Consider the following 57,671-nt stretch of genomic DNA (forward strand, 5'->3'; position numbering starts at 1 on the left):
GGTGGCCGCACCGCCGTCGTCACGGCGGACAGCGGCGTCGGCAAGTCGACGTTCTCCGCGTGGGCGTTGCGCCGCGGGGCGGACTTCGCCGGCGAGGACATCATGGTGCGGCACATGGACGACGAGTCCGGCACCCTGTGGGGCTACCCGCGCGTGACGTACCTGTCGCCGCAGCTGCTGGAGCTCTGGCCGCAGCTCGAAGGCGCGCAGAGCGCCGAGGTGCCCAAGCGCGACAAGTTCCGCGTGATCCTGCCGTCGTCGTTCGAACCGCGGATGCTCGCCGGATCGGTGCCGCACTGCCTGCTGTTCCTGGCGCGCGGTGACGGCTCGCTGCGGGACGTGGACGTCGACGACGCCGTCGAGCGCACCCGGTCCGACTGGAACACCGGCAAGATCGGCACGTCGTTCGAGGCGGACGTGGAGAAGGACCTGCGTGGGCTCCTGGAGGACATGCCCGTGTGGGAGCTGGCGTTGACCCCTGACTTCGACGGGAATTTCGACACCCTGGTCGCCGCGCTGGAGAGGAGCTGACGGTGGACTTCAGCCTGTTCTACTTCGCCAACAACAGCCGCGAGCTCGACAGCAACCGCTACGGCCTGCTGCTCGACGGCGCGAAGTTCGCCGACCGCAACGGTTTCACCGCCGTGTGGACCCCGGAGCGGCACTTCCACTCCTTCGGTGGCCTGTACCCGAACCCGTCGGTGACCGGTGCCGCGGTCGCCGCCGTGACCGAACGGATCCAGATCCGCGCGGGCAGCGTGGTCGCGCCGTTGCACAACCCGTTGCGCATCGCCGAGGAGTGGTCCGTCGTGGACAACATCTCCGGCGGCCGCGTGGGCCTCTCGTTCGCTTCCGGCTGGCACGCGGTGGACTTCGCGTTGAAGCCCGAGAACTACGAGAACCGCCGCCAGGTGCTGATCGACTACACCGAGCAGGTCCGCAGGTTGTGGCGCGGCGAGAAGATCGACGTCGTCGACGGCACCGGAAAGCCGCAGCAGGTCGGCGTCTTCCCGCCGCCGGTGCAGCCCGAGCTGCCGGTGTGGATCACCAGTGCCGGTGGCGTGGAGACGTTCCGCAACGCGGGCCGCGCCGGCGCAGGACTGCTGACCCACCTGCTCGGCCAGGACCTCGGCGAACTGGAGGCGAAGATCGCCGAGTACCGCGCGGCTTCCGTCGAGCACCACGGCAAAGAGGGCCACGTCGTGCTGATGGTGCACACGTTCCTCGGCGAGGACGAGGACGAGGTGCGCGAGCTGGTGCGCGGCCCGATGTCGGACTACCTGCGCAGCTCGCTCGGGCTGCTGCTGGGCTCGCAGCAGGGCAGTGCGCGCAAGATCGACCCGTCGACGTTGCGGGAGAAGGACGTCGACTTCCTGGTGCAGCGGGCGTTCGAGCGCTACTACGAGGACGGCGCGTTGCTCGGCACGGTCGACAAGACCCGCAAGATCGTCGACAGGGCCGCGGGCATCGGCGTCGACGAGATCGCGTGCCTGATCGACTTCGGCCTGCCGCAGCAGACCGTCCTCTCCGGACTGAACCACCTGAACTCCTTACGCCTGAGCACGTCATGAGCGCGCGCTTCCGCAGCACCGCGGCGACGTTCCCGACCGGCGTGACCGTGTTGAGCACCGTGTCCGACGGCGAACCGCACGGCATGACGGTGAACTCGTTCGCGTCGATCTCCATCGATCCGTTGCTGGTGCTCGTGTCGGTGAACAGCTCGTCGCGCACCTACGAACGGATCGTGCAGTCGGGTTCGTTCGCGGTGACCGTGCTGAGCGACGGCCAGCAGGAGGTCGCCCGGTGGTTCGCGAACTCCCAGCGGCCGTCCGGTGCCGACTCGTTCGCCGGCGTCTCGTGGAAACCGGCGCCGCACTCGCGGTCGCCGGTCCTGCTCGACGGGATCAGCTACTTCGACTGCGAGCTTGACCAGGCGTACACGGCCGGTGACCACACGATGCTCATCGGTGCCGTGCGCGCGTACGACGTCTTGTCCGACCGGCCGCCCCTGCTGTTCGTGCGCAGCCGGTTCACCGAACTGAGGAAGTGAGCATGGAACTGGTCAAGGAGTGCTACGGGTTCCGGGTGGTCTGCTCGGTGCACCCCGAGGCGCGCGACGTCGTCGAGGCGTTCTTCGGCCCCGGTGAGCCGCCGGCGGACGCTCCCGAGGTGCACCTGACGTTCGACGTGGTCGACGGAGCCGGTGTGCCGTCGGAGAACCCGCCGCACACGTTGGAGGTCATCGCCTCGAACCCGATCACCATCGACACGGGCAACTCCCGCGCGGTGATCGTTCCTGATGAGTGGAAGGCCACCGTAACGCTGGCGCGGGGCGACCTCGACGACCAGATCGTGTGGGGCCGCTGGATCCTGGAGCGCCTGTTCCTGTACCTGGTGTGCCGTTCGCCGCGGCACTACCCGCTGCACGCGGGCGCGGTCGGCGTGGACGGCCGGACGATGATGCTGTCCGCGCCCACCGGCACCGGCAAGTCCACGTTCACCTTCTGGTGCCTGCACCGCGGTGCCGAGCTGTTCGGCGAGGACATCATGGTGCGGCACATGGACGATCCGTCGCGCACGGCGTGGGGCTACTCGCAGGTCGTGTACCTGGACGAGGAGACGATCACGCGTGCCGGGCTCGCCGGCGCGGACGTCAGTTCCGTAGCACCGGGCGAGAAGGCTCGTGTGCAACTGCCGGAGTCGTTCCGGGAACGGTTGCACACCAAGGCAGATCTCGACGCGGCGGTGTTCCTGGTGCGTGACGGTTCGACCGGCAACCGCCCGCTTTCCCTCGACGAAGCCGTGAAACGTTGCTGGGACGACATCTCCACGGGCAAGACCGACCAGGCCGTGCTCGACGCGGTCGACGCTGACCTGCGGACGTTGCTGGCGGACCTGCCGCTGTACGAGTTCTCGCTCGACGGCGACCTGGACGACTGTTACGACGAGCTGCGCGACCTGCGCTGACACCGATCACGAAGGCCCGGAACCGGTACTGGTTCCGGGCCTTCGCCGTACCTGAGGAAGCACCGGAAGAACGAACTTCCTGCCGGAACTTCTTCGTGGTGGCAGGATCGATCACGTGATTACGTCGAGATCGTCCAACTCGGGACCAGCTGGTCGAGTCCTGAATTCAAGAGGGTGGATTCGGTTGTGACCGGAGTTGTTCCCCGGCGAGTCCTGTGGCCAGGCGTGGTCGGCGCCGTGCTGCTCACCGCCGGAGGTCTGGGGGCCGGTGCGATCGTCCGCAGGGATCCGTTGCTGAGCGGGACGATCCTGAACGCGTTGAGGTACGGCCACGGTCACGACCTGGCATTCCTGGTTCTGTTCACCGGCCTGGCTTTCATGGTGGTGTCTTGGGTCCGGCTCGGCCGTCTGGTCCTCTCCGGCGGGGCCGGTGGGCGGATCGTCGCACTCGCCGCGGCGGCGTGGACCGCCCCGCTGATCATCGCGCCTCCGCTGTACAGCCGTGACGTGTACAGCTATTTGGCGCAGGGCGCCGTGGCGTTGCGCGGCTTCGACCCGTACGTGCACGGTGCGTCCGTGTTGGACCTTCCGTTGCGCGGCAACGTGGCGGGTCTGTGGCAGGAGACGCCCTCGCCGTACGGGCCGCTGTTCCTCTTGCTGGGCAAGGTTACCGTCTTCATCACCGGTGACAACGTGATCCTGGGCGCGATCTTCATGCGTCTCGCGGTGCTCACCGGTCTGGTGCTCCTCGCGTGGGCCGTTCCCGGTCTCACCCGTCACCTCGGTGGTCGCACGTCGATCGCGATGTGGCTCACCGTCGCCAACCCTCTCGTGCTCGCACTGGGCATCGGCGGCGCGCACAACGACATCCTGATGGTCGGGCTGATGGCGGCCGGTGTGGTTATGGTGCTCGATCGCAGGCACCTCACCGGGTTCGCGTTGCTCGCCCTCGCGACCGCGGTCAAGGCAACAGCTTTCCTCGTCGTGCCGTTCCTGGTGTGGGTGTGGGCGGCTCGGCTGTCCGGCCCGGCACGGCACCGTTTCCTGACCGCGGCCGCCGCCGGGGGAGCGGCGTTCGTCGTCGTCTTCGCCGCGGCCACCGTCGTCGCGGGCGTCGACCTCGGCTGGATCGACGTGTTGCGCTCGCAGGGGCCGTTGCTGACGTGGATGTCGTTGCCCTGCGCGGTCGCGGAGCTCCTGTACTACTCGGTCGGCAGGTACGTTCCCGGGTTCACGTACCTGGGTGTCCTCAGCGTCTTCCGCGTGGCCGGAGTCATCGTGCTCGCGTACGTCCTGGTCCGGCAGTGGTGGCTGGCGCGTGCCGGTGGGGTCGAGGCGATCAAACGCGCCACGATCGCTCTGCTCGCGGTGTCGCTGCTCGCTCCTTCCGTGCTGCCGTGGTACTTCACGTGGGCGCTGGCGCTGGGGGCGGCGTTCGCCTGGAAGGAACGCTGGATCGGGGTCTTCGCCGGCATCTCGGTCTGGATGGTCCTGGTGACGTTGCCCGACGGCACGATCGTCGCCCGCTGGACCTACGACTCGATGAACCCCTGGGTGTGGTGGCCGTACTTCGCCGCGACGGTCGCGGCCAGCGCGTGGGTCGCGCGGGCGCTGTTGCGGCCGGAGCCCGCGCTCACGCCCGTTGCTGGAGGAACCGGTGGTTGAGCAGTTCGAGAACCGGGTGCTGAGGTTCGCGCCACTGGTGCTGTGCCTGTCGCTGGGCGTCTACGCCTGGACGCTGGGGAATCCGGCCGACTGGGGGATGATCGACCTCAAGGTCTACTGGAGCCTCGCCCCGAACCTGCTGACCGATCAGCTCTATTCGATCAACATGCCGTTCACGGCGGATTTCCCGCTGCCGTTCACCTATCCGCCGTTCGCGGCGATGGTGTTCCTGCCGATCTCCGCGCTGCCCTGGATCGCGGCGCGCGTGCTGTGGCAGGTGTTGTCCCTGCTCTGCCTGTGGTGGCTGGTGCGCACGGCGCTGAAGTTGCTGGCGGACAAGGTGGAGCAGCCGTTCGACGTGACGTGGTCGCGCCGGGCTCTGTTGTGGACGGCGCTGTGCGTGTGGTGCGAGCCGGTGCGCAAGACCCTCGACTTCGGACAGATCAACCTGGTCCTGGTCGCCGGGGTGTTCGCGGCGATGGTGGCGGTCCGGCAGTCCGTGGCGGGACTCGGGATCGGTGTCGGCGCCGGGATGAAGCTGACGCCGGCGATCTCCGGGCTGTACTTCCTCGTCACTCGGCGGTGGCGGGCCGCGGCGTGGTCGATCGCGGGCTTCGCCTTCACCGTGGTGCTGGGCTTCGTCGTGTCGGCCTCCGACTCCTGGCGCTACTGGTTCGAGCTGCTCGGCGCGGCCGATCGCGTCGGGCCGGTCGGGTCGGCGATCAACCAGTCGTTGCGCGGTGCGTTGTCGCGCACGCTCGGGTACGACGTCGAGACGTCGTGGCCGTGGCTGCTCGCCGTGGCGGTGTCGGGCGCGCTGACGTTCTTCGCCCTGCGCAACGCCGTTCGCGCCTCGGACACGTTGGCCGCTGTCGTCATCGTGCAGCTGTTCGGGTTGCTGGTGTCGCCGATCTCGTGGAGCCACCACTGGTTGTGGGCGATCCCGGTGGTGCTGTGGCTGATCTACGGGATCAGGCACCGGCGCGCGCTGGTGCTGGCTCTGGTGTGGGCGGTCGCGACCGGTTCGGACGTCATCACGTTCCTCATCAACCAGCAGCCGTCGATCTGGGAGATCCCGAGACCTTGGCCACTCGCGGCGCTCGGATGGGTTTACCCGGCGCTCGCGCTGATCACCCTCGCCGCCACGCCCGCGCTGCTCCGCGATCAGGAAAGGAGGCCGCAATGGGCACACTGATGAAGGTGGAACGGCGGCTGCTCGCCGTCGCCCCGTGGCTGCTCGCGATCTCCGCGGTCGTGCGCACGTGGGTCCTCGTCACCGGTTTCGGCAACGAGTCGATCGACCTCTACGTGTACTGGTCGCTGGCTCCGCACGTGCTCGACGGCGACCTGTACGCGGTGACGTCACCGCACTCGCCGCCGGACTTCCCGCTGCCGTTCACCTACCCGCCGTTCGGCGCGCTGGTGTTCCTGCCGATGACGTGGCTGTTCTGGGGCGCGGCGCAGTGGAGCTTCCGCGTGTTGTCCGTGCTGTGCCTGTACTGGATGGTGCGCGTGACGCTGCGCCTGGTCGCCGGTGACGCGTGGTCGAAGCTCTGGAACCAGCGGGCGATCCTGTGGACCGCGGTGCTGCTGTGGATGATGCCGGTCTTCCACACGTTCGAGTTCGGTCAGATCAACCTGGTGCTGGCGGCGCTCGTGCTGGCCGCGATGGTGGCCCGTGACTCGCGTGTCGCGGGTGCCGGGCTCGGTCTGACCGCCGGTGTGAAACTCGTGCCCGCGATCTCCGGCCTGTACTTCCTCGCCACGCGCAGGTGGGCGGCCGCGGCGTGGTCCGTCGTCGCGTTCGCCGTGAGCGTCGGCCTGGGATTCTTCGTGGACTTCGGCCAGGCGAAGCGTTACTGGTTCGAGCTGCTCTTCGACCCGTCGCGCGTGGGCCCGCTCGCCACCGCGCACAACCAGTCCCTGCGCGGTGCGTTGTCCCGGACGCTCGGCTACGACGTGGGCATGACCTGGCCGTGGCTGATCGCCGCCGTGGTGTCCGTGGCGCTGTGCTGCTTCGCCCTGCGCTCGGCCGTGCGCGCGGGTGACGCGTTGATCGGCGTGGTGGCGGTGCAGTTCCTCGGCCTGCTGCTCTCTCCGATCTCCTGGGACCACCACTGGGTGTGGGTCGCGCCGTTGCTGATCTGGCTGGTGCACGCCCGGTTGGTGCCGTGGGCGAGGACCACGCTGCTGGCGCTGTGGGTTCCGGTGATGTTCCTGGACGTCATCGCGTTCCAGCTCGACCGGCAGACGACGATCTGGACCATCAGCCGGCCGGGCTGGCTGTCGCTGGTCGGCTGGGCCTATCCCGCGCTGGCGTTGCTCACGCTGGTCGTGGTCGGCCTCGCGGTGAAGGCCGCGACACCGCGAAGCGCGCCCAGGAGCCCGGATCTCGCTCTGGCCAGTTAGGCCATTCGGGTGCTCATCCGCAACATTCGGCCCCGTTCCGGCGATTTCATCAACGGGCGGGGATCGAGGGGATGAGCGACCATCATTTTCGTCAGCTACACCAGGAAAGACGAATCGACAGTGCAGGCGCTGCGAGAGGACCTCGAGCGACTGCACTGGCCGGTGTGGATGGACCACGAGATCCACGGCGGCGAACAGTGGTGGCGCGAGATCATCGAGACGATCCAGCAGACCAGGGTGTTCCTCTTCGCGCTGTCCGACGCCTCGTGGCGGTCCCGGCCGTGCCAGGAAGAGCTCGACTACGCCAAGAGGCTCGGGATCCCGATCCTGCCCGTGCAGGTCGGCCCGATGCTCCACACGCGCATCCCTCTCATGGAGACGCACGCGATCGACTACCGCGAGCGCACGCCCGAAGCCGTGCTGTCACTGGTGGCGGCTCTCGCGGACCTGGGACGGCGTCAGGTGCGGTTGCCCGAACCGCTGCCCGAACCGCCGAAGGTGCCGTTCGAGTACCTGTACCGCATGGCGGAACGGCTGGGGCCGAAGCCGATTCCCGCTGACGACCAGGAAATGCTCATCGTCCAGTTCCGCAGCAAGCTGAAGAACGAGGACGACTCCGTCGCGCGGGCCGACATCGTCAAGCTGCTGAAGGAACTGCGCGGCCGCAGGGAGCTCACCGTCGGCAACGCCGAGGAGATCGACTCGCTGCTGGAGACCGCGGAGTCCAAGGTGGCGGAACCGGACGACGGCGCGACCCGGTTGCCGCCGACCGACCACTGGCGCAAGGGCAGGGTGGAGACGGCGCCGCCCAAGCCGAAGCCGGAGCCGGAGCCGGAGACGCCCGTGCCTCCGCCCGCCGATCTACCGCCCCGCGTGCGCAAGCCGGACCCGCCGATCTCACCACCGGAGCCGGTGCACCGCTGGCCCGCTCCCGAGACGCCGCAACCGGTGCGGGCGGAACCCGTGCCGGAGGAGCCCGCTCCCGCGCCGAAGGACGAACCGCAGGGGGACGCGGCACCGGCGTGGTTGCGGCAGCTCGTCGCGAACGGTCCCGCGGAACAACCGAGCCCCAACGCTCCCGTCACGCCGCCCGCCGAGCCGACCCAGCGCTGGTGGGGAGCTCAGGAGCAGCAGCGCGAAACCCCGCCCCCGCAACCAGAGCCTTCCCCGCAACCAGGGCCTCGCCCGCCGCCGAAGGGACGCGGGCTGGCGTTCGTGAGTGCGGTGCTCGGCGCCGCAGGTCTGCCGTTCCTGTACTTCGGGCCGGCCTGGGGCACCAGTGAAGCGCTGCGAGCGGGCGTGGTGATCCTGCTGATCGTCGTCGTGCTGGGGGTGTCGCTCGCCCTCGTCTCGGTGACGCGCAAGGAGAAGCACTCCCGAGCCGCCTTGGCGATCGCCGTCGCCGGTCTGGTCGGCGTCATCGTGTTCGCCGCGGCTTCCGGGATCTTCTAACAGGATTTGCCGCGCCGCAGGAATCCCACGATCAACGTGCCGATCGCCGCGAGTACGCCGAACAGGGGTGTGACCTCTGTGTCCCCGCCCGCCGCGTCGAGCACGCCGTAAGCCAGCGCACCGACTCCGAGGTAGGCCACCACGGCGAGAAGGAGGACGAGCCAGACAGCCGGCGTCTTCTTCTTTCGCCGCGGCTGCGGTTGCGGCACGGGTGCGGCCGGGCGCTGACCGGCAGCCTCCCACCAGTTGCCCGTCGCGGGCCTCTGTGGGACGGGCTGCGGTCGTTGCGGTGGCGGAGGTGCCATCTCGGGCCTGGGCTGCGGTGGCGCCTGGTGCGTCGCACTCCCCGCGACCACGGTCGTCGTGCGCTGCCACCACGGCACCTCCACGGGACCGAGCAGCGCTTCGAGGCCGCCCGCCGCGACCCACCCCGGCGTGCAACAGCTCTGCAGCCGCACCGCGAGCTCGTCGACCTGCGGGTCGCCGAGACCCTTCAGGTGCCGCCACACCGGGGTGTCGAACGAGCGGAAGTCCTGCTGGGTGAAGAGGAGGTTGTCGTCGGTGTTGAGGGTCGCCCACGTGGGGCGGCGTGCCAGGGCCGACAGCGACAGGTAGATGACGAGGCCGGGGAACGTGTCCATCCAGCGTCCCCACGGCCGGTCGGGCGGCTGGTAGTTGTGGTGCCCGGTCTCTGGCGGTGGCGGGTCGCCGGCGAAGGCCTCGATCCACGCGCAGTCGAAGTCGACCAGCCGCAACCCGCCGCGCGTGTCGACGAGGACGTTGCCGTGCTGAAGGTCGCCGTGCGCGAAACCGGCCTGCTGCAACCGGTCGACGAGACCGCGCCACGAATGCGCGAGGTCGGTGAGGGCGCCGACGTCCTGGCGCGTCACGAGGTCGTCGACGTGCCGGTTCAGCGTGTGACCCTCGATCCACGGCATCTCGACCACGGGCCAGGTGCTGCCGTTGACGCGGATGCCGTTGTCGATCCACCGCGGCAGTGCGACGGTGTCGGTGAGGCTCTTGGCGGTGAAGTACCCGTGCAGCGCGTCGTACCGTGCGCTGTCGCTCGCGTCCGCACGCGTGAAGAAGCGCAACGCACGTGCCTCGGTGCCCGCCATCGCCTTGAACACCACCGCGCTCGCGCCGGACGCCGGTGAGGGGATCTGGAAGATCGGGTGCACGACCAGTTCGAGAGCACGCAGCTCCTCGGTGGTGAACGCGTCGGGCTTCTGCACCGCCTTCATGTAGTCGTCGAACCTCGGAAATCGCATCAGACGCACACCACCAGCTGGTCAGGCCACGACGCCGCGACGCTGATCCGCATCAGCGTGACGTCGTCGTTGGTCATCTCCCGCGCGGCACGGCGGTCGTCGACGAGGGTCTGGAAGCGCTGCGGGTGGTTCAGTCCGGAAAGGACGGACCACAGCCGGTCCTCGTCCTTCTGGCGCTCACGCACCATCCAGTGCGCGAAGGCGTCCGTCGCGAGGTAGACCAGGTCGCCGGGCGCCAGGTCCCCCCGGGCGAACCGCATCTGGCCGATCACGTCCGGCAGCGCGTCGCGTGCGGTCGGCATTCCCTCGGGGTTGACGCCGAAGTCGTCCGCGGACATCTCCGGGAACTGGGCGACGAGCCGGTGGTGCCGCACCTGGAACAGCACGGTGTCGCCCAGTGCGACGGCCCGCCAGTGCGGGCGCCCGTCCAGATCGGCGAACTCGCAGCCGAGGAACGTGGCGAACGCGCCGACACTGTCCAGTTTGTACAGTTCGAGCCCGGACGCGCCCGACAACAACGGATCGTGCCGCCACTCGTGCTGTGCGCGCGAGGCCCAGTCCAGCAGCGAACGTCCGGTCAGCTCGACGTCCGCCGCGACGAACCCCTCGGCGAGCCGCATCGCCCACCGCGTCGAGCCGAAGCCCTCGGTGGCGCCGTCCGCCACCGCGAACCGGGGCCCGCGGCCGTGCACGTCCGCGGGTGCGGAGGCCGCGCCGTCCTCCCACTCCCAGGGGTCGTTGCCCTTCTTGGCAGTGGAGAAGACGACGGGCCAGGCGTGCATCGGCGTCACCGGGACCGATCCGGCACCCTGGTGCCGATCTGCAGCACCCGCAGCAACGTCGACTGACCGACGTTGAACGCGAGCCCGCGCGCACCGGGCCTGACGTCGTAGCCGTCGGCCCTGGCGTTCTCGACCATCGGCGGCGGCAGCTCACTGCTCAGCGCGAACAACTCCGGCCCCGGCAGCGGCAGTCCCGCCGGACCGGACGGGAACACGATCTCCTGGGACGTGGTGGGGGACAGGAACACGTTGAAGAACAACGCGGGCCCGTCGCTGGTCTCGATCGACGTCAGCCGCTTCACCCAGTCCTGCAGCGTCGCGCCCTGGTGCGGGCTGTCGGTCACCATGCCGTCGGTGATGTTGATGATGATCGGCGGGAACGAGTCCGGATGCGCCGACACCCAGTCGAACACGTGCGCCCCCGCCACCTCCACCGCCTGGCACATCGGCGTGCGGTAGCCGTGCACGGGATCCACCCACACCGGCATCTTCACGCTGACCGGCATGACGTCGATGGACGGTTCCTCCCGCACCGCGACGGGATTGGCCGCGAGCTCCGGCAACGGCACCAGCCCGCGCCCGGTCAACGCGCCACCGAACGCGCTCTCCACACCCTCACCGCCGGGCCCGGTGATCCGCGCCCCGTAGCTGAACACCCCGACGTCGAAGTAGTGCCGCACCGGCGCGTTGACCTCGATCGTCGCCTTCACGCACATGTCCAGCAGGATGTTGTTGACCGCCAGCGCCGCCCCCGAGGCGAGCGACCCGCTCGTGGCGCCCCAGGCGAGCTTCATGGAGTCCGACCGGTCGAGCAGGATGACGACACAACCGGGTGTCGCCCGGGAAACCCATTGCCGGTAAGTGCCCGTGGTCATCTTCGCTCCCCTTCGGCAGAGGCGGCCGTGATCAGGTTGTGCCGCACGACGGTCGCCGGCCACGCGGTACCCGGCAGCCACTCCCACCGGTTGCGGCAGTGCGGGTTGTGGCACTCGAACGCGTACCCCCGTCCCTCACGCCGCACGTCGAGCTCGAACCCCGCGCACCGCGGGCACTGCGCGATCTGCACCCGGTGCGCGTCGAAGTCCTCGAGCGGCACCGAGTTCGTCTCCGGCTGAGGTGGTGGGGCGGTGACGGGCTTGCCGGTCTGGGTCCACCACTGGTCGTTCGCCTTGGGGGTGGGGGCCGCGGCGGGCAGCGGGGGAGGCGGCACGTGCATCGGCCGGGGCGGGGGTTGCCTGATCGGTTGCGGCGCAGGCGTTTCCTGTTCTTCGGGCGTCCCGAGGAACAACAGGACGAGCGTGCTGGCGAACAAGGCGCTGAACGTGATGACGAGCAGCTTCTGCTCGGACTGGAGCTCCTTGTTGAGGACGGCGACGCCGAGCACAGCGCCCACCACCGCGAGCGCCACAGCCGCCACCAGGACCAACCGTGCGATGACCCGTTGGGACAAGATCAGCCCTCCTTGACGAAGAGATTGAAGGGACCGGTCTTCCGGTTGACCTGCCAGCAAGGCGTGGCCGGTTTCTCGTTGGTGGGGTCCACCCCCACCCACCTGCCCTTGAGCTGTGCGCACACCGTGAACGTGCCGTCCGCGACGGGGCCTGTGACGCTGCCGTTCTCATCGAGCTTGAGCGGCTTGCCGGACTGGATCGTCACCGAGCTGACGACCTCCCCGGTCGCCGGCTCGGTGTCCTGGTTGTCGGGGTCGGTCGTCTTCGCGAGCCGCAGGCGAACCGTCACGGTGCCGGCGGTCGCCTGCTCTGTCGGCTGCGCAGTCTGCTTCGAGTTCTTCTCCTCGGCGGGACTCATGGCACTGCCGAGCACCAGTGCGACCGCGAGCGAGATCAGCAACGCGTACGCCGGCGCCATGAACTGGCTGCGCATCCACTCAGGCATAGCGGTTCACCGGACGCCTCCCTGCGGTCAGGCGAGTCCTCACCTGTGAGTCGCACGGGAGTGCTGAAGCGTGTCAGTGGACGCGTCCCATTCCCACGAATGGCCCAACGCCGACCTGATCACTAGGCTGGGCGACGTGCCGGGGAGGAAGAAGCGCGCGGGTGGACTGCCGCGCTGGGCGGGCCCCTTCTACCTGACAGCAGGCGCGATCACGCTGATCTGGGCCGGAGTGCTGTTCAACGACTTCTTGAACGTGCCAGAACGCTGCCCGGACACCAGGGTGCGCTGCGGGGCGTTCCTGACCACGTCGCTGCGCCAGTACACGATGTCCTGGGTCGTCTTCGACGTCGCGCTCGCGACGATGCTGGTCGTCACCGGCTGGCTCGCCCTGCGCCGGCGGGACCACGTGCAGCTGCCCGCCTCGGTGACCGGCGCGTTGCTGTTCGTGGACGCCTGGTTCGACACGATGTCCAGCCCGCGCCGCGACCGGCCGCTCGCCTGGGCGCAGGCGTTGTTCGTCGAGGTGCCCCTGGGCGTGCTGTGCCTGTGGATCGCCGGGCGCGCGGAACGTGCCCGGCGGGAACGGCTCGCCGACGCGTTGCGACGGCTGGGCGAAGAGGAGGGAACGTCGTGACCGGCCAAGAAGGCGTTGTCGTGGTCCCGAAGGGCCGGCAGGGGCAGGTCCTTCGGGACGCACGGGCCACAGTGGAGGCCGAGCACCGCGCCCGCAACGCGAAGGCCTTGCGGGACAACGGTTTCGTCGACTAGCGAGCCGAACCGGTCCAGCCGGCGCTGATGCGGGCGATGCGCACGCGCTGCGGGTGGTCGCCGACCGGCACGGAGACGGTCTTCTGCCCGGTGCCGAAGTCGATCGCGGTGACCTGGTCGGAGCCGCTCTCGGAGATCACGCACGCGCGGCCGTCACCGCTGACGGTGGCCCAGTACGGCTTCGAGGCCGTGACGAGCGGGCCTTCCTGCAACGTGCCGCGGTCCACGACGGTGGCGTAGTCGTCCATCGTTCCCGCGACGCACAGCTTGCTGCCGTCGGGGCTCATGGACAGGCCGTGGTGGCGCGAGTCGTTGACGAACGTGGTGCGGTCGTCGCTCGTGTTCGGGTTCTTCGGCAGGGTCTTGACCCGCGTGACCTTGTCGGTGGCGACGTCGTACTCGACGAAACCGTTGAAGAACGACACCTGGAAGTACAGCTTCGAGAAGTCCGGGCTGAACATCGCGGGCCGCACGGCGTTCGACAGGTCCTTGCGGCCGAAGGCGTCCAGCCTGGCGCGCATGTCGATGGTCCTGACGATCTGGAAGGTGTTCGCGTCGACGACCGTGATGTGCCGGTCGCCCTTCATGAAGTCCTGCCAGGGCGCGTCGAAGTTGTTGTTGACCTCGCCGATCGACATGTTCCAGAGGTAGCGGCCGCCGTTGGTGAAGACGTTCTCGTGCGGCTTGTCACCGGTCTTGAACGAACCGAGCTGCGTGCCGGTGTTGATGTCCAGCACGTGCACGGTGTTGGAGGTCGACGCGGAGACCGCGATCCTGGTGCCGTCGGGGGAGACGGCCATGTGGTCGGACCGGAAGCCCGACACCGGGAAGCGCCACTTGATCTGCCCCGTGGCGAGGTCGAGCGAGACGACGTCGGCGAAGCTCGGCCGCGAGACGACCATGGCCGTGCCGTCGGGTGTGGCGTACATGTCGTCGACGAACTGGTCGTGTCCCTCGCCGGGGCCCGACCGGATGCCGAGGAAGAACGCCAGCTTGATCGGGTTGAGGTAGATCTCGGTCAGCCGCGCGTCCTTGTCGGGGATGACGTTGAGCCGGCCGATCTTCGCGAAGTCGCCGGTGGACTTGATGACGTCGGCGGTGCCGTCCCAGTTGTTGCCGACGAACATCACCTCGCGCAGTGGCGCCGCGGAGGCGGCCGGGGCGGTGACGCAGGCCGTGAGGACAGCCGCCGCAGCGACGGCGTGCGTGAGGCGACGACGTGTGAGAGCGCTTCCGGAAGCTTTCCGTGCAGGGTGCATCGCTACTTCTCCGTTGAAGTCGGCGCCCGCGAGGGAAGGCGCGTGCCGCAGGGAGAATCTGAACTTGGTCAAGTTCAGATTCTGGCTACTGGATAGTAGGCTCCGCGTGATCCGTGCCACAAGACCCAGTGGGGGAAACTGCCGTGCGGAACTGATGGAGGTGCGGTGGCAGGCAGGATCACCCCGGCGGAGGGCCGATACGGGGGCAAGGACGCGGCCGAGCGCCGGGACGAGCGGCGCAGGCGGTTCCGGGAAGCGGGCCTGGACGTCTTCGGCGCCGGGCCGGGGTACCGCGGCACCCGCCTGGGCGACCTGTGCAAGGCCGCCGGGCTGTCGAGCCGCCAGTTCTACGAGGAGTACCGCACTCTGGAGGACCTGCTGGCCGACCTGCACCTGTACGTCAACGACGTGGCGGGGAAGGCCGTCGCCGACGCGTTGCCCGGCATCGCGCACCTGAGCCTGCCCGAAATGCTTCCCCTGCTGGTGCACGCCTACGTGAAGGGCGCCTGCGCCGACCTGCGGCACGCCCGCATCGCCTACGTCGAGGTCGTCGGCGTCAGCCCGCGCATGGACCGCCAGCGCCTCGAACGCCGGTCCGTCTGGGTCGAGATGATCAACCGGCTGGCCGCGGACGCCGTCTCCCGCGGCGAGATCCCTCCCGGCAACTACCGGATCACCGCCGCGGCCATCATCGGCTCCGTCAACGGGCTCATGCACGACTGGGTGGTCGGCTGGGTCGACGCGACGCTGGACGAGATCGCGGACGAGCTGGCCCAGCTGGTGCTCGGCCGGTACAACATCGCCGGCTGAGACGATCCGCAGATCACTTCGCGGGCATGCTGGTGCCATGGTTGAGGATTTCGCCGTGCACCTCGTGTTCGACGGACCGGGCGACGCACCGCCGTTCGTGCTCACCTCGGGGCTCGGAGGCGCGATCGCCGACTGGGACGCCGTGACCCGGTTGCTCGTGCCGCGAGCGCGGGTGCTGCGGTTCGACCGGCCGGGCAACGGTTCCAGCGTCCCGTCTCGAGAGCCCGTCACGCTGCGGCGCGAGGTGGGCGTGCTGGACGCGGTGCTGGACGCCGCGGGAGGCCCGGCCGTGCTGGTCGGGCACTCGCTCGCCGGGCTGCACGTCGAGGGCTACGCCCGGCTGCGTCCGGAGCGCGTGCGGGGTGTGGTGCTCGTGGACCCCAGCCTCGTGCCGCCAGGAGTCGGGCGGCCGTTCGACGTGGGCTCGGTGGTCGCCGCCGCCTTCGTCCGATGTGGACTCACCGGTCTGGCGGCGCGGTGTGCCAGTTCGTTGCTCCGCCTGGCCGGCCGGCCTGCGATCCGTCCCGCCGTGGTGGCGGAGCTGGCCGCGTATCCGGAGATGGCCGCCGAGCTGGACGCGCTGCGAGGTGCGCATCCGTTGCCCGACGTGCCGTGGCAGGTTCTGACGGCAGGCAAGGCGCTCGGTCGTTCTCCCAGGCGTGTGCTCGCCGCGCACGAGTCGATGGCAGGCCTGTCGCCGCGAGGGGTGCATCGCGTGGTGCCGGGCTCGACGCACATGATGCAGCTCGACGAACCGGAGGTGGTCGCCGAGGCCGCCCTGAGGTGCCTCGCGCCCCGCTGAACCCTCCCGCCGAGGTGCTCGAGCTGAGGTGCGGGGTGACTCCTGGCGCAGGACACCAGATCACCTCGGGCGGACCGAATTGCCGCAACTCGCCCCCTGAACGCCGGAACTCGTGCCAGGGTCGGACCATGCGTGCTGTCGTCGTCACCGTTGTTGTCGCGCTCCTGTTCTCCTCTGGCTGCGCTGCCCGGCGGAACACCGCGGGGTCGGACGGTGGTGCTGACGCCACGGTCGTCACCGTGCTGCCGACGAGCGAGCCGGTCCAGCCGACGTACGTGCCGCCGAACGGGCCGTGCGCCGTCCAGGTGAACCTCCCCGAGCCCGCGACCACCACGACCACGCCTCCCGCCGCACGCCCGACCGGCAGCCACACCCCGGACGTCGCGCCGCACAACGCGGAGAACAACGGCTGGAAGGTCCGCAAGGGTCTGTCACCGGAGGCCCGTCAGGCCGGCGCGACCGCCGCGGAGAAGATCAAGCAGCCGCTGGCGGCGCTGTGCGGCGCCGGCGACTTCGCACTGGACCCGACGCGAAAGGCGTTGGCGGACCAGGGATTCGCCGACGCCACCGTGCAGTACGTCCGCACGCCGGTGGGCATGCGCGAACTCGCACCGGGGGTCTTCTTCGCCCTCGAGATCGGTGCCGCCTGCGTGCTCGGTGACCTCACGCCAGGCAGTCTGCGCCTGTCCGTCGACGGTCACACCGGTGAGAACTCCTGCGTCGAGCCGTTCTCACACTGACCACGTGTCTCCGATGCACCAGCACCACTCGCAGAGTCAGGGACAGGCGGCAAGCTGGCGAAGGTCTCCTCCACCCAGTCGGCGACGAAGTCCCGGACGTGCGGCAGGTGGTCCAAGCCGATGTGCTCCGCGCCGCCCTCTTCCGCTGTGAAGATCCGCAGCTCGCGTTTGGGGCTGTTGACCGCCTGGTCGTAGGAGCGGTGCGCGTAGGCCAGCGGGATCTGCCGGTCGTTCTCGCCGTGGCAGATCAGGAACGGCACGGTGATCTTCTCCACGACTCCGTCCAGCCGCACGTCGTCGGCGTGGGTGAGGAACGAGTCGAGGTCGTCGAAACCCCACACCCACAGGACGTGCTCCCAGTAGTGGGGGACCGGGCGTTCGCCCTCGCGTTCGACGCGGCGGCGTTGCACCGCGCCCCAGTCGTGGTTGGCGCCCCAGGCGACGACGAGCGCCAGGCGCTTCTCGAACGCGGCCGCTCGCGGGGCGTAGTAGCCGCCGAGCGACCAGCCGGCCAGGCCGATTCGTCGCGGGTCGACGTCGTCGCGAGTTTCGAGGTAGTCGACGCACGCGGCGGCCCACACCTCCGTCTCGATCCGTGACGTCAGGCCGCCCAGGCGCAGCGCCTCGCCGGAGCCGGGGGTGTCGACCATGAGCGTCGAGATGCCGCGTGCGGCGAGCTCGTCGGAGACCCCGGACAGGTAGATGTGCTCCTTCGTGCTGTCCAGGCCGTTCCACATGATCATCACGGGCGCCGGGCCGTGGTCGGCCGCGGGTGCCTTGGTGAAGTACGCGGGCAGAGTGGTGCCCTCGAAGGGGATCCAGACCCGGCTGGTGCGGGGATCGGCCAGGGCGAAGGACTTCTGCATGAGGTCGAGGCACCGCTCGTAGGTGGCGACGCGGTCGGGGGAGGACGCGCTCTGCATGCGTTCGGCCTGCACGAGGTAGTTCGTGGCCCGCGCGTAGAGGCGGCCCGCGTTCCGGGTGCGGCCGGCTTTCTCGGCTGCCTCCGCCTGGCCGACCAGAGCGTCGGCCAGCTGTGTCCACGCCTGGAGGAACTCGGTGGTGCCGGCGTCCTCACCGCGTCCGGCGGCCTCGCGGATCGGCCGGCAGGCGCGGTCGACCTCGTCGATCAGGCCGCCGCTGTTGAGCGTGGCCACAACGCTCAGGTTCCACACGTAGTTGCCGGGGAAGTACTCGAACACGGTTGGTCCTCTCGTGGTCAGGTGCGGAGGGCGTCGCTGATCGACTTCACTCCGCCGTGGGCGGTCAGGCCGCCGTCGACGGGGATCTCGGCGCCGGTGATGAACGAGGCGTCGTCGCTGATCAGGAACACCACCAGCGGTGCGATCTCGTCGGCGGATCCGGTGCGGCCCAACGGTGTCTCGGCGATGTTCGCGTCGCGGAACGCCGGGGACGCCGACGCGGTCATGGGTGTCTCGATGTAGCCGGGATGCACGGCGTTCACGCGGATGCCGCGACCACCGAGCTCCAGGCAGGCGCTTTTCGTCAGTCCTCGCACGGCCCACTTGCTGGTGGTGTAGGCGAGCGGGTAGTGCCCGGTCAGTGCGGCCGCCGAGCCGAGGGTGACGATCGAGCCGCCGGCGTTCATCAGCGGCAGCACGGACTGGACGGCCAGCAGCACGCCGCCGACGTTGACGGCGTGGACGCGGGCGAGGTCCGCGGGATCGAGCTCGCCCAGCCGCGGGCGCAGGGTGATGCCCGCGCTGGTGACCAGGCCGTCGATGCGCCCGTACCGCCGCGCGGCGTGGGCGACGAGATCGGACCAGCCGTCCGCGTCGGTGACATCGAACCGGTGGAAGTCCACATCGGACTCGTCGGAGGAGTCGAGGTCGACACCGATCACCTCGGCGCCCTCCACGACGAGCAGACGTGCCACCGCCGCGCCCAGTCCACGACCGGCTCCGGTGACGAGCACGACCTTCCCCGCCACCCGGCCCGTCACCGGGCACGCGTCCGGGAACGGGCAGCGCGGACCGGCGGCAGGTCGATCCCCGCCACGACCCGGTTGCGGATGGTCCCGATGCCCTCGACCGTCATCTCGACGACGTCACCCGGCCGCAGCGCCGGCGGGTCCTGCTCACCGCGCCTGCCCCACAGCTCGGCGAGGCAGCCGCCGTTGCCGCAGGTGCCGGACCCGAGCACGTCGCCGGCGCGGACCCACGTGCCGCGGGAGGCGTAGGAGACCAGCTCCTCGAACGGCCAGCCCATGTTCGACAGCAGGTCGTGGCCGACCTCGGCGCCGTTGACCGAAACCCGCAGGTCCAGCGCGAGAAACCCGTCCTCGTCGTGGAACGGCGCGAGCTCGTCGGCCGTCACGAGCCACGGGCCGAGCGTGGTGGCGGAGTCCTTTCCCTTGGCCGGGCCGAGGTTGACCTTCATCTCGCGGCGTTGCAGGTCCCTGGCGGACCAGTCGTTTAACACCGTGTAGCCGAAGATCGCGTCACGGGCCTGGGCGGGCGTCAGTGAGGACCCATCACGCCCGACGACCGCCGCCACTTCCAGTTCGAAGTCGAGCAGCCGCGAGCCCGGTGGTACCGGAACATCGTCGTGGGCACCGATGAGCGCGTAGGGGTTGGTGAAGTAGAACGTCGGTGCTTCGTACCACTCCGCTGGCACGCCGGAGCCACCGGACACACTGGCGACGACGCCTTCCACGTGCTCCTCGAACGCCACGAAGTCACGGACGGTGGGCGGTGCCAGCGGTGGCAGAAGGCGAACCCGGTCAAGGGGAGTGGGCGGGCCGGTGAGTGCGGCGGCACCGGCGGCCAGTGCCGCCGGCAGTCCGGCGCGGACGAGGTCGAGCACGGTGGTGCCGGAAGGCAGGGCGTGCAGGCCGTCGTCCGCGACCACGCCCGCGTGCACCGCGCCGTCCAGCTCATAGGTGGCGAAACGCATCAGGATTCCTCACACGGGCGGGGCGACGAACAGGCCCTTGTCGGGGTCGTTGAAGGACTTTTGCGCGACGAACTCGTTCATCGCGTTGGCCGTGCCCCACTGGTCGGAGACCTCTGGCTGGCTGAAGTCGTAGAGGTGCGGGTGCCAGGTGTCCTCGTCGACCTCGTCCAGCTCGGTCGTGTACTCGACGGTGTTGCCGTGCGGGTCGAGGAAGTAACTGAAGGTGTTGTTGCCGGCCAGGTGCCGGCCGGGTCCCCAGATCTTCTCCACCCCGGCCCTCAGCAGGCGGCCGGTGCCGCGCATGTACTCGTCGAGGCCACGCAGCTCGAAGGAGGCGTGGTGCAGCGACGGGTGCGGGCCCCGCGCGATGGCCATGCTGTGGTGCCAGGAGTTCACCCGCAGGAACCACATCATCTCGCCCATGCGCGGGTGCATCAGCGTGTCGGACAGGCGGAAACCCAGGTGTCGCTCGTAGAACGCGACGGTGCCCTCGGGATCCGCGGAGTTGACGACCACGTGCGACAGTCGCACCGGGACGGACTCGCCCTCCTCCACCTTGCGGTGCTTGCGGATCGCGACGTCGGCGCTCACCTCGATGGTGCGGCCCTCGTTGTCGAAGAACCGGAACCCGTAGCCGCCACCGGGGGTCAGCAGCACGCCCGGTTCGCTGACGAGCGTGACACCCGCGACGGCCAGTCGTGCGGCGAGGGCGTCGACGTCGGACGGGCTGGCGGCGCCGAAAGCGATCAGGTCGATCCGCTTGTCGGCGGCCTGGCGCAGCCGGACCACGTACTGCTCCGGCGAGCCTTCGGCGGCCAGGAAGGAGATGCCGGTGTCGCCGTGCTCGGCGGTCAGGCCCCAGGCACCGGTGAAGAAGTCCTGCTGGCGGGCGAGGTCGGGCACGGCGAGGTCGACGTGCCGCAGGTGGGTGATCAGGCGGTCGGTCACGATGGTTCCTCCAGTGAGGGTCACGCGGGCTGGGACACGAGGTCGCCGATGCGGTGGACGAGGCCGGGGATGTCGCCCTGCTCGTGGTCGAGCAGCCACTGGGCGATCTGGTTCGACGCCGCCACGACCTCCGCGGCGCGGGCGTGGCGGCGCGCGGTGAACGCGTCCCACAGCGCGTCGTCCAGGACGTCGCCTTCGACCAGCAGTTCGGCCAGCACCGTCGCGTCCTCCAGCGCCATGGCACCGCCCTGCGCGAGGGTGGGCGGGCACGAGTGGGCGGCGTCGCCGATGAGCACGACCCGGCCGCGGTGCCACGGCGCCGGCAGCAGGTGGGTCTCGAAGTTGGTGTAGTTGACCCGGCTCGGATCGGTGAGCGCGGACCGGATGTCGTCCCACGGTCCGTGGTAGGCCGAGGCGAGCTCGCACACCCGCGCCAGCCGTTGCTCCGGTGTCAGTCCACTGTGGTCACCCGAGTCCTCGACGACGTAGGCGTAGAGCGAGTCCTCACCGGTCGGGGTGTACCCGGCGAGGTAGCACGGTCCGCCGTAGTACAGGTCGGTGCGGGTGACGCTCGCCGGGCGAGGGCCGAACACGCGCCAGATCCCCATGCCCACGGGTCTCGGGTCCACGGAGATGCCGAGCATCCGGCGGGTGGCCGAACGGATGCCGTCCGCACCGACCACCAGGTCGTACCTGCCCGCCGAGCCGTCGGTGAACGTGACCTCGACTCCGGTGGCGTCCTGCTCCAGCCCGGCCACGGTGACGCCGAAACTGGTCTTCACCCCGGTCGCGATTGCCTGGTCCAGCAGGATCCGCGCCAGCAGTGGGCGGGGCATGCCCATCGTCGCCGGCAGGTCGGGGCCACCGCTGCGCACGTCCGGGAACTCGACGAGCAGCGTGCCGTCGCGGTCGGGGGCACGCAGGCCGAGGTTGTTGTACGGGAATCCCGCCCGGCTCACCCGCTCCCACACCCCGAGCCGCCGCAACTCGCGCAAGGCGTTGCCCTGCAACGTGATCCCGGAACCGATGGCGGCGATGTCGGGCTTGACCTCGACGAGGTCGACGGCCACACCGTGGCGCGTGAGCTGGATCGCTGTTGCCGTCCCGGCGAGACCACCGCCGATCACGAGCACGTTGTTCACCGCGGGCATGAGGACTCCTTCGTCCGTGCGGTCTACTTGACTGCGACCTACTTGACTGCGATGGGGGCGACCGGGGCGCCGACCGCGCCGGTCACGGGCAACGGGGCGGCGGTCAGCCAGAACTCGTGGACGCCGTCCGCGGCACAGTCCGCGGCGAGTGCGTCGAGGTCCCACATCTCGCCCAGGAACAGGCCGATGTGCGGGATCGCCACCTGGTGCAGCGGCTGGAACGCGCCGTCGAACTCGTTGGGCCGCACCTCGACACCCCACGTGTCGGTCGCGATCCCGGCGATCTCGTTGCCGTGCAACCAGTCCAGCGTGCTGAAGGACAGGCCGGGGGAGTCGCCGCCCGCGTAGTCGCCCCAGCCCTCCCTCCTGGCCCTGGTCAGCCGCCCGGTCCGCACCAGCACGAGATCACCCCGGCCGACCCGCGCGCTGGGTCCGTGCGTCGCGATCGCGGCTTCCAGGTGTTCGGTGGTGATGGCGAAGCCGTCGGGCAGCTCACCGTCTACTCCGGACACACGTCCGACGTCCAGCAGCACGCCGCGGCCCGCGATCAGCCCGGCCGTGGTCTCGATGCCGGTGACCTGATCGCCCTCGCTGGTCACGACGTCCCCGGCGCGGCGGCCGTTGTAGGCCAGCCCGTGGTCGAAGATGTGGCCGAGGCCGTCCCACTGCGTCGAGGCCTGCAACGGCATGAAGATCACGTCGTCGGCGCCGCCGATGCCGTGCGGGAAGCCCTGGGTGCCGCGCTCGGCGTCCACGCCGGTGTCGAGCATCGTGTGCACGGGGTTGGTGCGCCGCCGCCAGCCCCGCTGCGGGCCGTTCGCGTCGAACCGTTGCGCCAGCGAGAAGCTCGCGCCCCTGCGGACGAGCGCCGCGCCTTCCCTGCGCTTGGCGTCGGTGAGGAAGTTCAGGGTGCCCAGGACGTCGTCGGCGCCCCAGCGGCCCCAGTTGGAGCACCGCTTCGCCGCCGCCGCGATCGCGCCCTCGGGATCGTTCCGGTCCATGACCAGACGATCGCGGTCAGCGTGCGCATCAGGGAAGCCGAATTCTTCTATGCGCGATATCACTGCCGTTGATACCGTTCTGGACGTGAACCTCGCGCGCCTCGACCTGAACCTGCTGGTGGCGCTGGACGCGCTGCTGCAACAGCGCAGCGTCACCCGTGCCGCCGAACAGATGGGCCTCAGCCAACCCGCGGTGTCGGCCCAGCTCGCCCGGCTGCGCAGGCACTTCCACGACGACCTGCTCGCGCGGGCGGGCAACCAGTACCGGCTCACCCCGCTCGCCATCCAGCTCAAGGAACGCGTGCGGGTGGTGCTGTCCGGTGCGGAGCGGGTGTTCGCCGCCGAACCGGACTTCGACCGGGCGTCGTCGACCCGCGAGTTCTCCGTGCTGATCAGCGACTACGCTGTGGCGACCCTCGGTTCGGCGGTGGCACGGCTGCTCGCGGACGAGGCGCCGGGCACCCGGCTGCGGATGAACACCAACACGACCACCCTGGTCGACGACGCCGCCAGGACGCTGGTCAACGCCGATCTCATGGTCATGCCGCACGGGTTCGTGGAAGACCTCCCCCACCACGACCTCTACCGCGACGAGTGGGCGTGCCTCGTCGCGGCGAGCAACGACGAGGTGGGTGACGCGCTCACCGTCGAGCAGCTGGCGACCATGCCGTGGGTGGTCACCTACCACGGGCCCACCGCCTACACACCCGCCGTGCAGCAGATGCGGATGTCCGGTGTCGAGCCGCACATCCAGGTGATCACCGAGACGTTCCTGACCGTGCCGGGCCTGGTCCGCGACACCGGCCGGGTCGCCCTGCTGCAGCGGCGTCTGGCGGACCGCGTCCCCGTCGAGCTCGGCGTGCGCGTGCTGCCGTGCCCGGTCGAGGTCAGCCCGCTGGTGGAGGCCATGTGGTGGCACCCGATGCACGACGACGACCCCGAACATCGTTACCTGCGCGACCTTTTCGTGCGCGCGGCCGCGGTCATGACCGGCGATGAGATCCGCATCGACGGCACGGATAGTCCACTTAGGCAGAAGTGATTTCCCTGGCCGTTCGCGGCTGCTGACACTTCGGCGTGACGCAGGTCATCGAGGACCGGCGCCTACCCCCGGAGATGCCCGTGTCGGACCACACGCTTTCCGCGCACCCCGTCGCCGCGCCTGTCCAGGACCCGGCCACCGGCAGGCCCGCCGGTACCGCCCAGGCCGTGGTGCTCCTGCTGTCCAGCTGCCTGTCGGTGCTCGGCGCGGTGCTGCTCGCACCCGTTCTCCCCGCCATCCAGAACGCCTTCGCCGACACTCCCGGCGTCGCCACGCTCACGCCGGTCGTGCTGACGGTGCCCGCCCTCGTCATCGGCCTCACCGCGCCGCTGGCCGGCCGCATCATCGACCGCCTCGGACGGAAGCGGCTGCTCGTCGGCGCCCTCGTCGTATACGCCTTCGTCGGCACCGCGCCGCTGTGGCTGGCCTCCCTGCCACTCATCGTCGCCAGCCGCGTGCTGGTCGGCCTCACCGAGGCCGCGATCATGACCTGTTGCACGACCCTGCTCGCCGACTACTTCCACGGTGCCCAGCGCCAGCGCTACTTCGGGCTCCAGGTCGTGTACACCACCGTCGCGGCGACCGTGTTCTTCGCCGTGGGAGGACTGCTCGGCGCGAACGGCTGGCGCACCCCGTTCTGGCTCTACGCGGTCAGCCTGCCGCTCGCGTTCCTGGCCGCCCGCCACATCTGGCAGCCGCCTGCCCAGCCGCGGGCGAAGCTGCCCGCGCTGCCGTGGCGGACCCTGCTGGTCCCGGTCGGCGTCAGTCTCGTCGGTGGTCTCGTGTTCTACGTCCTCATCGTCGAACTGTCCTATGTGCTCGATCGCATCGGCGTCACGTCCACCGCCACCATCGGCGCGGTCAGCGCCATCGGCTCGCTGGCCACCGCGATCGCCGCCGCCGGGTACGCCCGCCTCGCCCGCTTCGGTCCGGGGATCACCGTCCCGGCCGCGTTCGTCCTGTGCGGCCTCGGAATCCTCGGCCTCGCACTCGCCGGCACCGTGCCGGTCGCCGCCGTCAGCGCCGTGATCGCCGGACTGGGCAACGGCCTGATGCTCCCCGCGCTGCTCACCTGGGCGCTGGGCTCACTGACCTTCGAACAGCGCGGCAGGGGAACGGGAATCTGGACCTCGGCCGTGTTCATCGGCCAGTTCGCCTGCCCGCTCGCCGTGCTGGCTCTCGCCGGCACCCTCGGTGGCCTGTCCGCGGCCCTGCTCGCGGTGGGAGCCGTTGCCCTTCTCGTGGCCTTCACCGTCCGGTTGCTCTCGACGCGGTGAAGCTGTACCGACCGGAACCGACCGTCACGACGGTGGCGTTCCTGGCCGGATCACGAGTGACGCCGAGGATTCCGGGCGCCGCGTGCAGCGGCTTGCCGGACTCCCTCACCGAACCGTTGCCGTCAGAAGGGATCACGATTTCCGCGGTGGTGTTGGCCGGCACGGTGACCGTCATCGTGAGCTCGTTGCCCTTCACCGACCACGTGTTCGCCAGCGCGCCGTACACGGTGTCGATGCTGCCTTCGGCGTGCGTGAGCCCGCCGCCGATGTGCGGTTCGACGACACTGCGGCGGTAGCCGGCCTCCTTGATCCGGATGCCGCCGATGTACTGGTGCATCCAGTCCGCGACCGCGCCGTAGGCGTAGTGGTTGAAGGAGTTCATGTCCACCGGGCCGAACGAGCCGTCGGGCTGGATCGAGTTCCAGCGCTCCCAGATGGTCGTGGCGCCCTTGCCGATCTCGTAGCCCCACGAGGGGTAGTCCTCTTTGGACAACAGGGCGTAGGCGAGGTCGTCACGGCCGATGTTGGACAACGCCACGAGCAGCCACGGCGTGCCGATGAAACCGGTCCTGAGGTGGTTGTCGCTCTCCGCGAGTTTCGCCACGTACTTCGCGCCGGCCTTGGCCTTCAGGGCGGCACCGGTGACGAGGTCCATGCCGAGCGCGAGGGCGTAGCCGGTCTGCGAGTTGCCCAGCACCGTGCCGTCCGCTGCCACGTAGGCGTTCGTGAACGCGGTGCGCACGTCCTCGTGGAGCCGGGCGTACTCGGCGGCTTCGGCGTCACGGCCGACCGCCCTGGCCATGTCGGCCATCATCCGCACGTCCTGTGCCCAGATGGCCGTGCCGATGACTCCCTGGTCCGACGGGTCGTCGAGGTTCAGCCAGTCGCCGGTGAAGAACGTCAGCCGCCCGGTCTCCAGGTTGTCCGGTCCGGCGCTCGCCCTGGCGTGGGCGAAGAACCGGCTCATCGCCTCGTAGTTGTCCCGCACCACCCTGGTGTCCCCGTAGGCGCGCCACAGGGCGTGCGGGACGGTGATGATCGCGTCCTCCCAGCCGACTCCGCTCTCGTCGAACGCGCCGTTGGTGGACGGCACGACGGCCGGGATGGAGCCGCTGCTCTTCTGCTCGTCGCGCACGTCGGCCATCCACTTGCCCAGGAACGCCCGCATGTCGCTGAGGTAGGTGGCGGTCGGCGCGAAGATGTTGATGTCGCCGGTCCAGCCCAGTCGCTCGTCGCGAGCGGGAGTGTCGGTCGGGATCGAGAGGAAGTTGCCCCGCGCACCCCAGGTCACGTTGCTGTGCAACTGGTTCAGCATGCCGTGGGAGGTGCTCAGCGTTCCCGTGCGTTTCAGGTCCGAGCCCCAGACAACACCTTTCACGTCCGCCGCGGCCGGCGGGGTGCTCAGGCCGGTGATCTCGACGTAGCGGAAGCCGTGCTGGGTGAACGTCGGCTGGTAGGTCACCGTGCCGTCGGTCGCGAACCGGTAGTGGTCGGTGGCGGTGGCGGCGCGGAGGTTCTCCACGTACGTCGTTCCGTCGCGGTTGAGCACCTCGGCGTGCCGGATCCGGGCCGTGTCACCGGCTTTCCCCGTGATCTTCACCCGCGCGACGCCGACCATGTTCTGCCCGAGGTCGTAGATCGTCACGCCGGGACGGGGCGTCGTGACCGCCACCGCGTCCAGCACCCGGGTCTCGCGCACCGGCTCGTCCGGTTGCGGCGTCAGCTTCGCGGTGTCGGACGGCCGGACGACCACCGGCTGCCACGACGAGTCGTCGAACCCGGCGTCGGTCCAGCCCCGCTGCGCGAACCGGGCGTCGTAGGTCTCGCCGATCTGGTTGTCGGTGGCGGCGAACGGTCCCTTCTGCCAACGCCAGCCCGGTGTCGTGTCGACCCACTGGACGGTGCCGTCGGTGTAAGTGATCTTCAACCGTGCGATCAGGGCCAGGTCGCTGCCGTACTGCCCCTTGCCCGCCAGCCCGACCTTGCCCGCCCACCAGCCGTCACCCAACGCGGCCCCGAAGCCGTTTCCTCCGGCCTGGACGAGGTTTGTCACGTCGTAGGTCTGCGACTGGATGCGCTTGGCGTACTCGGTGTAACCCGGTGCGAGGAACTGGTCGCCGACCTTGCGGCCGTTGAGAGTGAGCTCGTACACGCCGTGCGCCGAGGCGTACGCCCTCGCCTGCGCCACCTTCTTCCCTTGCAGGGTCCGGAACGACGTCCGCAGCAGCGGCTCGTAGGAGTCGCTGCCCACCAGCAGTGCGTCGGTGGTCCCCGTGACGGTCAGCTCGTGGTTCTCGAGGCTGCCACCGGTGAAGGGGTTGGGCACGGCGAGCTCGGGAGCGGCCAGCACGGTGCCGTCGGGCTTGGTCGCGGTGAACGACGTCACCGTCACCGATTCCTTCTCCCACGTCCGCAAGCCCGGCCGTCCGACGGGGAAGTCCGAGACGGTGCGCGTGTCGACGGTGGTGCCGTCCAGCACCGTCCGGATGGTGTCGCCCTGGACGGTGTAGGCGACCGTGTGGTCACCGGCGAGCAGTCCGGCACGCGTGAACCCGAACGGCCGCAGGTCGACCTCGGCGAGCAACGCGTAGCCGCCGTCGAGACGCCGGTGCGGTCGCAGCATCGGGACCGACGCGGCGGACGTGCCGACGTTGAGCTGCCACATGTACGCGTTGCCGGCGTCCTTCGCGCGCAGGAACGTGCCGAACGCCTCGTTGTTCAGCCGGAACTTCACCATCGCCGTGTAGTCGGTCCACTGGTCGTGGACCGGTGCGGGTTTGCCGATCCAGGCCGCCGATCCCCAGTCGGCCGGGGTGAGCAGACCCGTCTCGAACCACGCCGGACGGCTCCAGGCGCTCGGAACGCCCTTGTCGTCCCAGATCCGCACGCGCCAGTGGTACCGCGTCGCCGAGGCCAGAGCCGGTCCGCCGTAGGCGATGTCGGCCTGGTGGGACGACTTGACCTTCCCAGTTCGCCACACGTCGGCCGCTCCCGGTGAAGACCCGACCCGCAGCTCGTAGGCGGTCTGCGTCATCGCCCTGCGCGAGGACGCGGACTTCCAGCCGAACACCGGCGCCGCACCGGGAAGGCCGAGCGGGTTCACCCTGCCGTTCGTGGTGAGCCCTTCGACCTTCGCCGGCGGTGCCGCCACGCTCGCGGGTGCGATTCCCGCGAGCAGAGCGAGGCACGCCAGCACAACCAGGAGAGGGCGTGCTCGCCAGGACATGGTCAGCTCCGATCTGCGGTGGCTCGGAGCGGTGCCGCGCCAGTGGAGTGAGCGCCTGCGTGCCGGATCAGGTACGCAGGCCGGGGATCTTTTCCGTCAGCTCGTGCTGCCGGTCACCGAGGTGCCGGACCTGGTGATGTAGTAGGTGATCTTCGTGCCGCTCCAGAAGTGGAACGTCAGGGTCACCCGGCCGTCGGCGACCTCGTCGAAGAACGCCGGCTTGAGGATCATCCCGCCCGCGTTGTAGTCGGGCTGGAAGTGCTGCCAGAACTCCTTGAACGTGGTCCAGTTCGCCGGTCCCGCGGGGCGTCCGTCGGCGTACTTCGCTTCCATGGTCGCGAGTTGGTCGCCGTGGAACCGGGTGGGGATGCTGAACGAGGTGGTCGTGCCCGTGGCGTCGGCCTGCGTCGGCGGGTCGTAGCTGATGATGCTGATCTGCCACGGCACGCCTTGGGAGAACTGGGCTTCGATGGTGGCGTTGACGCCGTGCGCGCGATTGCCGGCGAGCCGGGTGAGTGCGGCCGCGGTGAGCGTCAGGGTGGTACCGGACACGGTGTAGTCGCTGCCGTTGACGAGGTTCGTGTTGCCCTGCCTCAATCGCCGGAACGACGTGCCGTTCAGGTTGAGCGTCAACGACTGCGCCGTGATCGCGCCGGTGCGGGGCAGGTAGATCTGGTCGGACGAGGCCGTGCCGGACCGCGTCGTCCAGCTCTTCCTGATCAGGTCGTGCAGACCCTGGTCGCGCCAGCGAAGTTCGTTGCGGTTCAGGAACTGTCCCGCGTCCCAGATCATCGTGGTGAGGTTGCGGAGGCGGGCGTGGTAGCCGACCGCTTCCAGGAACTTCAGGAACTCGCCGCGTTCGATCACGCCCGGCCGGGTGTGGTCGTAGTTGAGCAGCGCCCATTCGCCGATGATCACCGGGATGCCGCGGGAGACGAACGTGTTGTGCACGCGGTCGAAGGTGCTGACGAGGTCCTGTTCCACCTCCGCGTTGTAGCGGGTGAAACCGGCGATGTTCACGCTGAACGGCCAGAAGCCGTAGAAGTGGACTGTCGCGGCGATGTTGGTGTCGCGCAACTGGTTGTAGCTCGCCAGGAACGCGTCCAGCCGGGGCTGGTCGGAGGCGGTGTGCACGGTGGGCAGGACGAGCAGGCGGGTGGCGTTGCGGCCGCCAGAGCCGCGGACGATCCGGTGGAACTCCGCGTTCAGCTCGTGCAGGGCCCTGGCGTCCTCCTCTGTTCCGGAGGTGCCGGCGAACTGCGGTTCGTTGATGCTCTCGAACACGAGCTTCGAGGGGTGGTCGCGGAACGTCGTGGAGATCTGCGACCACAGGGCGGTGTACCTCGCCAGCACGGTCGCGCGATCACTCGGATACGTGTTGATCCACTGCCACGAGTCGTGGTGCAGGTTGATCATCACGTAGAGGCCTTCGGCGAGGGACCAGTCGACGATCTCGCGGACTCGGTTCAACCAGGCAGTGTCGATGGTGTACCCCGGCGCGGCACCGTGGTGGTTGCTCCACGTCACCGGGATGCGGATGCTCTTGTAGCCCTGGGAACGCACGTGCCGCAACAAGGCCTGCGTCGTGCGCGGATTGCCCCACGACGTCTCGTCGGGGATGGCGTCCATCGTGTTGCCCAGGTTCCAGCCCGGCTGCATCGCGGCGACGGTCCTCATCGCATCACCCGGCCGCGGCTCAGCCTGGGCACCGGTCGCCGTGAACGCCCCGGTCAGCAGCAGCGCGGCCAGAGCACAGGCCGTGAGACGAACTCGGTGCGCGATTCTGCGTGCGTTGAACAGACTCAACACTTCACTGTCCCTTGCTGTAGATGGATCCGCGGCGAGGCGTGCTGAACGATCCGATCCGTCTGTGAAGGCGAGGCGACGTGGGCCGAAATCTAAGCGCTTAGATTTGGGTGGTCAAGGTTGGTGCAGCTGATCGACGAGCATTCGACAAGGTCAATTCGAGGAAAGGCAGCCACAACTGGCTCGAATGACGGGCTCGGTCGGCAAAGGCCCCACCTCTCCTGTTTCCTCCTCGAGAAGAAGTCGCACCGCCGTGCGGCCGATGGCCTCCATCGGTTGCTGCACCGTGGTCAGCGGAGGCGACGACAGGCGGGTGGCGATGATGCCGTCGAAACCGGTGACCGCCACCTGGCCGGGAACGTCGATGCCGGCGTCGCGCAGCACGTTCAGCACGACCAGTGCTTCCTGGTCGGTCGCGCACACGAGGACGTCGGGAAGGTGTCCGCGAGCCAGAACGGGTGCCAGCGCGGCACGGGTGGTCGCCTCCTTGGCGGGCGCGCTCGGCAACGGCGGGTCGACCGCGAGGCCCGCGGCGGTGAGGGCGTCGGAGTAGCCGCCGAAGCGTTCCGCGAACTCCGCCGTCACGCTTTCCTCGCCGACGTAAGTGAATCGGCGGTGTCCGTGCTCGCGCAGCAGGTGTTCGACCAACCGGCGCATGCCCGATCGGTGGTCGACCAGGACCGTCCGCGTGCCGGCCGCGGTCGTCTCACCGCCGAGCTCGACCACGGGAATCCGGCGCGCGATGCGGGCCAGGGCCTCGGCAGGCGCGGCGCCGGCGAACGCGATCAGGCCGTCGACGCGTCCGGCGACGTCGACCACGGCGGGCAGGTCGTCCGGCACGGTCCCCGACCCGAGCATCAGCGCCAGACCCCGGCGGCGGCACTCGAGTTCCACGCCCCGCTGGACCAGGTCGGAGTACAGCGGGAACAGGCGTGCGTCATCGGCCGCACGCGCCCGCAGTTCGTCGCGTTCTCCGTCGTCGAGCAGGTAGCTGAAGGAGTACAGGCCGATGGCGCCGGTGCGTCCCTTCGCCAGCCCGCGCGCACTCACGTTCGGCACGTAACCCAGGGCGGCAGCGGCGGCCAGCACGGTGTCGAGCGTCTTCTTGCGCACCCGTTCCGGTTGGGCGAAAGCGAACGACACCGTCGCGATGGACACCCCGGCCCTCTCGGCGACGTCGTACACCGTGGGCCTGCGCGCCATCAGGTCGCACTCCTCGGCTCGGTCACCCCGGACATCGTGATCCACGGCGACCACGGCGTCAAAGCCGCGTGCGGAACGGAAGAAAAAGGCAGCGGCACCCGGCAGCCAGGTCTCTTCTCCTACGCCAGGGTGCAGGCGTGCCCGTTGAGGGTGAAGGCGCGTGGGTCGGCGTTGGTGCTGCCGCTCCCGGCGGTGAACCCCATCAGCAGTGTCTCGCCGGGACGGATGGTCTGGTTGTACGACACGGCGGTCGCGAAGACGTCACCGCCTGCCTGCTTCGGGGTCGCGTTCCACATCTCGGAGACCGTCTGGCCGTTGGCGAACGTCCACTTGAGCGTCCAGCCGTTGACGTCGGTGTTGCCGGTGTTGCCGATGGTCACGTCGGTGCGGAAGCCGCCGGGCCAGGTGTGCGTGACGCGGTAGGCGACCGAACAACCGTTGACCGGCTTCGGTTTCGCGGTCGTGGTGCGAGTGGTGGGGGCCGGTGCCGCCGGGGATGGCGTGCCGGCGGCCGGTTGGACGCAGGGTGGCCCCCAACGGCCGAGCCGCTTCTCGGAAGCGCTCGCCTCCGCCTCCTGCAGCAGGCGGTCGTCGGTCGTCTCGCTGCGCACCATGCCGAGCTCGACCGCGATGACCGCGTAGTCGGTGCCGTCCGCCAGCCGCAGGGAGCCCGCCGGCGTCGTGTCGACCGGCTTGTCGAGGAGCATGGTCCTCGCGAACGTCGTCGCCGCGTCGCTCCAGCACTCGTCGGGTGCGGCGAGCCCCTTGACCTTGATCTCCTGGCCGTCGGAGAGCTGGACGGTCCGCACGTCGACCACCTTCCGGACGGTGACGTCCTGCGCCTCGGGAGGCTCGACGAGCGTGGGGAAGTCCGGTGGGGACGTCGTGGCCAGGGCTGGTGTCTGCTGCTCGCCGCCTCCGCACGCGCCTGCCGCGCTGACGAGGAGAAGGGCGGCGACCAGGAGCCATCTGCCGGGTCTGGCGCTCACGGCGAAGTGCGGTCGTCTCATCGTTCCCCCAGTGCCCAGAAGTCTTCGGGCGAACGAACCAAGAGGTGTTCGCCCGAACGGCTGATCTCGTCTCGGCAGGCTACGACGCTTCCTCGAAACGCGGAAGAACCTTCCGCAATTCTGGACTTGCGCGTTCGACGCATTTCGAGTCGAAACACGTCGAACAGGTGGAGTAATCGTTTTCAAGGCTCCCTGAAACGCGGAATCGGTCTCGTCGTTCGCGCATGGTGCACGCCCCGGTGCGCGTGATCGGATCGGCTTCTCGTGCTTTGACTGCGTGGTGGTGAACCGATGTCGATTCTGGATGCGGTGCCGGAGACCAGTGGCCGCAACCTCGCGTCGCTGGACGACTCCTTTCAGCTGTGCGAGGTGACTGAGGGATTCGCGGACCAGTTCTGCTGTGCGTGCGACGACCTCGTCGGGGCGGAGTTCGTCCGCCTGTTCGGAAGCGAAGCCGAAGTGCTGTTGCTGGCGCAGTGTCTTTCTTTGCAGGCCAAGGGCGAAGGATTCTTCCGCGAGCACCTGAGCGTCCGCCGACAGCGGATGCGCCAGCTGCTGAAGGTGGTGGTGCACGCCGATGGTGGTGCGCTCGTGGCCGCCGTGCAGCCGTCCGGTCAGCCGCACACGGGGTTCACCCTGAGCAGGTCGAACGCGCGGATCCTCGAACGGATCGCCGAAGGGTGGACCGTCGAGCAGGTCGCCGCCGGGATCGAGATGACGACTCGGTCGGTCCGGTACCGGATGACCACCCTGTTGACCCTCCTCGAAGCCGGCAGCGGGCCGTCGGCGATCTCGAACGCCTACCTTTGGGGTGTGCTCGATCCGGTCGCGTGGCCACCCCGCGTTGCCCACGGCGTGGTCGGCCAGTCGTGGGCCGGATGATCACCGCCGAGCGGTTCTCGGCGTGGCGCCGCGTGAGTCGCGTGTGGACGTTGGAACAGGTCCTGGCAGGTGCGTGTCCTCTCCGGGCGGGAGGGACCGGAGAGGACACGCGGTCAGGGCCGGTCGCGGCTCAGGCGCACGCCTTGCCGTTCATGGCGGGGGAGAGGAACGGTGGGGTGCCGCCGTTGTAGCTCGCGTTGTACCCGACGGTCGCGGTACCGCCCGTCGCGAGCTTGCCGTTCCAGGACTCGCTCTGGACCCGCACGGCGTCGCCCGTGTCGGTCCAGGTCCCGTTCCAGCCCTGGGTGACGGTCACTCCCGGCGCGGAGAACGTCAGCGTCCAGCCGTCGACGGCAGGACCGCCGTTCTCGATGACGATCTCGCCGGTGTAACCGGACGACCACGAGCTGACCACCCTGTGGGTCACCTTGCACGTACCCGGCCCCTGCGGGGTGGTCGTCGTGGTGGAGGTGGTTGTCGTCGTGCTGGTCGGCTGCCAGTTGCCGGCGGCAGCCAGGTCGTACGCGCGCTGCGGGACGAACCGGCCGGCGGGTGCGATGCAGCCGTCGGCCTCGCCCGGCAGCTTGACCCACAGGAACGCCGCGATCTGGCCGTCACCGGTCTGGTCGGTGCTGGGCGTGCCGATCGCACGCCCGGCCGGGTCGCACCACTCGCTGCCGGCGGGACCGTTGCCGTTGCGGCTGGTGTCGACCACGGCCTTGAGCCGCGAGTCGCCCACCGCGTTCAGCACCGACTTCGCGTAGGACACCTCGTCGCCGGTGAACCGGTAGTTGGAGACGTTGGTGGCGATGCCGTCGGCGCTGTTGCTGATGTCGGCCGCGCGCAACCGTGATGCGGCCTCACCCGGTGAAAGCCATGCCGAGTGGCCGATGTCGAAGTACACCTTGGTCTGCGCCGAACCCGACTTGAGCTTCTTGCCCGCGTAGGCCATCGACGCCTTCGTCTGGTTCTGCTGGTCGGCGGACTGGCAGTTCGACATCAGCGGCAGCACGTCCGGTTCCAGCACGATCGCCGCCGGACGTCCCGCGATGCCCGCCGCCACCTGGTCGACCCACGCCCGGTAGGCGTCGTGCGACGGCGCGCCGCCACCGCTCGGGCCACCGCAGTCGCGGTTGGGGATGTTGTAGACGACCATGATCGGGATCTTGCCCGCGGACGCGGCGGCGCCCACGAAGGCGTCGACCTCTCCCCGCACGGTGCCCGTGTTGGTGGTGGTGAACCACCTGGCCTGCGGGGTGGCCGCGAGGCGTTCCCGGATGATCGGCGCTTTGGAGTCGCCGGGGTTGGCCGCGACCCACTTGGCCGCGCTGGTGTCCGGGTCCACGTAGAACGGTGACGGGGCAGCCTGGGCGGTGTTTCCGGCGGCGAGAGCGGAGACACCCGCGAGGAGTGTCGCCGCCACCACGCCGCTCGCAACAGCTTTGTTGCGCATGCGACGAATCTCCTTACAGCGCCGGGTAGGCGTTCTCGACGAGCGACTTGAACTGGGCCGGGAACCAGACGCCGGCGTGCGGTGCGTTCGGCATCGCGCCGGTGAGGTTGCCGCCGTTGGACTGCTGGTCGCCGCGGAAGGCCGGGTCGCACATCGGGTCGTGCTGCTTGCCTTCCTCGTTCGGGCCACTGGTCTTGGTCGCGATGCCGTCGGACTCACCCGGCGGCTTGATCCAGACGTAGGCGTCGAAGTTCGGCCGCGGCGAGGCCTGCGGTCGCGCACCGATGCCCGCTCCGGTCTGGTTGCACCAGTTGCCGCGGTGCAGGCGGCGGTCGATGCGCCCGGAGTTGACGTAGTCGTCCACAGTGGACCCGGTCGCGCCGGCGGGACGGTTCGCGCCGCCCCAGCCGTTGCGGGAGGTGTCGACCAGCATGCCGATGCTGCTCGGGAAGCCCGCCGCCACGAACCGCCGGTGCAGCTCGGCGCCGAAGTCGGCCTCGTCGAAGTACGGGTTCCACTCGTAGAACTTCGCGGACTTCAGCGGCTGGCCGCCGACGGTCTTCATCGGGTCGGTCAGGTGGGGTTCCTCGACCGGGGTGTAGTTCGCGGTGTTGGAGACGAAGCCGTCGACGCTGCCGAAGCCGTTCGTCGTGCCGCGGACCACGTCGGTGTAGAGCTGCACGGCGGGCACGATGTTGCTGTCCCAGCCCAGCCACGCGGAGTGCGCGATGTCGAGGTAGTTGTAGACGTTCGAGAACGCGCTCAGCTTGTCGAGCGCGTACTGGATGCCCTGCACGTACGCGCCGCTGGACTTCGCCTCGGCGCACTTGGGCTTGGCGGTGTTGGTGACGAGGTTGGGCAGCGAGTCGGGTTCGATGATCGCCACGATGCGCAGGTCGCGGTACTTCGAGTCACCCAGGATCGAGGCGATCGGGTCGATGTACTCGGACTTGTAGCGCGCCAGACCGTTCTTGCTGACTTCGAGCTCCCCGTTGGACGCCAGCGCCGAGCAGTCGCGGTTGGGCAGGTCGTACACGACGACCTGGAACACCAGGGGCCGGCCGGCCGCGGCCTGCTGACGCAGTGCCTCGTCCAGGTGACCGCGCAGGCCGCGGCCCGCCGTGATCGCGCCGATGCGGTCCATCCACACGGCCGTCGAGTTCTCCGCCACCTTGCGCATCGCCGTGCCGAGTGCGCCACCCGTGCTGGTCGCCAGGGTGTTGACCTGGGTGACGTAGTCGGGGTTGAGGTAGCCGGCCGCGCCCGCGTACGGGTTCGCCACGTGCCCGTCGGGGTTGCCGGGATCCTCCGACGTGGTGGTCGTGGTGGTGGTGGTCGTCGTCGTGGTGGTCGTGGTCTCAACCGGACCGCCCGTGCACGCCGTGCCGTTGAGCTTGAAGCTCGACGGCTTGTCGTTCGTGCCGGAGAAGGAAGCCTGGAAGCCGAGACTGTGCGACCCGCCGGCCGCCAAACCCTTGGCCCAGTCGGGGTTCTTCGCCGTGACGTGCTGGCCGGACTGGGTGATCGTGGCGTTCCAGTGGTTCGTGATCCGCTGGTTGCCGCCGAAGTCCCACTCCAGGGTCCAGCCGTCGGAGATCGCGTCACCCAGGTTGTTCACCGTGACGTTCGCGGTGAACCCGGTGTCCCACTGGTTGGCTTGGTAGTCCACCGAACACCCGGCGGCCGCACTGGCCTGGTTGCCCACCAGTACCAGCGCACTCGCGCAGAGCGTCAGTGCCGCGACGGCTGAGCCGCCGCGCACCAGATTCGTTGATCGCATGAGGGGTCCTCGCAGCATCGTTGCCGGGGCTGATCTGGGAGCGCTCCCAGTGAGGTCGGGACAGTAACCAACGAAGACCAATTCAGGAAGAATTCGTCGAACTACGAATCAATGATCAGCGGTCTGCGCCTTTGCACGCTCGGTGGTGCTTTGGAGCCGAGCCTGATGCGGGGAATCGGCGTGTAACGATTTCCTTGCGCGTGCAAGTTACTTTCTGTAGATATACCGTGTGTAGCGTTGCGCCATTTCGGTGACGGATAACGTCCCGGAAACTTTTGTCCAATCTGTTTCGAGAGTGCTGGAGCTCGCGTCGAGTGGCGGAAAAGGTAAGGCCATACGGCCTAGCAGATCTTAATTAGCCGATGTAACGGTTCGCTGATGTGAACTCAACTCGCCTTGTCGTGGGCCGAACGGCGGCAGGAGCGTTGGTGCTCGTATCGATTCAGTGTCGACCGGTCTTCACGCTTGTGAACTGACCCGGAGGTTCTGCCTGCTTTTGTCCGCCCTTTGGGGTAGCGCGAGCGAACAATCGGCGGACGTTTGCGGGTTTGATGTCGGCAGTCGGACCAAATTGTGGGTGGACCCTCTTTTGGTGAGGTTTCTTCTCCGTTACAGTCCGCTTCTGGGAGCGCTCCCAGATCAGCCTCTTGCAATCCCCTGTCATTGGAGGCTCACATGCATCGGCGCATGTCGAGAGCGACATCAGCGACTGCGGCAGTCCTGTTCGCGCGATCGGGCCCGGCCCGATCCGGCGGGTTTTCGGGCAGACCATTCCGGTTCTGCGCGTCCGCCCTGCACAGCCCCATCGGCTAGCTCCACCGCTTCGCGGGCACCTCCCGCGGCAAGCGCAGCTCCTGCTCCACCCGGCGCGGCGGACTTCGCCACGGCTGCCGGGTGAGCGGTGACTTCACACCTCGGTGCGGGACGTTCGGCGTGCGCAGGCGTCCCGCACCGAATCCAGGCCCGCGGGTCAACGGCTGACCCGTGACGGAGGAGGAACGAATGAGGTACCGGACCAGAGCGGGACGGTTGCGCAGTGGGCCTGTCGCCCTTGTCGCGGCCGCGATCGTCACCGCGGCGGTGATGCCGGCCGTCGCGCAGGCCGCGGTGGCGTGCTCGGTGAACTACAGCATCACGAGTGACTGGGGCAACGGCTTCGTCGCCGACGTCGCCATCAAGAACGAGGGCGACGCCATCAACGGCTGGACGCTCAGCTGGACGTTCCCGGACGGACAGCAGATCACCAACCTGTGGAACGGCAGCCACACGCAGTCCGGTGCCAAGGTCAGCGTCACGCCCGTGGACTGGAACAAGAACATCCCCGCCGGCGGTTCGGCGGCCTTCGGCTTCCAGGGCACGCGAGGCGGGGCCAACGGCAAACCGACCGACTTCGCGGTCAACGGTGTGTCCTGTGGTGGCGCCAACAAGGCGCCGTCGGTGGCGGTGACCTCGCCGACGGCTGGTCAGTCCTTCCAAAGTGGACAGACGATTCCGCTGGCGGCCACCGCGTCCGACAGCGACGGCACGGTGTCGAAGGTCGAGTTCATCGCCGACGGCGTCGTCCTTTCCACCGACACCACCGCTCCCTACGAGGGATCGTGGGCTGGAGCCTCCGTCGGTGACCACGCCGTCGCCGCTCGCGCGACCGACAACCTCGGTGCTGTCACGACGACGGCGCCGGTACCGGTGAAGGTGCTGGCCGGGGCGACGATCGTGGCCTCCCCGGCGACGATCAACGTCAAGCAGGGCGACAAGGCGACCTTCGCGGTGACGCTGGCGAGCCAGCCGTCGTCCTCGGTCACCGTCGCGGTCGCCCGGTCGTCGGGCAGCGCGGACCTCACCGCGGCGCCGACGTCGCTGACGTTCAGCACGACCAACTGGAACACGCCGCAGGACGTCACCGTCACCTCCGCGGCCAACGGCGGCGACCTGGCGTCGGCGGTCTTCTCCGCCACCGCGCCCGGCTTCACGCCGGCTTCGGTGACGGCCAAGGAGATCTCCTCGACGATCCCGAAGTTCCAGGAGGCGTTCCTCACCCAGTACAACAAGATCAAGGACCCGGCGAGCGGCTACTTCCGCAAGTTCGGCGAGCTGCTGGTGCCGTACCACGCGGTGGAGACGCTCAACGTCGAGGCGCCCGACCACGGGCACCAGACGACTTCCGAGGCGTTCAGCTACTACCTGTGGCTGGAGGCGAGCTACGGCAAGATCAGTGGCGACTGGGCTCCGTTCAAGTCGGCGTGGGCGTCGATGGAGAAGTTCATCATCCCGGCCAAAGCGGACCAGCCGACCAACGACAAGTACAACGCGGCCAAGCCCGCGACGTACGCGCCGGAGCACGACAGGATGACCGGTTATCCGTCCGAACTGGACAGCAGCGTCCCGGTGGGATCCGACCCGATTGCGGCCGAGCTGAAGGCGGCGTACGGCACGGACGACATCTACGGCATGCACTGGCTGCTGGACGTCGACAACACCCTCGGCTTCGGCCGGTGCGGTGACGGCACCACGGCGCCGTCGTACATCAACACCTACCAGCGCGGGTCGTCGGAGTCGGTGTGGGAGACCATCCCGCAGCCGTCCTGCGACACGTTCAAGCACGGTGGCCCCAACGGTTACCTGGACCTGTTCACCAAGGACAAGTCCTACGCCAAGCAGTGGAAGTACACCAACGCGCCGGACGCGGACGCCCGCGCGGTGCAGGTGGCGATGTTCGCCGAGCAGTGGGCGACCGAGCAGGGCAAGCAGTCGCAGATCGCGCCCGAGCTCGCGAAGGCCGCGAAGATGGGCGACTACCTGAGGTACGCGATGTTCGACAAGTACTTCAAGAAGATCGGCGACTGCACCAGCCCGACGACGTGCCCCGCGGCCACCGGCAAGGACAGCGAGCACTACCTGATGTCCTGGTACTACGCCTGGGGCGGTGCGACCGACACGAGCGCCGGCTGGGCGTGGCGCATCGGTGACGGTGCCTCGCACCAGGGTTACCAGAACCCGTTGGCGGCGTACGCGTTGGCCAACGTTCCTGCGCTGAAGCCGAAGTCGGCCACGGGCCAGCAGGACTGGGCCAAGAGCATGGACCGTCAGCTCGAGCTCCTGCAGTGGCTGCAGTCGTCCGACGGTGCCATCGCCGGTGGTGTCACGAACAGCTGGGAGGGCTCGTACAGCAAGCCTCCCGCCGGCACGCCCACGTTCTACGGCATGTTCTACGACGCGCACCCGGTGTGGCGCGACCCGCCGTCGAACCGGTGGTTCGGTTTCCAGGTGTGGCAGATGGAACGCACGGCCGCCCTGTACCAGAAGACCGGCGACCCGCGAGCCAAGAAGATCCTCGACAAGTGGGTGCCGTGGGCGCTCGCCAACACCACGGTCGGTGCCGGCGGGGCGTTCCAGATCCCGAACGACCTGGAGTGGACCGGCGCGCCGGACAACTGGAACCCGGCCTCGCCTGGTGCGAACGCGAACCTGCGGGTGAAGGTGCTGAACTCCAGCCAGGACGTCGGTGTGGCGGCGTCGTTCGCCAAAACCCTGCTCAACTACGCGGCCAAGGCGGGCAACGGCCCGGCGCGGACCACGGGTGAGGGTCTGCTGACGGCGTTGCTGTCCCACCAGGACGCCAAGGGCATCGCCATCCCGGAGACCCGCGAGGACTACAAGCGGTTCGACGACAAGTACAACGCCACCACCGGTGAGGGCGTCTACGTCCCGCCGGGCTGGACGGGCACCATGCCCAACGGCGACAAGATCGGCCAGGACTCCACGTTCCTGTCGATCCGCTCCTTCTACAAGAACGACCCGGACTGGCCGAAGGTGCAGCGCTACCTCGACGGTGGTCCCGCTCCGACCTTCACCTACCACCGGTTCTGGGCGCAGGCCGAGATCGCCACGGCGTTCTCGCTGCACGCGGAGCTCTTCGGCTAGCAGGTCGGCGCCGGCGCGTCCCCGAACACGGGGGACGCGCCGGCACCCTCACCCCCGATCAACAAAGGAGTTGTTCGCCATGCGTGTTCGAACCCTCCGGCCGGCGGCACTGCTGCTGGCCGCCGTCACGGCGGTGGCGGGGCTGGTGGTGGCCAACAGCGCACCCGAGGCCACCGCCGCCACGACGATCTGCGAGAAGTTCGGCTCGACCAAGGTCCAGGGTGGGCGGTACGTCGTCCAGAACAACGAGTGGGGCGCGAGCGACGGCCAGTGCATCAGCGTCTCCGACAACGGTTTCGCCATCACCTCCGGCAACCACAACGTGCCGACCAACGGAGCGCCCGCGGCCTACCCGTCGATCTACGCGGGCTGCCACTACGGCAACTGCTCCAGCGGCAGCGGACTTCCCTTGCAGGTCAACAGGTTCGGCACGCTCTCCGCCAGCGTCTCCTACAGCACCGCGAGCGGTTCCTGGAACGCCTCCTACGACCTGTGGTTCGACCCGAACCCCAACCAGCCGGGGCAGAACACCGGCGCCGAGCTGATGATCTGGGGCAGCCACCAGGGTCCGCCGCAGCCCATCGGCAGCAAGGTCGGTACCGCGTCCCTCGCCGGTACCGGCTGGGACGTCTGGGTCGGCAACATCGGCTGGAACGTCATCTCCTACGTCCGCCAGCAGACCACCAGCTCGCTCGACCTGAACCTCGCCGAGTTCGCGAACGACGCCGTGCGCCGGGGCCAGGTGCAGACCTCCTGGTACCTGACGAGCGTGCAGTTCGGGTTCGAACCCTGGCAGGGCGGACCCGGGCTCGCGGTGAACTCCTTCTCGTTCTCGCCCTCCGGTGACGGCGGTGGTGGTGGCCCCACCACGACCACGACCACCCCGAACCCCGGCGGTCCCGCGGCCTGCCGTGCCTCGCACAAGATCACCAACTCGTGGGGGAGCGGCTTCACCGCCGAGGTGACGCTCACCAACAGCGGATCGTCGACCGCGAACAACTGGCGCTCGACCTGGACCGCTCCGTCCGGTGTCTCGGTGACCAACGGCTGGAACGCGACCGTGTCGCAGAGCGGCTCGACGGTCACCGCCACCGCGCCGGGCTGGAGCCCCGACCTCGCTCCCGGCCAGAGCGTGACGGTCGGCTACCAGGCCAACGGACAGGCCGCGGCGCCGAACGGCTTCACGCTGAACGGCGCGCAGTGCTCGTGAACCCGTCCTGACGCCGTCCCCCGATCCCCCGCAGGCCGTTCGCGCCACCCGCCCGGTGCGGACGGCCTGCGGGCCCTCGGTCTTTCCGAATCCGCGAACGCATTTCCGGTGAGCATTGTTCGATTCGAATGTGGTCGAAGCACCTGTGAGTGACTTGACCCGCACCTGATTTCGCACCAGCGTCAAGTGCGGGGAAATTCGACGCAATGACGCGAGAGGAAGACTCTGTGGCGAACAATCGGCGATTACGGAAGCCGCGAACGCTCGTGGCCACTGGTGCGGTGGCGTCTCTGGTCGCGGCGGCGTTCACCGTCCAGACAGCCGGGAATGCGGCGGCGGCGGCGACCGCCGGACCCGCGCTGTCGGTGGACGTCGCCGCGGCCCGGCACGCGATCAGTCCCGGCATCTACGGCCTCAACGGTGGCGACCCGGCGTTCAACGCCGAGATCGGCCAGACGGTGGCGCGCTGGGGCGGCAACGCGTCCAGCCGGTACAACTTCAAGAACCGCACCTACAACACGGGCAGCGACTGGTTCTTCGAGAACATCGTCGCCGACGAGGCGCACTCCGTGGAAGGCGTGGTCGGCACCAACCTCGGTCGCGGCATCAAACCGGTCGTGACCGTGCCCATGGTCGGCTGGGTGGCCAAGGACTCGCCGTCGTCGCACCCGTTCGCGTGCGGGTTCCCGGCGACCCGGTTCCCCCAGCAGGACAGGTTCGACGAGTGGGACCCCAACTGCGGCAACGGTCAGCTCGACGGCAAGAACCTCACCGGCGTGCCGACCGACAGCTCGATCCCCGCGGGCGCGGCGTTCGCGGGTGAGATGGTGTCGCACCTGGTGAACAGGTTCGGCACGGCGGCGCAGGGCGGCGTGCCGACCTACGAGCTCGACAACGAACCGGTGCTGTGGGCCAACACGCATCGCGACGTGCACCCCGAGCTGGTGTCGATGGACGAGCTCGGCAACAAGGGCACCGCGACGGCCGCGGCGATCAAGGCCGCCGATCCGAGCGCGGCGGTGCTGGGCCCGTCCGGCTGGGGGTACTGCGAGTGGGTCGCGTCCGGTGTGGACGGTTGCGGACCTGGTGCCGACTCGGCCGCGCACGGCGGGCTCAACCTCTCCCAGTGGTACCTGAAGAACATGAAGGACTACAGCGACGCGCACGGCGGCAAGCGCTACCTGGACTACTTCGACCAGCACTTCTACCCGCAGATCAGCGGTGACAAGACGCCCGAGGCCAACGCCTTGCGGCTGCGGTCCATCCGGTCGCTGTGGGACCCGACGTACGTCGAGGAGTCCTGGATCGGCCCCGGCGGGGTCAACGCGCCGCCGCTGCAGTTCATCCGCACGATGAAGTCGTGGATCAACCAGTACTACCCCGGCACCAAGACCGCGATCACCGAGTACAACTGGGGTGCACTGGACGACATCAACGGCGCGCTGGCGCAGGCCGACGTCCTGGGTGTCTTCGGACGGGAGGGCCTCGACCTCGCCACGATGTGGGGTGAGCCCAAGCCGACCGATCCGGGCGCCTACGCGTTCCGGATGTACCGCAACTACGACGGCGCGGGCAGCCGGTTCGGCGACGTCAGCGTGTCGGCGAGCTCCGCGGACCAGGGTCAGTTGTCGGTGTACGCGGCGGAACGCGCCTCCGACAAGGCGCTGACCGTCATGGTCGTGAACAAGACCGGCGGCGACCTCACCTCGCCGCTGTCGCTGGCCGGGTTCGACAGCACCGGTGCGGCGCAGCGGTTCACGTACGGCCCCGCCGACCTGGGTCACATCGTGCGCGGCGGCGATCTCCCGGTGGCGGGCGGCCGTGTCGACGCGACCTATCCGGCGAACTCCATCACCCTGCTGGTCCTGCCGCAGGCCGGGTGCTCGGCGAGCCTGCAGGTCAACGGCGACTGGGGCACCGGGCACGTCGCGACGGTGACCGTCACCAACAACCGCGCCGCGGCGCTGACCGGGTGGAAGGTCAGCTGGACGTGGCCTGCCGGTCAGCAGATCACCAACTCGTGGAACACCACCCTGACGCAGAACGCCTCCGGTGTGATCGCCACCGACGTCGGGTGGAACGGCACGGTCGGTGCGGGCGGAGGCACCACGACCTTCGGGTTCGAGGCCACCGGCAGAGCGGCCGCGCCGAGGCTGACCTGCAGCCCCGTCTGAGCACGCGCGCTGTGAGGCCGGTCTGCCCGGCCTCACAGCCAGGTGCGGGTGTCGCGCCTGGCGAGGCGCTCCAGCAACAGGTCGACCTCGTCCCGTTCGGTCTTGGTGAGGGTCCGTTCCGGCTTGCGCTGGGCGTCGCTGCGCAGGAGTCCGCGCCGGTGCAGAACGTGTTTGCGAACCGCGAGCCCCACCCCCGGTTGCTGCTCGTAGCGGATCAGCGGCAGGTGGGCGTCGAAGAGCTCGTGCCGTTCGTCGCCGGTGAGGCGGACGACGTCGACCAGGAGCTCGGGGAAGCAGTAACCGGTCATGGCGCCGTCCGCTCCCCGTGCCATCTCGAAGTCGAGGAACAGACCGCCGTTGCCGCACAGGATCGACAGGCGCGGCATCTCACCGTTCTCCTCCGCCACGCGCAGTGCGCTGATCTTCTCCAGCCCCGGCCAGTCCTCGTGCTTCAGTATGACCACCGACGGCACCTGACACGCGATCCGGCGCAGCGCGGGCACGGACATGACGACGGAGAACGTCAGCGGGTGGTCCTGCACGACGATCGGGACCTCTGGCCCGAGCGCCGTCGCGGCCTGGGCGTAGTAGCCGACGATCTGGTCGTCGGTCCGGAGAGTGGCGGGCGGCGCGATCATCACGCCGGCCGCGCCCCTCGTCATGACCTGGTCGGTGAGGGCGCGCATCGTGCCGAAGCCGGGGGCGGACACGCCGACGACGACCGGCAGATCGGTGCGGTCCAGAACCGCCCAGACGATCTCGACCGACTCGTCCTGCGTCAGCTTCGGCGCTTCGCCCATCTGCCCCAGCACGGTCAGGCCGTCGACCCCGACCGCTGCGTGGAAGTCGACGAGCCGGCGGAGCGAGTCGAGGTCCAGCCGCCCGTCGGGGTGGAACGGGGTGGGCAGGACCGCGTAGACGCCTCGGGTGGACCGGTTGATCAGGCTCATGGGTCGGTGTTCCTCGCGATCCCGAGATTCATCGCGCTCCCTCCGGATTCCCGAGGAAACCGAACCGGTTTCCGGGCCGGGCGCGCAAATACCAAAATCGTGTTCTCCGGACAGTTTCTTCCTATTACCTCGGTGCACCGCGTGGACTCGAGTTGACGCAGGCGCACGACAGCGGTCAGTCGACGAGACCGGGCAGGAGGTGGTCCGCCGACTCCCGGAGTTGTCCTCGCACGGCGTCGAGGTCCACGTCGACGAGGGCGTGCTGCCGCTTGCGCCAGCGCCCGGCGATCATGACCGCCTCGATGTCACCGGCGCCCGCGTACAGCGCCGTCGCGACCGGATCCGTGATCGGCCACGTCCTCGGCGCGGAGCCGTCGACGACGACGAGGTCGGCCTGCAGGCCCGCCTCGAGCCTGCCGACGCGGTCGTCGAGGCCGAGCGCTCTGGCGCCTTCGACCGTTGCCCAGGCCAGCGCCTGTTTGGCGGTGATCGTCGCGGTCAGGGAGAACGCGCCGGTGGTCTGCCGGTGGTGGTCGTGGTCGAGGCCGCGCTGGTGGGCCAGTGCGATCCGGGCGGCGGAGAGCACGTCGGCGGGCGTGACCGCGTCGGTGTCCGTGCCCAGTGACGGCGCGGCACCCAGCTGGAGCAGGTGGCCGGTGACGGGGGAGCCGTGGCCCTGGCCGAGCTCGTTCTCCGGTGTGCACGTGATGGTCGCTCCCGCGTCGACCAGGATCTTGATCCACTCCTCGGTGAGCCCGGCGCCGTGCACGACGTTGGTGGAGGAGCTCAGCAGTCCGGCTGTCCGCACGCCCTCCCACCCAGGCCCCGGTGCTCCGCCGCTCTGGTGCATCGACACGACGATCCCGCGCTCGGCGGCGGCGCGGAAGTCGGCGACCGCGACGTCCGGAGTGGACAGTTGCGGGCCGCGGACCGCCAGGCCGAAGGTCAGCAACGCGTGGGTGCCGGCCGGGCCGTCGAGCAGCCGGTCGATCTCGCTCACGGGGTGGGCCGCGTCGGCGGCGGAGTACGGGGTGCCGTGCAGGAATACCCCGCGGATGCCGGACGACAGCAGGCCGTCGATCGCCGCGTCGGTGTGGTCCGGCGTGGGGGTGTTGTGGCACCAGTCGCCCAGGGTCGTGGTGCCGCGGTCGAGCTGGCTCAGCGCGCCTGCGAGCGTGCCGGCGCGCATGTCCTCCGGGCGGTAGTGCTGGGCCACAGCGCCGTGCATGCGGCCGAGGTAGTCCGCGAGCGTCCAGTCGACGCCCGTGCCGCGCAACGCTGTCTGCCACGTGTGCAGGTGGGCGTTGACCAGGCCGGGCATGATGATCCGGTCCGTGACGTCGACGATCTCGGCGCCGGTGTCGTCGAGGTCGGTGCCGATTGCGGTGATGCAGTCGTCGTTGATGAGGACGTCGGCGCGTTCGGCGTCGGGACGGTGCGACGCCATGGTGATCACCTGCGCGCCACGCAACAGAATGCGGCTCATCGGACGGTCTCCTGCTGGGCCACGGGCGTCATCGCGCGAGCGGCTGTCTGAGTCGACGCGAGGAAGTTCCGCGTGGCGATGTGTCCGATGTAGCCGTCGGGACGGATGAGCAGCAGGGTTTCCCCCTTGAGCCCGTAGCTGCGGCGGAAGTCTTCCCCGGCGTCGACGACGACACGCCGCAGCGGCGCCCCCGTGGCCGGCCAGTCGAGTTCCTCGCCGGCGGCAGCAGCATTCGGGCCGTGGGCGACGAGCGTGAAGTGCGGGCCCCGGAAGGAGTCGAACAGGTGCACCGGTGCACCGTCCTCGCCGAGCAGTTCGGCGTCCGGCGCACGATCACCGACCTGCAACGTCGTTGTGCGGTCGCAGTCGGTGGGTGCGAGCGGGCCGCCGTAGTAGGTCAGCGACAACTGCTGCTCGTCCTTGCCGCGGCGCAGGCTCGACGGGTCGAGCTTCGCGATGCCTTCGTACTTCTGCGTGGACAGGCCGAGCACGCCCGCGGCGATCGGCAGGCGTTCGGCCTCGTAGCTGTCCAACAGCCGCTCGTCAGCCCCTGCGAGGACCTGGCCGAGTTTCCAGCCGAGGTTGTAGGCGTCCTGGATGCCGGTGTTGAGGCCCTGGGCGCCGGCGGGGGTGTGCACGTGCGCGGCGTCGCCGGCGAGGAAGACCCGGCCGCGGCGGTAGGCCTCCGCCAGGCGGATGTTGGGCCGGAACACCGACCGCCAGCGGATGTCGTGCACCTCGATGTTCCGGTTGTGGGTGTGCGCCTGGATCCGCCTGGTGATCGCCTCCGCTCCCTCTGGCGGGTCCTCGTCCGGGGCCAGGCGGATCATCCACTGGAACAGGTCGCTGTGCGGCAACGGGCAGGCGCCGGCGAACCGGCCCTTCACTCCCGGCCAGACGTGCCAGCGATCGCGGGACAGACCGGTGGTGACCGCGTCGACGATCAGCATGCGGTCCTGTTCGTCGGTCGTGCCGAGGAAGCTCAGGCCGAGCTGGCCGCGCACGGCGCTCGCACCGCCTTCGGCTCCCACCAGATAGCTTGCCGTGATCTTCTCGGTTCCGTCGTCGCCGATCACCGTCGCGGTGACCGACGTGCTGTCCTGGACGAACTCGACGAGCTCCTGGCCGTACTCGACCCGGCCGCCCAGCTGTTCGAGCCGGTCGTGCAGCACGCTGTCGGTGCGGTACTGGGGAATCAGCCGCGTGTTCGGGTGGGGGACGTCGGTGGTGCGGTCGCGGTTGCGGAACATGCGCCACGGTGCGGCGACCGGTCCCAGGTGGATGCCCAGGCGCGGGTAGTCGCTGCTGCCGGCCAGGATGTCGTCGATCGTGCCGAGGTCGTCGAACACCTCCAGCGTCCGCGGCTGGATGCCCTTGGCACGCGAGCCTTCGAAGGAATGCGGTGCCTTGTCGATGATGCGGACGGTCACGCCGCGACGCATCAGGTCGATCGCCAGTGTGGTGCCGGTCGGGCCGGCGCCGGCGATCAGCACGTCGATGGTTCGGGAGTTCTCGGGGTCGTTCATGGTCAGAGCCGATCTGGGTGAGGAACGGCGAACGACGCGAGCAGCTCGCCGACGTCTTGGGGCCGTTCAAAAGGGGCCATGTGGCCGCATTGGGTGATGACGTGGGTCTGGCGTGGCCGCAGCAGTTCGGTGACGGTGCCGAGATGGGTGATCGGGGTGACCTGGTCGTCGTCGCCCCACACCAGCAGGGCCGGGATGCCCAGCTCGCCCGTCGCGCGGAAGAGCTCCTGCCGCTCGTACAACGGGAAGTCCTGCAGCGTCTGGAAGAACGAGTAGAGCGAGCCTTCGAACCGGTAGGCGTCGCGCACCATGGCGACCAGTTCGGCGGACAGCGCGGGATCGCGGACGTTGTGCCCGAGGTGTCCCTCCAGCAACTTGCGGCCGAAGCGCTGGGCGACGAACTCGCTCACGAAGTCGTTGCGCAGCAACCGTTGTGGGAGGGGACGTTGGCCCAGTCCGGCTGGTCCGACGACGGTGAGCGTGGCCAGCGCTTCGGGATATTGGTTGGCGTAGGCCATCGCGACAAGAGCACCCATGGAGGTGCCGACGACGTGCCACGGGGGAGTGAGGTTCAGCGCCGCAGTCAGTTCGGCCAGCTGCCGGACGAACAACGCCTCGTCGTAGGTGCGTCGCACCCGGTCGGAACCACCGCGGCCGTAGGCGCTGCAGACCAGGGTGCGCAGTCCTCGGGCGTGCAGCTGCTCGACGGCCCTGTCCCAGTAGAACAACGGGATCGTGATGCCGCCGACCAGCACGACGAGCGCGCCGTCTTCGGGACCTGCCAGCTCGTAATGCGTCACACCGTCGGACAGTTCGACGTAACTGCCGCGCAGAGTGCGCCGCGTCGTCTCGTCGAGCCGACGGTCCTCATCGGACGCGACGAAGTACCTCATCGCCGTTCCTCCTTCGTGCGCAGGAACTCCGCGATCGCAGCCGCCACCCAGTCCGGGTACTCCTCCGGCAGCAGATGCCCGCCGTCGGGGTGCACGCGCTCCTGCGCTCCCGGGATGTCGCGAGCGAAGTGCTGCCCGTCGATCTCGGCGCTGCGCAGGACCAACGTCGGGGCGGTGATCCGTGTGATCTCGCTGCTGCGGTCCGGCTGGCTCGTGTTGGCGAAGTCGACGAACGCCGACCGGTTCCCGGGACGGCTCGTCAACGCGTGCACCCGGTCCACCATGGCGTCGTTTACGATCGCCGACTTCGGGCCGACCGCTTCACGTAACCCTCGTTCGGTCGCGCCGCGCGGCAGCCACCGCCGCAACACCGGGCGCAGCAAGGGATTGCGCGCCAGCCGCAGCCCGGCGGGCAGCAACTTCCCCGGATAGCCCGTGGCGTTGACGAGCACCAGCCCGTCGACCCGCTCGGGCGCGTCCAACGCCAGGTTCCACGCGATGTTGCCGCCCAGCGAGTTGCCGGCCACCGTGAAGTGCGGCACGTGCAACGCGGTCATGAAGCGGGCGATCGTTCTCGCGTACGTCCCGACGCGGTAGTCGCGGTCCGGCCGCGGCCCCGTCCGTCCGAAGCCCGGCAGGTCTGGGCGGATCACGTCGTAGGACGACGACAACAGCGCGGCCACCCGCTCGAAGCCCTCCAACGACGAGCCGCTGCCGTGCAGCAGCACCACCGTCGGCCCCTGACCTGCTCGTTCGTAGTGAACGCGCAGGCCGTCCACCGAGACGGCCTCGGTGCCGGAGGTGGGGTTCTGGTTGCTCTTCATAATGGTTACAGTGTTGCCGTTATTGTGGGGGGTGTCAACCGGAGGTGATACTGATGCGCGTGACCAGTTCGTCTCAGCCCGCCGCCGGCGGCACCGAGTCCACTCGGCGCTCACGTGGCCGTCCCGCCGTCCCCCTGGACCGGATCCTCGCCACGGCGTTGCAACTCGTCGACGAGGAAGGCGCCGAGGCCCTGTCCATGCGGACTCTCGCGCAACGGCTCGAATCCGGCACGGCCACGCTGTACCGCCACTTCACCAGCCGGGCAGTGCTCGTCGGGCACGTGGTCGACCGCGTTCTCGGTGAGGTCGAGCTCGATGACCGGGCGCTGGCGAAGATGAGCTGGGACCAGGCCTGTCAGGCGCTCGCCCAGGCGATGTTCGACACGCTGGGCGAGCACCGCAAGGTCGCGCCCCTGCTCATGGAACAGACGCCGATCGGGCCCAACGCGATGATGCTGCGGGAACGCAGCCTGGCCGCCCTGCTCGGCGGAGGCCTGTCTCCGAGTCTCGCGGCGCGCGCCTACGCGACGCTCGCTCGTCACGTCCTGGGCTTCGCCATCCAGCTCTCCGGATCCGAGAACGCGGCCGAGCAGCAGCAGGTGTCGGCGTACTTCCACAAGTTGTCGCCCACCGACTTCCCGGCCACGCTCGCGGTCGCGGACTCGTTGCCGGTGCCGCTGGAGGACGAGTTCGCCTTCGGGCTGGAGCTGATCATCAACGGATTGCGTCAGCTGCACGCCCGCCGACTTCACTGACCCTGCTCGAACCGAAGCTGTCCGAACGCGCGAGCACGGCCGGGGCGCCCGGCCGTGCACTCGCCCGGCGAACGAACCCGTCGAGAAGCGCCTGAGTCAGGCGCTGTCGCGGAACACCATCGCCGTCGGCAACAGCACCGACGGCGGCAGGCCCTCCTCGCCGGCCAGCTCCGCGAGCAGCCGCCACGTCATCGTGCGGCCCAGTGCCTCGACCTCCTGCCTCACGGTGGTGAGCGGAGGCACCGCCGTGGAGGCCAGCACCGAGTCGTCGAACCCGACGACGGCGACGTCCTCGGGAACCTTCCTGCCACCGGCGCGCAGGACCCGCAGTGCGCCCAGCGCCATGATGTCGGCGGCCACGAACACCGCGTCGAGGTCCGGCGCCCTGCTCAGCAGTTCCTCCATCGCCGAGGCCCCGCTGTCGGGCGTGAAGTCGCTGTGCACCACCAGGTCCGCGGGCCGCTGCGCCTCTCCGACGCCACGCCGCCACCCGCTCAGCCTGTCGATGCCGACGGTCATGTCCTGCGGTCCGGCGATCGTCGCGATCCTCTTGCGCCCCAACGAGACGAGGTGGCGCGTCGCCTGCAACGCGCCGGTGAAGTTGTCGGCGTCGACGAACGGGACGTTGCCGACGAGGAGGGGACGGCCTCCGACCACCACCGGCAGACCCCTGGCGCTCAGGATCTGCGGCAGGGGATCACCTCCGTGCAGACTCAGCACGAGCGCGCCGTCCACGTGCCCGCCGCTCAGGTAGGCCACCATGTCGTGGTTGTCGTCCGGCTGGCTCATCATGACCAGGAGCTGGATCCTCCTGCCCGTGAGCTCCGTGTGCACGCCGCGCAGCACACCGGCGAAGAACGGGTCCGCGAGCACGCGGCTGCCCTGTTCGGACACGACCAGCGCGATCGCGTTCGCCTTGCTGCCGGCCAGCGTTCGCGCCGCGTGGTTGGGGCTGTAGCCGAGGCGCTCGATCGCGAGGTGCACGGCCTGGCGGGTCCGGTCGCTGACCTGCTCCCCGCCGTTGAGCACCCTGGACACCGTGGACTTCGACACCCCGGCCGCGAGCGCGACCTCCACGATGCGCGGGCCGGGGCGCCGGCTGGTGTCGGTCACGGAGTGGCGACGAGCGTGTTGCCGCGTGCGACCTGCGCGAACCACTTCGCGCTCAACTTGGGTGTGCGGACCTGGGTGTCGTAGTCGACGTGGACGATGCCGAACCGCTTCGCGTATCCCTCTGCCCACTCGAAGTTGTCGAGCAGTGACCAGCAGAAGTAGCCGCGCAGGTCCACTCCCGTCTCGATGGCGTCGTGTGCGGCGCGCAGGTGGGACTCCAGGTACGCGGTCCTGTCCAGGTCGTGGATCCCGTTGCCGTCGACCTCGTCTCGGAAGGCAGCGCCGTTCTCCGTGATGTAGAGCGGCAGCCGCGGGTACTGCGCGTGCAACCGCAGGAGCACCGACGCGAGCCCGTCCGGCCGCACCTCCCAGCCCATGTCGGTGACCGGCGCGTCGCGGCGTGGGAACGAGTGGTCTCCGACCCCGACCCACGGCGACGGCGCGGTCTCGCCGGGCTCGGCGCTGACGAAGTGCTCGGTGTAGTAGTTGACGCCGAGCATGTCGAGCGGCGCCGAGATGAGGCCGAGGTCGCCGTCCCGGACGTGCCGGGCGAAGCCGAACGGTTCCAGGTCGGCCAGGACGTCCGCCGGGTACCTGCCGTGGAACAGCGGGTCGAGGAAGATGCGCTGCTGCAAGCCGTCGAGCCGCCGTGCGACGTCCTGGTCGGCAGGAGACGCGGGGTCGGCGGGGATGATCGGGTACATGTTGAGCGTGATGCCCACGCGCGTGCACGGCGTGGCGGCCCGGATCGCTCGTGCCGCAAGGCCGTGCCCGAGCAGCAGGTGGTGCACGGCCGCGGCGGCGGCACCGGGTTCGGTGCGCCCCGGCGCGTGAACACCGGCCGCGTAGCCGAGAAACGCCGAGCACCAGGGTTCGTTCAGCGTGGTCCAGGTGGTGACGCGGTCACCGAGCGCCTCGGCTGCGGTGGTGGCGTAGTCGGCGAACCGGAACGCGGTGTCGCGCTCCGCCCAACCGCCGGCTTCTTCCAGCTTCTGCGGGAGGTCCCAGTGGTAGAGCGTCGGCCACGGCTGGATGTCGTGCTCCAGCAACGTGTCCACGAGCCTGCTGTAGAAGTCGAGCCCGGCCTTGTTGATCGCGCCACCGTCCGGGCGAACCCGCGGCCAGGCGATGGAGAACCGGTAGGCCCTCAGCCCGAGGTCGGCCATCATCCGGACGTCCTGCGCGAACCGGCGGTAGTGGTCGGCCGCGGGTTCACCGCTGTCACCGCCGACCACCTTGCCGGGCTGCCGGCAGAACTCGTCCCAGATGGAGTCCGTGCGACCGTCCACACCGGTCGCTCCCTCGACCTGGAACGCGGCGGTGGCCGCGCCCCAGAGGAATCCCTGCGGGAAAACGATGTCCGTCACATTCATCCCTTCACGGCGCCCTGCATCACACCGGCGACGATCTGCCGCCCGAGAACGAGGAACACGATCAGCACCGGAACCGTCGCGAGGGTCGTTCCGGCGAGCACGAGCGAGTAGTCGACGTAGTAGCCGCTCTGCAGCTTCTCCAGTGCGACCTGGAGAGTCGGGTTGTCGGGGGTCAGCACGATCAACGGCCACAGGAAGTCGTTCCAGGACTGCATGAACGTGAACACGCCGAGCATCGCGGCCGCCGGTCGGGCAGCGGGCAGCGCGACGTGCCAGAACGCGCGCCACAGGCTGCAACCGTCCATCCGCGCGGCCTCGACCAGTTCGTCGGGCACGGTGTCGACGAGGTACTGCCGCATCCAGAAAACCCCGAACGCGGTGACTAGGTTCGGCACGATCACGGATTCGAGCTCGCCCGCCCAGCCGAACTCCGCCATGGCCATGTACAGCGGGATGATGCCGAGCTGGGTCGGCACCGCCAGTGTCGCGACGACGAACAGGAACAGCACTCCTCGGCCGCGGAACCGCAGCTTGGCGAAGGCGAACCCGGCCAGCGTCGACAGCAGCACGACCGACACCGTCACGGTCCCGGAGACGATGAAGCTGTTGGCCAGCCCCTTCCAGAACGGGATGGTGTCGAACACGCGCACCGCGTTGGCGAAGAAGTTCCCACCGGGCACCAGCGTGAAGTCGCCGGTCAGCACCGAGTTGTCGCGGCTCGCCACCAGGAACGACCAGTAGAACGGGAAAGCCGAGCCCAGCACGAACGCCGCCAGCAGGCCGTAGACCACGAAGGAAGGACGTTTCATCGCACGGCCCTCCTCGTGAGCCAGAAGTTGAGGCCTGCCACCGCGATCACGATCAGGAACAGCGTCCACGCGATCGAGGCGGCGTAGCCGAGGTCGAACTGCTGGAACGCCGACTGGTACAGGTAGAGCACGACGGTCTGGTACTGGTGCACGGCGCCGCCGCCGCTGCCGCCGGCGGGATCGAACAGCTTGGGCTCGGTGAAGATCTGCAGTCCGCCGATCGTCGAGGTGACGATGACGAAGATCAGAGTGGGTTTCAGCAGCGGCAGCGTGATGCTGAAGAACTGCCGCACGGGGCCGGCACCGTCCACCACCGCGGCCTCGTACAGGTCGCGGGGGATCGCGAGCATCGCGGCCAGGACGATCAGCGCGTTGTAGCCCGTCCAGCGCCAGTTGACCATCGACGCGATCGCGACGTGGCTGCCGAAGGTGTCCGCCTGCCAGTCGATCGGCGGGATTCCCACCACCGACAGCACGGAGTTGACCAGCCCGAACTGAGGCCCGAACAGGTTGCCGAAGATGATCGTCAACGCGACCAGCGACGCGACGTAGGGCAGCAGCACGCCCATCCGCCACATCGTCCTGGCCCTCAGGTTCGCGGCGAGCAACGCGGCGAGCACCACCGCGACGATCACCTGCGGCACGCTGGAGAGCAGGAAGATGCTGAAGGTGTTGAACAGCGCGTTCCAGAACTGGCCGTCGGCGAACAGCGTCCGGTAGTTCTCGAGACCGACGAACGCCGGGTCGTCCGCGCCCAGGTTCCAGTCGAACAACGACACGTAAGCGGTGTACAGCAGGGGGAAGAGCCCGATCGCCCCGAACAGCACGAAGAACGGCGCCACGAACAGGTAAGGTGAGACCTTGCTGTCCAGTTTGGACAAACGATGCCGGAAGGGCGGGTGCTTGCGAACCTGCTCGGCCCGCTCGCGCCGCACCTCCCTGGTGAGAAGGGCGGTCACTTGGCCGCCTTCTGGGCTTCCTGGACGGCGGTCTTCCAGGCATCGTCGGCGTTCTTGCCCTGCTCGATCGACTGCAGCGCCGGGCTGAACACGTTGTCCTGGATCTGGCCGTCCTGAGGGCCCTTGTACTGGGCGGCCGCGACCTTCTTGGCCTGCGTGGCGAACAGGGCGCCGGCCTTGACGTCACCGAAGTAGGCGTTGGTCTGCTCCAGCAGAGCCGGGTCGCTCAGAGCCTTGACCTGGCTCGGGAACGTGCCCTTCGCCTTGAACGCCTTGATCTGCTGCTCCGGAGCCGTCAGCCACGCCGCGAGCTCGGCGGCCTTCTCGGCGTTCTTGCCCTGCTTCGGCACGGTCAGGTACGAGCCACCCCAGTTGCCGCCACCGTTCGGGAACGCGTCGGTGACAGCCCACTTGCCCTTGTTCTCCGGACCGGCCTGGGCCTCGATCACGCCCAGCATCCACGACGGACACGTCTTCGTGGCGAACGCACCGGCCTTGAACCCGGTGTTCCACTCGTTGCTCCACGCGACGAGCTTGGCCGACTGCCCCTTCGCCACGGCCTTCGTCACCGCGTCCCAGTCACCCCTGATCGCGGCGTTGGACTCGACGACCAGCTTGTCGCTCTTGTCGAAGTAGCCGACCTCGTGCTGGTTGTGCATGGCGTTGAAGATCTGCGAGGCGCTGTCGAACCAGGCCACGCCGCCGGACTTCGCGATGAACTGGTCACCGGCGGCGAAGTAGCTGTCCCACGTGGCGAACAACGACTTCACGGCCTCCGGGTCCGAGGGCAGCCCCGCCTTCTCGAACAGGTCCTTGCGGTAGCACATGGCCAGCGGGCCGATGTCGGTGCCGTAGCCGATCAGCTTGCCGTCCTTGGTGGTCGCGGCATCGGTCTTCCACTTGAGCCAGCGGTCGCCCGCGGCGTCCTTCGGCCCGACCTCGCCGAGGTCGTTGAACTGGCTCGCCTTCGACATCACCTGGCTGAGGTAGCCCTCCTCGATCGCCTCGACGTCAGCCAGGCCGGATCCCGCCCCCAGCTTGGTGAAGAGGTTCTGGTGGTGGGGAGAGGCCTGGCCCGCCTTGCGCTGGGTGATCTTGATGTCGGGGTGGGACGCCTCGTACTCCTTGAAGAGGTCCTCGTAGCCGAACTCGTTGAACGTCGCGACGGACAGCTCGGTCTTGCCATCGGCGCTCTGGCTCGTCGCTCCGCCCGAACCACAGGCGGTGACGGTCACAGCGGACATGGCGGCGCAGGCCAGGACGCTGGTCAAACGGCGGGGACGCACGGGAGAACTCCTCTGGTCTCAGCGGCGGATTCTGGGAGCGCTCCCAGACGGGCAGAGTCTGATTCAGAGCGCTTCGAGGTGTCAAGGAATCCTGATCCACTTGTAACTAAGGTGCAGGTGTTCCTGCCGGTTCGATCGTGGGCGAATGTGCGCTGAGCTGCTCTTATAGCGTTCGCGGTAGGGCGCTCGGGTTGCCCTTTCCGGTTCGCGCAGCACTGGTCTCGGTGTCCGAAGCGCCGGCGTCATCCACGTGGTTCCTGGGAGCGCTCCCAGACTTTGGGAGGCTGAACCCACCGCCGTCGACGGCACGGCGTGGGACGGTCAGCGCTCGCGCTGCACACCAAGGCGCGTGGCGTCAGCCCTTGAGGCGCGGGAACAGTGCTTCGGCGTTGCCGCGGTCGATCGCCTCGCGCAGCTTCGCGTCGAGCGGGTAGTTCTCGTACTGCTTGGTGAGGAAACCGATCGCGGGTGCGGGTGCGAACGGGAAGTCGCTGCCGTACGTGATGTGGTCGGGGTCGGCGACCTCGAGCAGGCTCGGCAGTGCGGCGGGCGTCGAGGACAGCGCGATGTCGTAGTAGAACTGCTTCAGCACCGCCAAGTGCTTGGGCACCTGGTGCTTCTGGTCGATGAGCGCCCACGCCTGCTGGAGCTTGTTCTTCTCGTTCAGCATCGTCAGCAGGATGCGGTAGGCGATGTAGGGGACGAAACCGCCGGCGTGGGCGAGGATGAACTTGATGCCGGGGTAGCGCTTCATCGACCCGGACAGGATCAGGCTGATCGCGGTGCGGGTGGTGTCGAGCAGGAAGTCCGCGGTGAACGAGGGGATGCCGGGGACGTCGGGCGCGGGCAGCTCGCCGGGGTGGATGAACACGGTGGTTTCCCGCTGGTGCAGGAACTCCAGCAGTGGCTGGAAGCCGGGGTCGCCGAGGTAGCGGCCGTCGTTGTTGGCGAGCAGCACGATTCCGTCGGCGTGCAGGACGTCGAGCGCGTACTCGGCTTCGGCGAGCGCACCGTCCACATCGGGCAGTGTGAGGGTGGCGAAGAAGCCGAACCGGTCGGGGCGCCGCTGCACGAGTTCCGCGCAGTACTGGTTGATCTCCCTGGCCCAGCGGCGCGCTTCCGGCACGTCGCCGAAGTACACGCCGGGAATGGTGAGCGAGAGGATGCCTGTCTGGATGTCGTTGCCGTCCATGAACTTCAGCGCGGAGTTCTCCGACCAGGAAGGCAGGTCCACGCCGGCGGGCCGGATGCCCTTCTCCTGCAGCCACGTCGCGTAGCGGGGCGGAACGACGTGCTGGTGGGTGTCGATCCGGCGTGCGCGGCTCATGACGTTTCCCCCGTCTTCGGTGTGACGAGCGCCGCCAGCACGCGTGGCAGAACCTCGGTCAGGAAGCTGTTGTCGGCGGTGCTGGGGGATTCGTTCAGCAGAGCGCGCTCCAGCACGGTCTCGTAGAGCGCGATGACCGTGATGACGGCGGCGTGGGGATCGACCGTCAACCGCAGGCCGAGGCGGTCGACCATGTCCTGCAGCAAAGTCGCCAGGGCGTCGTGGAAGACCTGTTCGGCGGCGGCGGTCGACGCGCGCAGCTCGGGTTGCCGCAGAGCTTGGGCGCGGAACTCGGCGTTGAGCAGGTACCACGTCTCGTCCGCCGCCGGTGATTGCATGAACTGAGCTGCCGCGGTCATCAGCACCCTGGTCACGGAGTCGTCATCACCGGGGTTCACAGCTGCCAGGCCGCTCTCCACCGCGGCACGCAGCCGGTCCGCGCGGTCACCCATCTGCGCCTCGTACACCGCGAGGAACAGCTCCTCCTTGCTGGCGAAGTTCGAGTAGAACGCGCCGCGGGTGAAGCCGGCCCGATCACAGATCAGCTCG

Annotated in this window: 50 protein-coding genes (2 of these 50 cut by a window edge); 20 read left to right on the plus strand and 30 right to left on the minus strand. The window is 69.0% G+C overall.

Translation table 11 applies throughout. From position 1 onward, the window contains the following. From AOM45_RS18740 to AOM45_RS18775, 8 genes are all read left to right on the plus strand, one after another. Positions 1-531, plus strand: partial view of a phosphoenolpyruvate carboxykinase (ATP) gene (locus AOM45_RS18740; protein ID WP_030466395.1) — the 3' portion only. It extends 393 nt beyond the left edge of the window; the window shows 531 of its 924 coding nt (coding positions 394-924); its start codon lies off the left edge, out of view; its stop codon occupies positions 529-531. A 2-nt stretch (positions 532-533) separates the two neighbouring features. Then, the gene (locus AOM45_RS18745; protein ID WP_030466394.1) at positions 534-1,571 is read left to right on the plus strand and encodes an LLM class flavin-dependent oxidoreductase; all 1,038 of its coding nucleotides are present in this window, start codon (positions 534-536) and stop codon (positions 1,569-1,571) included. Further along, entirely contained in the window at positions 1,568-2,050 is a 483-nt protein-coding gene (locus AOM45_RS18750; protein WP_030466393.1) for a flavin reductase family protein, read from the plus strand. Before AOM45_RS18745 ends, AOM45_RS18750 begins: the two co-directional genes overlap by 4 nt. A 2-nt stretch (positions 2,051-2,052) precedes the next feature. Continuing rightward, the gene (locus tag AOM45_RS18755) at positions 2,053-2,967 is read left to right on the plus strand and encodes a phosphoenolpyruvate carboxykinase (ATP) (RefSeq protein WP_030466392.1); all 915 of its coding nucleotides are present in this window, start codon (positions 2,053-2,055) and stop codon (positions 2,965-2,967) included. A gap of 186 nt (positions 2,968-3,153) precedes the next feature. Further along, entirely contained in the window at positions 3,154-4,632 is a 1,479-nt protein-coding gene (gene mptB / locus AOM45_RS18760; RefSeq protein WP_156093684.1) for a polyprenol phosphomannose-dependent alpha 1,6 mannosyltransferase MptB, read from the plus strand. Continuing rightward, positions 4,625-5,827 (plus strand): mannosyltransferase, encoded by a 1,203-nt coding sequence (locus AOM45_RS18765; RefSeq protein WP_030466390.1) that lies wholly within the window; start codon positions 4,625-4,627, stop codon positions 5,825-5,827. Before mptB ends, AOM45_RS18765 begins: the two co-directional genes overlap by 8 nt. Beyond that, positions 5,815-7,041: a glycosyltransferase 87 family protein gene (locus AOM45_RS18770; RefSeq protein WP_030466389.1), complete on the plus strand. Its 1,227-nt coding sequence runs from the start codon at positions 5,815-5,817 to the stop codon at positions 7,039-7,041. The genes AOM45_RS18765 and AOM45_RS18770 overlap by 13 nt, the downstream gene beginning before the upstream one ends. Positions 7,042-7,125: 84 nt before the next feature. Beyond that, on the plus strand, positions 7,126-8,493 hold the full coding sequence (locus tag AOM45_RS18775) for a toll/interleukin-1 receptor domain-containing protein (protein ID WP_269083652.1): 1,368 nt from the start codon (positions 7,126-7,128) through the stop codon (positions 8,491-8,493). Here the strand turns inward: AOM45_RS18775 and AOM45_RS18780 are convergent. From AOM45_RS18780 to AOM45_RS18800, 5 genes are read right to left on the minus strand one after another with little or no spacing between them, the layout of a single operon-like run. Next, positions 8,490-9,764 (minus strand): phosphotransferase family protein, encoded by a 1,275-nt coding sequence (locus AOM45_RS18780; protein WP_051782958.1) that lies wholly within the window; start codon positions 9,762-9,764, stop codon positions 8,490-8,492. The two genes, AOM45_RS18775 and AOM45_RS18780, sit on opposite strands and share 4 nt — an antisense overlap. Continuing rightward, complete coding sequence (locus tag AOM45_RS18785; RefSeq protein ID WP_030466386.1) at positions 9,764-10,546, minus strand: hypothetical protein; 783 nt, start codon at positions 10,544-10,546, stop codon at positions 9,764-9,766. The genes AOM45_RS18780 and AOM45_RS18785 overlap by 1 nt, the downstream gene beginning before the upstream one ends. A gap of 5 nt (positions 10,547-10,551) precedes the next feature. Further along, entirely contained in the window at positions 10,552-11,421 is an 870-nt protein-coding gene (locus AOM45_RS18790) for a hypothetical protein (protein WP_030466385.1), read from the minus strand. Further along, positions 11,418-11,996, minus strand: coding sequence for a hypothetical protein (locus tag AOM45_RS18795; RefSeq protein WP_030466384.1), 579 nt, complete (start codon positions 11,994-11,996; stop codon positions 11,418-11,420). The genes AOM45_RS18790 and AOM45_RS18795 overlap by 4 nt, the downstream gene beginning before the upstream one ends. 2 nt (positions 11,997-11,998) lie before the next feature. After that, positions 11,999-12,442, minus strand: coding sequence for a hypothetical protein (locus AOM45_RS18800; RefSeq protein WP_030466383.1), 444 nt, complete (start codon positions 12,440-12,442; stop codon positions 11,999-12,001). Between the two features lie 136 nt (positions 12,443-12,578). On the opposite strand from AOM45_RS18800, the gene AOM45_RS18805 reads away from it, so the two are divergent. Further along, entirely contained in the window at positions 12,579-13,076 is a 498-nt protein-coding gene (locus AOM45_RS18805; protein WP_156093681.1) for a hypothetical protein, read from the plus strand. Next, the gene (locus tag AOM45_RS50935; RefSeq protein ID WP_156093680.1) at positions 13,073-13,210 is read left to right on the plus strand and encodes a hypothetical protein; all 138 of its coding nucleotides are present in this window, start codon (positions 13,073-13,075) and stop codon (positions 13,208-13,210) included. Before AOM45_RS18805 ends, AOM45_RS50935 begins: the two co-directional genes overlap by 4 nt. On the opposite strand, the gene AOM45_RS18810 is transcribed toward AOM45_RS50935, so the two are convergent. Beyond that, positions 13,207-14,469: a YncE family protein gene (locus tag AOM45_RS18810; protein ID WP_030466381.1), complete on the minus strand. Its 1,263-nt coding sequence runs from the start codon at positions 14,467-14,469 to the stop codon at positions 13,207-13,209. The two genes, AOM45_RS50935 and AOM45_RS18810, sit on opposite strands and share 4 nt — an antisense overlap. 165 nt (positions 14,470-14,634) lie before the next feature. On the opposite strand from AOM45_RS18810, the gene AOM45_RS18815 reads away from it, so the two are divergent. From AOM45_RS18815 to AOM45_RS18825, 3 genes are all read left to right on the plus strand, one after another. Then, positions 14,635-15,279: a TetR/AcrR family transcriptional regulator gene (locus AOM45_RS18815; protein ID WP_030466380.1), complete on the plus strand. Its 645-nt coding sequence runs from the start codon at positions 14,635-14,637 to the stop codon at positions 15,277-15,279. A gap of 37 nt (positions 15,280-15,316) precedes the next feature. After that, entirely contained in the window at positions 15,317-16,081 is a 765-nt protein-coding gene (locus AOM45_RS18820; RefSeq protein ID WP_030466379.1) for an alpha/beta fold hydrolase, read from the plus strand. Between the two features lie 128 nt (positions 16,082-16,209). Continuing rightward, positions 16,210-16,821, plus strand: coding sequence for a hypothetical protein (locus AOM45_RS18825; RefSeq protein ID WP_030466378.1), 612 nt, complete (start codon positions 16,210-16,212; stop codon positions 16,819-16,821). On the opposite strand, the gene AOM45_RS18830 is transcribed toward AOM45_RS18825, so the two are convergent. From AOM45_RS18830 to AOM45_RS18855, 6 genes are read right to left on the minus strand one after another with little or no spacing between them, the layout of a single operon-like run. Next, complete coding sequence (locus AOM45_RS18830) at positions 16,779-18,023, minus strand: alpha/beta hydrolase family protein (protein ID WP_051782955.1); 1,245 nt, start codon at positions 18,021-18,023, stop codon at positions 16,779-16,781. The genes AOM45_RS18825 and AOM45_RS18830 overlap by 43 nt on opposite strands. Positions 18,024-18,040: 17 nt before the next feature. After that, a complete protein-coding gene (locus tag AOM45_RS18835) occupies positions 18,041-18,784 on the minus strand; it encodes an SDR family NAD(P)-dependent oxidoreductase (RefSeq protein WP_236703739.1) in 744 nt (247 codons plus the stop codon). Next, positions 18,781-19,737, minus strand: coding sequence for a fumarylacetoacetate hydrolase family protein (locus AOM45_RS18840; RefSeq protein WP_030466375.1), 957 nt, complete (start codon positions 19,735-19,737; stop codon positions 18,781-18,783). The genes AOM45_RS18835 and AOM45_RS18840 overlap by 4 nt, the downstream gene beginning before the upstream one ends. Before the next feature lie 9 nt (positions 19,738-19,746). Then, the gene (locus tag AOM45_RS18845; protein ID WP_030466374.1) at positions 19,747-20,685 is read right to left on the minus strand and encodes a VOC family protein; all 939 of its coding nucleotides are present in this window, start codon (positions 20,683-20,685) and stop codon (positions 19,747-19,749) included. Positions 20,686-20,705: 20 nt separating this feature from the next. Then, the gene (locus AOM45_RS18850; RefSeq protein ID WP_030466373.1) at positions 20,706-21,836 is read right to left on the minus strand and encodes an FAD-dependent oxidoreductase; all 1,131 of its coding nucleotides are present in this window, start codon (positions 21,834-21,836) and stop codon (positions 20,706-20,708) included. A 38-nt stretch (positions 21,837-21,874) separates the two neighbouring features. Further along, complete coding sequence (locus AOM45_RS18855; RefSeq protein WP_030466372.1) at positions 21,875-22,837, minus strand: cyclase family protein; 963 nt, start codon at positions 22,835-22,837, stop codon at positions 21,875-21,877. A gap of 85 nt (positions 22,838-22,922) precedes the next feature. Here AOM45_RS18855 and AOM45_RS18860 point away from each other — a divergent pair, with 85 nt between their 5' ends. Together AOM45_RS18860 and AOM45_RS18865 are read left to right on the plus strand one after the other, a co-directional pair. Beyond that, positions 22,923-23,879 carry a LysR family transcriptional regulator gene (locus tag AOM45_RS18860; protein ID WP_030466371.1) on the plus strand — a complete coding sequence of 319 codons (957 nt, stop codon included), beginning with the start codon at positions 22,923-22,925 and terminating at the stop codon, positions 23,877-23,879. A gap of 35 nt (positions 23,880-23,914) precedes the next feature. Further along, on the plus strand, positions 23,915-25,156 hold the full coding sequence (locus AOM45_RS18865) for an MFS transporter (RefSeq protein WP_236703740.1): 1,242 nt from the start codon (positions 23,915-23,917) through the stop codon (positions 25,154-25,156). Here the strand turns inward: AOM45_RS18865 and AOM45_RS18870 are convergent. The 4 genes from AOM45_RS18870 to AOM45_RS18885 form a co-directional block, all read right to left on the minus strand. Beyond that, positions 25,128-28,382: an alpha-L-rhamnosidase gene (locus AOM45_RS18870; protein ID WP_081901935.1), complete on the minus strand. Its 3,255-nt coding sequence runs from the start codon at positions 28,380-28,382 to the stop codon at positions 25,128-25,130. The two genes, AOM45_RS18865 and AOM45_RS18870, sit on opposite strands and share 29 nt — an antisense overlap. A 96-nt stretch (positions 28,383-28,478) precedes the next feature. After that, complete coding sequence (locus AOM45_RS18875; RefSeq protein WP_236703741.1) at positions 28,479-30,188, minus strand: cellulase family glycosylhydrolase; 1,710 nt, start codon at positions 30,186-30,188, stop codon at positions 28,479-28,481. A gap of 153 nt (positions 30,189-30,341) precedes the next feature. Further along, a complete protein-coding gene (locus tag AOM45_RS18880) occupies positions 30,342-31,436 on the minus strand; it encodes a LacI family DNA-binding transcriptional regulator (RefSeq protein WP_201780012.1) in 1,095 nt (364 codons plus the stop codon). A gap of 74 nt (positions 31,437-31,510) precedes the next feature. Beyond that, positions 31,511-32,401, minus strand: a complete 891-nt coding sequence (locus AOM45_RS18885) for a cellulose binding domain-containing protein (protein WP_081901934.1) — start codon at positions 32,399-32,401, stop codon at positions 31,511-31,513. Positions 32,402-32,692: 291 nt separating this feature from the next. Here AOM45_RS18885 and AOM45_RS18890 point away from each other — a divergent pair, with 291 nt between their 5' ends. Continuing rightward, on the plus strand, positions 32,693-33,283 hold the full coding sequence (locus AOM45_RS18890) for a hypothetical protein (protein ID WP_030466365.1): 591 nt from the start codon (positions 32,693-32,695) through the stop codon (positions 33,281-33,283). Between the two features lie 130 nt (positions 33,284-33,413). Here the strand turns inward: AOM45_RS18890 and AOM45_RS18895 are convergent, their stop codons facing one another. Both AOM45_RS18895 and AOM45_RS18900 read right to left on the minus strand, forming a co-directional pair. Then, positions 33,414-34,736, minus strand: a complete 1,323-nt coding sequence (locus AOM45_RS18895) for a glycoside hydrolase family 6 protein (protein WP_030466364.1) — start codon at positions 34,734-34,736, stop codon at positions 33,414-33,416. A gap of 13 nt (positions 34,737-34,749) precedes the next feature. Continuing rightward, a complete protein-coding gene (locus tag AOM45_RS18900; RefSeq protein WP_030466363.1) occupies positions 34,750-36,516 on the minus strand; it encodes a glycoside hydrolase family 6 protein in 1,767 nt (588 codons plus the stop codon). Positions 36,517-37,518: 1,002 nt separating this feature from the next. Between AOM45_RS18900 and AOM45_RS18905 the strand changes: the two genes are divergently transcribed. The 3 genes from AOM45_RS18905 (at position 37,519) to AOM45_RS18915 (ending at position 43,821) form a co-directional block, all read left to right on the plus strand. Then, on the plus strand, positions 37,519-40,437 hold the full coding sequence (locus AOM45_RS18905) for a glycoside hydrolase family 48 protein (RefSeq protein ID WP_030466362.1): 2,919 nt from the start codon (positions 37,519-37,521) through the stop codon (positions 40,435-40,437). Between the two features lie 79 nt (positions 40,438-40,516). Beyond that, positions 40,517-41,647 carry a GH12 family glycosyl hydrolase domain-containing protein gene (locus AOM45_RS18910; protein WP_030466361.1) on the plus strand — a complete coding sequence of 377 codons (1,131 nt, stop codon included), beginning with the start codon at positions 40,517-40,519 and terminating at the stop codon, positions 41,645-41,647. A gap of 281 nt (positions 41,648-41,928) precedes the next feature. Further along, entirely contained in the window at positions 41,929-43,821 is a 1,893-nt protein-coding gene (locus AOM45_RS18915) for a glycoside hydrolase family 44 protein (protein WP_236703742.1), read from the plus strand. A gap of 32 nt (positions 43,822-43,853) precedes the next feature. Here AOM45_RS18915 and AOM45_RS18920 read toward each other — a convergent pair whose 3' ends face one another. The 5 genes from AOM45_RS18920 to AOM45_RS18940 all read right to left on the minus strand — a co-directional run bounded on the left by AOM45_RS18920 (position 43,854) and on the right by AOM45_RS18940 (position 49,500). Beyond that, positions 43,854-44,771 (minus strand): dihydrodipicolinate synthase family protein, encoded by a 918-nt coding sequence (locus AOM45_RS18920; protein WP_030466359.1) that lies wholly within the window; start codon positions 44,769-44,771, stop codon positions 43,854-43,856. 175 nt (positions 44,772-44,946) lie between these two features. Then, a complete protein-coding gene (locus tag AOM45_RS18925) occupies positions 44,947-46,257 on the minus strand; it encodes an amidohydrolase family protein (protein ID WP_030466358.1) in 1,311 nt (436 codons plus the stop codon). Further along, the gene (locus AOM45_RS18930) at positions 46,254-47,783 is read right to left on the minus strand and encodes an FAD-dependent oxidoreductase (RefSeq protein ID WP_030466357.1); all 1,530 of its coding nucleotides are present in this window, start codon (positions 47,781-47,783) and stop codon (positions 46,254-46,256) included. Before AOM45_RS18930 ends, AOM45_RS18925 begins: the two co-directional genes overlap by 4 nt. 2 nt (positions 47,784-47,785) lie before the next feature. Then, positions 47,786-48,676, minus strand: coding sequence for an alpha/beta fold hydrolase (locus AOM45_RS18935; protein WP_030466356.1), 891 nt, complete (start codon positions 48,674-48,676; stop codon positions 47,786-47,788). Then, positions 48,673-49,500 carry an alpha/beta fold hydrolase gene (locus tag AOM45_RS18940; protein WP_030466355.1) on the minus strand — a complete coding sequence of 276 codons (828 nt, stop codon included), beginning with the start codon at positions 49,498-49,500 and terminating at the stop codon, positions 48,673-48,675. Before AOM45_RS18940 ends, AOM45_RS18935 begins: the two co-directional genes overlap by 4 nt. A gap of 59 nt (positions 49,501-49,559) precedes the next feature. On the opposite strand from AOM45_RS18940, the gene AOM45_RS18945 reads away from it, so the two are divergent. Continuing rightward, complete coding sequence (locus tag AOM45_RS18945; protein WP_201780013.1) at positions 49,560-50,255, plus strand: TetR/AcrR family transcriptional regulator; 696 nt, start codon at positions 49,560-49,562, stop codon at positions 50,253-50,255. Between the two features lie 96 nt (positions 50,256-50,351). Here the strand turns inward: AOM45_RS18945 and AOM45_RS18950 are convergent, their stop codons facing one another. From AOM45_RS18950 to AOM45_RS18980, 7 genes are all read right to left on the minus strand, one after another. After that, positions 50,352-51,368 (minus strand): LacI family DNA-binding transcriptional regulator, encoded by a 1,017-nt coding sequence (locus tag AOM45_RS18950; RefSeq protein ID WP_030466353.1) that lies wholly within the window; start codon positions 51,366-51,368, stop codon positions 50,352-50,354. Continuing rightward, positions 51,365-52,741 carry a GH1 family beta-glucosidase gene (locus tag AOM45_RS18955; RefSeq protein WP_030466352.1) on the minus strand — a complete coding sequence of 459 codons (1,377 nt, stop codon included), beginning with the start codon at positions 52,739-52,741 and terminating at the stop codon, positions 51,365-51,367. Before AOM45_RS18955 ends, AOM45_RS18950 begins: the two co-directional genes overlap by 4 nt. Continuing rightward, positions 52,738-53,550 carry a carbohydrate ABC transporter permease gene (locus AOM45_RS18960; protein WP_051782954.1) on the minus strand — a complete coding sequence of 271 codons (813 nt, stop codon included), beginning with the start codon at positions 53,548-53,550 and terminating at the stop codon, positions 52,738-52,740. The genes AOM45_RS18955 and AOM45_RS18960 overlap by 4 nt, the downstream gene beginning before the upstream one ends. Then, the gene (locus AOM45_RS18965; protein ID WP_081901932.1) at positions 53,547-54,509 is read right to left on the minus strand and encodes a carbohydrate ABC transporter permease; all 963 of its coding nucleotides are present in this window, start codon (positions 54,507-54,509) and stop codon (positions 53,547-53,549) included. The genes AOM45_RS18960 and AOM45_RS18965 overlap by 4 nt, the downstream gene beginning before the upstream one ends. Next, a complete protein-coding gene (locus tag AOM45_RS18970) occupies positions 54,506-55,795 on the minus strand; it encodes an ABC transporter substrate-binding protein (protein ID WP_030466349.1) in 1,290 nt (429 codons plus the stop codon). Before AOM45_RS18970 ends, AOM45_RS18965 begins: the two co-directional genes overlap by 4 nt. A 355-nt stretch (positions 55,796-56,150) precedes the next feature. After that, a complete protein-coding gene (locus AOM45_RS18975) occupies positions 56,151-57,122 on the minus strand; it encodes an amidohydrolase family protein (protein ID WP_030466348.1) in 972 nt (323 codons plus the stop codon). Beyond that, on the minus strand, positions 57,119-57,671 hold the 3' portion of the coding sequence (locus tag AOM45_RS18980; RefSeq protein WP_030466347.1) for a TetR/AcrR family transcriptional regulator. The gene runs 101 nt beyond the window's last position; 553 of the gene's 654 nt are visible here — the last part of the coding sequence; its start codon lies off the right edge, out of view; the stop codon is at positions 57,119-57,121. The genes AOM45_RS18975 and AOM45_RS18980 overlap by 4 nt, the downstream gene beginning before the upstream one ends.

This window comes from Lentzea aerocolonigenes, assembly GCF_000974445.1.
In the GTDB taxonomy this organism is placed as follows: domain Bacteria; phylum Actinomycetota; class Actinomycetes; order Mycobacteriales; family Pseudonocardiaceae; genus Lentzea; species Lentzea aerocolonigenes.

Coding starts and splice junctions, on each gene's coding strand:
- AOM45_RS18750 (WP_030466393.1), top strand. CDS start 1,568: ATGAGCGCGCGCTTCCGCAGCACCGCGGCGACGTTCCCGACCGGCGTG.
- AOM45_RS18755 (WP_030466392.1), top strand. CDS start 2,053: ATGGAACTGGTCAAGGAGTGCTACGGGTTCCGGGTGGTCTGCTCGGTG.
- AOM45_RS18770 (WP_030466389.1), top strand. CDS start 5,815: ATGGGCACACTGATGAAGGTGGAACGGCGGCTGCTCGCCGTCGCCCCG.
- AOM45_RS18780 (WP_051782958.1), bottom strand. CDS start 9,764: ATGCGATTTCCGAGGTTCGACGACTACATGAAGGCGGTGCAGAAGCCC.
- AOM45_RS18785 (WP_030466386.1), bottom strand. CDS start 10,546: ATGCACGCCTGGCCCGTCGTCTTCTCCACTGCCAAGAAGGGCAACGAC.
- AOM45_RS18790 (WP_030466385.1), bottom strand. CDS start 11,421: ATGACCACGGGCACTTACCGGCAATGGGTTTCCCGGGCGACACCCGGT.
- AOM45_RS18800 (WP_030466383.1), bottom strand. CDS start 12,442: ATGCCTGAGTGGATGCGCAGCCAGTTCATGGCGCCGGCGTACGCGTTG.
- AOM45_RS18810 (WP_030466381.1), bottom strand. CDS start 14,469: ATGCACCCTGCACGGAAAGCTTCCGGAAGCGCTCTCACACGTCGTCGC.
- AOM45_RS18820 (WP_030466379.1), top strand. CDS start 15,317: ATGGTTGAGGATTTCGCCGTGCACCTCGTGTTCGACGGACCGGGCGAC.
- AOM45_RS18825 (WP_030466378.1), top strand. CDS start 16,210: ATGCGTGCTGTCGTCGTCACCGTTGTTGTCGCGCTCCTGTTCTCCTCT.
- AOM45_RS18840 (WP_030466375.1), bottom strand. CDS start 19,737: ATGCGTTTCGCCACCTATGAGCTGGACGGCGCGGTGCACGCGGGCGTG.
- AOM45_RS18850 (WP_030466373.1), bottom strand. CDS start 21,836: ATGCCCGCGGTGAACAACGTGCTCGTGATCGGCGGTGGTCTCGCCGGG.
- AOM45_RS18855 (WP_030466372.1), bottom strand. CDS start 22,837: ATGGACCGGAACGATCCCGAGGGCGCGATCGCGGCGGCGGCGAAGCGG.
- AOM45_RS18870 (WP_081901935.1), bottom strand. CDS start 28,382: ATGTCCTGGCGAGCACGCCCTCTCCTGGTTGTGCTGGCGTGCCTCGCT.
- AOM45_RS18885 (WP_081901934.1), bottom strand. CDS start 32,401: ATGAGACGACCGCACTTCGCCGTGAGCGCCAGACCCGGCAGATGGCTC.
- AOM45_RS18890 (WP_030466365.1), top strand. CDS start 32,693: ATGTCGATTCTGGATGCGGTGCCGGAGACCAGTGGCCGCAACCTCGCG.
- AOM45_RS18895 (WP_030466364.1), bottom strand. CDS start 34,736: ATGCGCAACAAAGCTGTTGCGAGCGGCGTGGTGGCGGCGACACTCCTC.
- AOM45_RS18900 (WP_030466363.1), bottom strand. CDS start 36,516: ATGCGATCAACGAATCTGGTGCGCGGCGGCTCAGCCGTCGCGGCACTG.
- AOM45_RS18905 (WP_030466362.1), top strand. CDS start 37,519: ATGAGGTACCGGACCAGAGCGGGACGGTTGCGCAGTGGGCCTGTCGCC.
- AOM45_RS18910 (WP_030466361.1), top strand. CDS start 40,517: ATGCGTGTTCGAACCCTCCGGCCGGCGGCACTGCTGCTGGCCGCCGTC.
- AOM45_RS18920 (WP_030466359.1), bottom strand. CDS start 44,771: ATGAGCCTGATCAACCGGTCCACCCGAGGCGTCTACGCGGTCCTGCCC.
- AOM45_RS18925 (WP_030466358.1), bottom strand. CDS start 46,257: ATGAGCCGCATTCTGTTGCGTGGCGCGCAGGTGATCACCATGGCGTCG.
- AOM45_RS18930 (WP_030466357.1), bottom strand. CDS start 47,783: ATGAACGACCCCGAGAACTCCCGAACCATCGACGTGCTGATCGCCGGC.
- AOM45_RS18935 (WP_030466356.1), bottom strand. CDS start 48,676: ATGAGGTACTTCGTCGCGTCCGATGAGGACCGTCGGCTCGACGAGACG.
- AOM45_RS18940 (WP_030466355.1), bottom strand. CDS start 49,500: ATGAAGAGCAACCAGAACCCCACCTCCGGCACCGAGGCCGTCTCGGTG.
- AOM45_RS18955 (WP_030466352.1), bottom strand. CDS start 52,741: ATGAATGTGACGGACATCGTTTTCCCGCAGGGATTCCTCTGGGGCGCG.
- AOM45_RS18960 (WP_051782954.1), bottom strand. CDS start 53,550: ATGAAACGTCCTTCCTTCGTGGTCTACGGCCTGCTGGCGGCGTTCGTG.
- AOM45_RS18975 (WP_030466348.1), bottom strand. CDS start 57,122: ATGAGCCGCGCACGCCGGATCGACACCCACCAGCACGTCGTTCCGCCC.